The sequence below is a fragment of the Hominisplanchenecus faecis genome (genome assembly GCF_020687205.1).
GTDB classification, from domain to species: Bacteria; Bacillota; Clostridia; order Lachnospirales; family Lachnospiraceae; genus Hominisplanchenecus; species Hominisplanchenecus faecis.
In genome coordinates this window covers 1-57,401 of record NZ_JAJEQE010000007.1, presented here as the reverse complement: position 1 = coordinate 57,401, position 57,401 = coordinate 1, and the positions used below count along the sequence as shown (strand labels likewise).

The 57,401-nt window shown below is 43.7% G+C and carries 61 protein-coding genes and 7 pseudogenes (1 of these 68 running past the window's edge); 58 read left to right on the top strand and 10 right to left on the bottom strand.

Annotated features, from left to right (window positions below; genetic code table 11):
* The 12 genes from LKD42_RS03650 to LKD42_RS03595 form a co-directional block, all read left to right on the top strand.
* Positions 1–996, top strand: partial view of a relaxase/mobilization nuclease domain-containing protein gene (locus LKD42_RS03650; protein ID WP_117638844.1) — the 3' portion only. Its footprint begins 303 nt before the window's first position; 996 of the gene's 1,299 nt are visible here — the last part of the coding sequence; its start codon lies beyond the left edge, outside the window; the stop codon is at positions 994–996.
* A gap of 5 nt (positions 997–1,001) precedes the next feature.
* Positions 1,002–1,838 carry a PcfB family protein gene (locus tag LKD42_RS03645; RefSeq protein ID WP_117638845.1) on the top strand — a complete coding sequence of 279 codons (837 nt, stop codon included), beginning with the start codon at positions 1,002–1,004 and terminating at the stop codon, positions 1,836–1,838.
* A 3-nt stretch (positions 1,839–1,841) separates the two neighbouring features.
* Positions 1,842–2,780 carry an ArdC-like ssDNA-binding domain-containing protein gene (locus LKD42_RS03640; RefSeq protein WP_008400043.1) on the top strand — a complete coding sequence of 313 codons (939 nt, stop codon included), beginning with the start codon at positions 1,842–1,844 and terminating at the stop codon, positions 2,778–2,780.
* A 96-nt stretch (positions 2,781–2,876) separates the two neighbouring features.
* The gene (locus LKD42_RS03635; RefSeq protein ID WP_015513376.1) at positions 2,877–3,191 is read left to right on the top strand and encodes a hypothetical protein; all 315 of its coding nucleotides are present in this window, start codon (positions 2,877–2,879) and stop codon (positions 3,189–3,191) included.
* Between the two features lie 30 nt (positions 3,192–3,221).
* The gene (locus tag LKD42_RS03630) at positions 3,222–3,473 is read left to right on the top strand and encodes a DUF4314 domain-containing protein (RefSeq protein WP_015513377.1); all 252 of its coding nucleotides are present in this window, start codon (positions 3,222–3,224) and stop codon (positions 3,471–3,473) included.
* 26 nt (positions 3,474–3,499) lie between these two features.
* Positions 3,500–5,230 (top strand): VirD4-like conjugal transfer protein, CD1115 family, encoded by a 1,731-nt coding sequence (locus tag LKD42_RS03625; protein ID WP_431834994.1) that lies wholly within the window; start codon positions 3,500–3,502, stop codon positions 5,228–5,230.
* Positions 5,230–5,604, top strand: a complete 375-nt coding sequence (locus LKD42_RS03620) for a hypothetical protein (protein ID WP_015533374.1) — start codon at positions 5,230–5,232, stop codon at positions 5,602–5,604. Before LKD42_RS03625 ends, LKD42_RS03620 begins: the two co-directional genes overlap by 1 nt.
* 75 nt (positions 5,605–5,679) lie before the next feature.
* Complete coding sequence (locus LKD42_RS03615) at positions 5,680–6,519, top strand: VirB6/TrbL-like conjugal transfer protein, CD1112 family (RefSeq protein ID WP_008400038.1); 840 nt, start codon at positions 5,680–5,682, stop codon at positions 6,517–6,519.
* A 12-nt stretch (positions 6,520–6,531) separates the two neighbouring features.
* Positions 6,532–6,969 (top strand): DUF4313 domain-containing protein, encoded by a 438-nt coding sequence (locus tag LKD42_RS03610; RefSeq protein WP_015513380.1) that lies wholly within the window; start codon positions 6,532–6,534, stop codon positions 6,967–6,969.
* Positions 6,970–6,977: 8 nt separating this feature from the next.
* Positions 6,978–7,412 carry a PrgI family protein gene (locus tag LKD42_RS03605; RefSeq protein ID WP_117638847.1) on the top strand — a complete coding sequence of 145 codons (435 nt, stop codon included), beginning with the start codon at positions 6,978–6,980 and terminating at the stop codon, positions 7,410–7,412.
* Positions 7,405–9,735 (top strand): VirB4-like conjugal transfer ATPase, CD1110 family, encoded by a 2,331-nt coding sequence (locus tag LKD42_RS03600; protein ID WP_330410726.1) that lies wholly within the window; start codon positions 7,405–7,407, stop codon positions 9,733–9,735. Before LKD42_RS03605 ends, LKD42_RS03600 begins: the two co-directional genes overlap by 8 nt.
* Positions 9,736–9,766: 31 nt before the next feature.
* Positions 9,767–11,710 carry a lysozyme family protein gene (locus tag LKD42_RS03595; protein ID WP_248834833.1) on the top strand — a complete coding sequence of 648 codons (1,944 nt, stop codon included), beginning with the start codon at positions 9,767–9,769 and terminating at the stop codon, positions 11,708–11,710.
* Between the two features lie 163 nt (positions 11,711–11,873).
* Here the strand turns inward: LKD42_RS03595 and LKD42_RS03590 are convergent, their stop codons facing one another.
* A complete protein-coding gene (locus tag LKD42_RS03590) occupies positions 11,874–12,872 on the bottom strand; it encodes a helix-turn-helix transcriptional regulator (protein WP_117638850.1) in 999 nt (332 codons plus the stop codon).
* Positions 12,873–13,166: 294 nt separating this feature from the next.
* On the opposite strand from LKD42_RS03590, the gene LKD42_RS03585 reads away from it, so the two are divergent.
* The 11 genes and pseudogenes from LKD42_RS03585 to LKD42_RS03535 form a co-directional block, all read left to right on the top strand.
* On the top strand, positions 13,167–13,772 hold the full coding sequence (locus tag LKD42_RS03585) for an MptD family putative ECF transporter S component (RefSeq protein WP_015533385.1): 606 nt from the start codon (positions 13,167–13,169) through the stop codon (positions 13,770–13,772).
* Entirely contained in the window at positions 13,772–14,512 is a 741-nt protein-coding gene (locus tag LKD42_RS03580; RefSeq protein WP_117638851.1) for an energy-coupling factor transporter transmembrane component T, read from the top strand. The genes LKD42_RS03585 and LKD42_RS03580 overlap by 1 nt, the downstream gene beginning before the upstream one ends.
* Positions 14,512–16,005, top strand: coding sequence for an ABC transporter ATP-binding protein (locus LKD42_RS03575; RefSeq protein WP_117638852.1), 1,494 nt, complete (start codon positions 14,512–14,514; stop codon positions 16,003–16,005). The genes LKD42_RS03580 and LKD42_RS03575 overlap by 1 nt, the downstream gene beginning before the upstream one ends.
* Positions 15,995–16,648, top strand: a complete 654-nt coding sequence (locus LKD42_RS03570; RefSeq protein WP_117638853.1) for a hypothetical protein — start codon at positions 15,995–15,997, stop codon at positions 16,646–16,648. Before LKD42_RS03575 ends, LKD42_RS03570 begins: the two co-directional genes overlap by 11 nt.
* Positions 16,641–18,380 carry an ABC transporter ATP-binding protein gene (locus LKD42_RS03565; RefSeq protein ID WP_117638854.1) on the top strand — a complete coding sequence of 580 codons (1,740 nt, stop codon included), beginning with the start codon at positions 16,641–16,643 and terminating at the stop codon, positions 18,378–18,380. Before LKD42_RS03570 ends, LKD42_RS03565 begins: the two co-directional genes overlap by 8 nt.
* The gene (locus LKD42_RS03560; RefSeq protein ID WP_181975148.1) at positions 18,377–20,113 is read left to right on the top strand and encodes an ABC transporter ATP-binding protein; all 1,737 of its coding nucleotides are present in this window, start codon (positions 18,377–18,379) and stop codon (positions 20,111–20,113) included. The genes LKD42_RS03565 and LKD42_RS03560 overlap by 4 nt, the downstream gene beginning before the upstream one ends.
* 145 nt (positions 20,114–20,258) lie before the next feature.
* Positions 20,259–20,762, top strand: coding sequence for a response regulator (locus LKD42_RS03555; protein ID WP_243000663.1), 504 nt, complete (start codon positions 20,259–20,261; stop codon positions 20,760–20,762).
* 167 nt (positions 20,763–20,929) lie between these two features.
* Positions 20,930–21,292: a hypothetical protein gene (locus LKD42_RS03550; protein ID WP_002584990.1), complete on the top strand. Its 363-nt coding sequence runs from the start codon at positions 20,930–20,932 to the stop codon at positions 21,290–21,292.
* Positions 21,293–21,502: 210 nt separating this feature from the next.
* Positions 21,503–22,408: a DUF6017 domain-containing protein gene (locus LKD42_RS03545; RefSeq protein WP_055057439.1), complete on the top strand. Its 906-nt coding sequence runs from the start codon at positions 21,503–21,505 to the stop codon at positions 22,406–22,408.
* 14 nt (positions 22,409–22,422) lie between these two features.
* Positions 22,423–22,647 carry a DUF5348 domain-containing protein gene (locus LKD42_RS03540; RefSeq protein WP_002584988.1) on the top strand — a complete coding sequence of 75 codons (225 nt, stop codon included), beginning with the start codon at positions 22,423–22,425 and terminating at the stop codon, positions 22,645–22,647.
* Between the two features lie 71 nt (positions 22,648–22,718).
* A pseudogene (locus LKD42_RS03535) lies at positions 22,719–23,132 on the top strand (PcfB family protein); the annotation flags it as partial.
* Here LKD42_RS03535 and LKD42_RS15555 read toward each other — a convergent pair.
* From LKD42_RS15555 to LKD42_RS03520, 3 genes and pseudogenes are all read right to left on the bottom strand, one after another.
* A pseudogene (locus LKD42_RS15555) lies at positions 23,109–23,306 on the bottom strand (relaxase/mobilization nuclease); the annotation flags it as partial. The pseudogenes LKD42_RS03535 and LKD42_RS15555 sit on opposite strands and share 24 nt — an antisense overlap.
* Before the next feature lie 33 nt (positions 23,307–23,339).
* Positions 23,340–23,459, bottom strand: a pseudogene (locus LKD42_RS15550) (plasmid mobilization protein); the annotation flags it as partial.
* Between the two features lie 253 nt (positions 23,460–23,712).
* Complete coding sequence (locus LKD42_RS03520; protein ID WP_055057438.1) at positions 23,713–24,066, bottom strand: helix-turn-helix domain-containing protein; 354 nt, start codon at positions 24,064–24,066, stop codon at positions 23,713–23,715.
* Positions 24,067–24,226: 160 nt separating this feature from the next.
* Between LKD42_RS03520 and LKD42_RS03515 the strand changes: the two genes are divergently transcribed.
* From LKD42_RS03515 to LKD42_RS03420, 20 genes and pseudogenes are all read left to right on the top strand, one after another.
* A complete protein-coding gene (locus tag LKD42_RS03515; protein WP_015533991.1) occupies positions 24,227–24,406 on the top strand; it encodes a MerR family transcriptional regulator in 180 nt (59 codons plus the stop codon).
* Positions 24,399–25,064, top strand: a complete 666-nt coding sequence (locus LKD42_RS03510; protein WP_014081151.1) for a response regulator transcription factor — start codon at positions 24,399–24,401, stop codon at positions 25,062–25,064. Before LKD42_RS03515 ends, LKD42_RS03510 begins: the two co-directional genes overlap by 8 nt.
* 84 nt (positions 25,065–25,148) lie before the next feature.
* On the top strand, positions 25,149–26,069 hold the full coding sequence (locus LKD42_RS03505; protein WP_117638856.1) for an ATP-binding cassette domain-containing protein: 921 nt from the start codon (positions 25,149–25,151) through the stop codon (positions 26,067–26,069).
* Positions 26,062–26,868 (top strand): ABC transporter permease, encoded by an 807-nt coding sequence (locus LKD42_RS03500; RefSeq protein WP_055057437.1) that lies wholly within the window; start codon positions 26,062–26,064, stop codon positions 26,866–26,868. The genes LKD42_RS03505 and LKD42_RS03500 overlap by 8 nt, the downstream gene beginning before the upstream one ends.
* Before the next feature lie 14 nt (positions 26,869–26,882).
* Positions 26,883–27,797 (top strand): sensor histidine kinase, encoded by a 915-nt coding sequence (locus LKD42_RS03495; RefSeq protein ID WP_014081148.1) that lies wholly within the window; start codon positions 26,883–26,885, stop codon positions 27,795–27,797.
* Positions 27,798–28,482: 685 nt separating this feature from the next.
* Positions 28,483–28,719: a MerR family transcriptional regulator gene (locus LKD42_RS03490; RefSeq protein ID WP_015533395.1), complete on the top strand. Its 237-nt coding sequence runs from the start codon at positions 28,483–28,485 to the stop codon at positions 28,717–28,719.
* Positions 28,646–28,924 (top strand): winged helix-turn-helix domain-containing protein, encoded by a 279-nt coding sequence (locus LKD42_RS15325; protein WP_334301361.1) that lies wholly within the window; start codon positions 28,646–28,648, stop codon positions 28,922–28,924. Before LKD42_RS03490 ends, LKD42_RS15325 begins: the two co-directional genes overlap by 74 nt.
* 272 nt (positions 28,925–29,196) lie before the next feature.
* Positions 29,197–29,637 carry an ECF-type sigma factor gene (locus LKD42_RS03480; protein ID WP_055057436.1) on the top strand — a complete coding sequence of 147 codons (441 nt, stop codon included), beginning with the start codon at positions 29,197–29,199 and terminating at the stop codon, positions 29,635–29,637.
* Positions 29,638–29,693: 56 nt separating this feature from the next.
* Positions 29,694–30,194, top strand: coding sequence for a DUF3846 domain-containing protein (locus tag LKD42_RS03475; protein WP_025577040.1), 501 nt, complete (start codon positions 29,694–29,696; stop codon positions 30,192–30,194).
* A gap of 231 nt (positions 30,195–30,425) precedes the next feature.
* Positions 30,426–30,611, top strand: a complete 186-nt coding sequence (locus tag LKD42_RS03470) for a hypothetical protein (RefSeq protein WP_055057435.1) — start codon at positions 30,426–30,428, stop codon at positions 30,609–30,611.
* A 107-nt stretch (positions 30,612–30,718) separates the two neighbouring features.
* On the top strand, positions 30,719–31,444 hold the full coding sequence (locus LKD42_RS03465) for a DUF4240 domain-containing protein (RefSeq protein WP_055057434.1): 726 nt from the start codon (positions 30,719–30,721) through the stop codon (positions 31,442–31,444).
* A 21-nt stretch (positions 31,445–31,465) separates the two neighbouring features.
* Positions 31,466–33,442, top strand: coding sequence for an ATP-dependent DNA helicase (locus tag LKD42_RS03460; RefSeq protein ID WP_117638857.1), 1,977 nt, complete (start codon positions 31,466–31,468; stop codon positions 33,440–33,442).
* A gap of 169 nt (positions 33,443–33,611) precedes the next feature.
* Positions 33,612–34,730 (top strand): tyrosine-type recombinase/integrase, encoded by a 1,119-nt coding sequence (locus LKD42_RS03455; RefSeq protein ID WP_117638858.1) that lies wholly within the window; start codon positions 33,612–33,614, stop codon positions 34,728–34,730.
* A gap of 12 nt (positions 34,731–34,742) precedes the next feature.
* Entirely contained in the window at positions 34,743–36,494 is a 1,752-nt protein-coding gene (locus LKD42_RS03450) for a tyrosine-type recombinase/integrase (protein WP_055153009.1), read from the top strand.
* Positions 36,487–38,004, top strand: a complete 1,518-nt coding sequence (locus LKD42_RS03445; RefSeq protein WP_117638859.1) for a tyrosine-type recombinase/integrase — start codon at positions 36,487–36,489, stop codon at positions 38,002–38,004. The genes LKD42_RS03450 and LKD42_RS03445 overlap by 8 nt, the downstream gene beginning before the upstream one ends.
* Positions 37,970–38,353 (top strand): DUF6262 family protein, encoded by a 384-nt coding sequence (locus LKD42_RS03440; protein ID WP_015533403.1) that lies wholly within the window; start codon positions 37,970–37,972, stop codon positions 38,351–38,353. The genes LKD42_RS03445 and LKD42_RS03440 overlap by 35 nt, the downstream gene beginning before the upstream one ends.
* Before the next feature lie 286 nt (positions 38,354–38,639).
* Positions 38,640–39,062 (top strand): cupin domain-containing protein, encoded by a 423-nt coding sequence (locus LKD42_RS03435; RefSeq protein WP_008400007.1) that lies wholly within the window; start codon positions 38,640–38,642, stop codon positions 39,060–39,062.
* A 25-nt stretch (positions 39,063–39,087) separates the two neighbouring features.
* Positions 39,088–39,403, top strand: a pseudogene (locus LKD42_RS03430) (carboxymuconolactone decarboxylase family protein); the annotation flags it as partial.
* Positions 39,404–39,529: 126 nt separating this feature from the next.
* Positions 39,530–39,814: pseudogene (locus tag LKD42_RS03425) on the top strand (cupin domain-containing protein); the annotation flags it as partial.
* A gap of 2 nt (positions 39,815–39,816) precedes the next feature.
* On the top strand, positions 39,817–40,788 hold the full coding sequence (locus LKD42_RS03420; RefSeq protein ID WP_331464775.1) for an alpha/beta hydrolase: 972 nt from the start codon (positions 39,817–39,819) through the stop codon (positions 40,786–40,788).
* A gap of 277 nt (positions 40,789–41,065) precedes the next feature.
* Here the strand turns inward: LKD42_RS03420 and LKD42_RS03415 are convergent.
* A pseudogene (locus LKD42_RS03415) lies at positions 41,066–41,194 on the bottom strand (sulfite exporter TauE/SafE family protein); the annotation flags it as partial.
* A gap of 207 nt (positions 41,195–41,401) precedes the next feature.
* Between LKD42_RS03415 and LKD42_RS03410 the strand changes: the two are divergent.
* From LKD42_RS03410 to LKD42_RS03350, 12 genes are all read left to right on the top strand, one after another.
* Complete coding sequence (locus LKD42_RS03410; protein ID WP_331464782.1) at positions 41,402–41,752, top strand: TetR-like C-terminal domain-containing protein; 351 nt, start codon at positions 41,402–41,404, stop codon at positions 41,750–41,752.
* A gap of 124 nt (positions 41,753–41,876) precedes the next feature.
* Entirely contained in the window at positions 41,877–42,095 is a 219-nt protein-coding gene (locus LKD42_RS03405) for an aspartate dehydrogenase (protein ID WP_248834832.1), read from the top strand.
* Between the two features lie 83 nt (positions 42,096–42,178).
* Positions 42,179–42,865, top strand: a complete 687-nt coding sequence (locus tag LKD42_RS03400) for an MBL fold metallo-hydrolase (protein ID WP_248834843.1) — start codon at positions 42,179–42,181, stop codon at positions 42,863–42,865.
* The gene (locus LKD42_RS03395; RefSeq protein ID WP_005426079.1) at positions 42,862–43,218 is read left to right on the top strand and encodes a VOC family protein; all 357 of its coding nucleotides are present in this window, start codon (positions 42,862–42,864) and stop codon (positions 43,216–43,218) included. Before LKD42_RS03400 ends, LKD42_RS03395 begins: the two co-directional genes overlap by 4 nt.
* A 38-nt stretch (positions 43,219–43,256) precedes the next feature.
* Entirely contained in the window at positions 43,257–43,493 is a 237-nt protein-coding gene (locus LKD42_RS03390; RefSeq protein WP_248834831.1) for a hypothetical protein, read from the top strand.
* A 365-nt stretch (positions 43,494–43,858) separates the two neighbouring features.
* Entirely contained in the window at positions 43,859–44,293 is a 435-nt protein-coding gene (locus tag LKD42_RS03385; RefSeq protein ID WP_248834830.1) for a hypothetical protein, read from the top strand.
* A 212-nt stretch (positions 44,294–44,505) separates the two neighbouring features.
* The gene (locus tag LKD42_RS03380; protein ID WP_248834829.1) at positions 44,506–45,576 is read left to right on the top strand and encodes a hypothetical protein; all 1,071 of its coding nucleotides are present in this window, start codon (positions 44,506–44,508) and stop codon (positions 45,574–45,576) included.
* Positions 45,577–45,780: 204 nt separating this feature from the next.
* Positions 45,781–46,485, top strand: a complete 705-nt coding sequence (locus LKD42_RS15545; RefSeq protein ID WP_331464771.1) for a YunG family protein — start codon at positions 45,781–45,783, stop codon at positions 46,483–46,485.
* 126 nt (positions 46,486–46,611) lie between these two features.
* Positions 46,612–47,022, top strand: a complete 411-nt coding sequence (locus LKD42_RS03365) for a peptide deformylase (RefSeq protein ID WP_248834828.1) — start codon at positions 46,612–46,614, stop codon at positions 47,020–47,022.
* Positions 47,023–47,591: 569 nt separating this feature from the next.
* Positions 47,592–47,954 (top strand): HIRAN domain-containing protein, encoded by a 363-nt coding sequence (locus tag LKD42_RS03360; RefSeq protein WP_248834842.1) that lies wholly within the window; start codon positions 47,592–47,594, stop codon positions 47,952–47,954.
* A gap of 68 nt (positions 47,955–48,022) precedes the next feature.
* Positions 48,023–49,012, top strand: a complete 990-nt coding sequence (locus LKD42_RS03355) for a helix-turn-helix transcriptional regulator (protein WP_173866796.1) — start codon at positions 48,023–48,025, stop codon at positions 49,010–49,012.
* An 85-nt stretch (positions 49,013–49,097) separates the two neighbouring features.
* A complete protein-coding gene (locus LKD42_RS03350; protein WP_248834827.1) occupies positions 49,098–49,754 on the top strand; it encodes a 3'-5' exonuclease in 657 nt (218 codons plus the stop codon).
* Positions 49,755–49,960: 206 nt separating this feature from the next.
* On the opposite strand, the gene hcp is transcribed toward LKD42_RS03350, so the two are convergent.
* The gene (hcp, locus tag LKD42_RS03345) at positions 49,961–51,619 is read right to left on the bottom strand and encodes a hydroxylamine reductase (RefSeq protein WP_248834826.1); all 1,659 of its coding nucleotides are present in this window, start codon (positions 51,617–51,619) and stop codon (positions 49,961–49,963) included.
* A gap of 280 nt (positions 51,620–51,899) precedes the next feature.
* Between hcp and LKD42_RS03340 the strand changes: the two genes are divergently transcribed.
* Positions 51,900–52,457: a GNAT family N-acetyltransferase gene (locus LKD42_RS03340; protein WP_248834825.1), complete on the top strand. Its 558-nt coding sequence runs from the start codon at positions 51,900–51,902 to the stop codon at positions 52,455–52,457.
* Between the two features lie 310 nt (positions 52,458–52,767).
* On the opposite strand, the gene LKD42_RS03335 is transcribed toward LKD42_RS03340, so the two are convergent.
* From LKD42_RS03335 to LKD42_RS03325, 3 genes are all read right to left on the bottom strand, one after another.
* Positions 52,768–53,505: a NifB/NifX family molybdenum-iron cluster-binding protein gene (locus LKD42_RS03335; RefSeq protein WP_022118674.1), complete on the bottom strand. Its 738-nt coding sequence runs from the start codon at positions 53,503–53,505 to the stop codon at positions 52,768–52,770.
* A 137-nt stretch (positions 53,506–53,642) separates the two neighbouring features.
* A complete protein-coding gene (locus LKD42_RS03330; protein WP_248834824.1) occupies positions 53,643–54,497 on the bottom strand; it encodes a YitT family protein in 855 nt (284 codons plus the stop codon).
* Between the two features lie 110 nt (positions 54,498–54,607).
* Complete coding sequence (locus LKD42_RS03325) at positions 54,608–55,411, bottom strand: MBL fold metallo-hydrolase (protein WP_248834823.1); 804 nt, start codon at positions 55,409–55,411, stop codon at positions 54,608–54,610.
* Positions 55,412–56,091: 680 nt separating this feature from the next.
* Here LKD42_RS03325 and LKD42_RS15315 point away from each other — a divergent pair.
* A pseudogene (locus LKD42_RS15315) lies at positions 56,092–56,265 on the top strand (AAA family ATPase); the annotation flags it as partial.
* Between the two features lie 60 nt (positions 56,266–56,325).
* Positions 56,326–56,808, top strand: a complete 483-nt coding sequence (locus tag LKD42_RS03320; protein WP_248834822.1) for a GNAT family N-acetyltransferase — start codon at positions 56,326–56,328, stop codon at positions 56,806–56,808.
* On the opposite strand, the gene LKD42_RS03315 is transcribed toward LKD42_RS03320, so the two are convergent.
* A complete protein-coding gene (locus tag LKD42_RS03315; protein WP_248834821.1) occupies positions 56,805–57,185 on the bottom strand; it encodes an SdpI family protein in 381 nt (126 codons plus the stop codon). The two genes, LKD42_RS03320 and LKD42_RS03315, sit on opposite strands and share 4 nt — an antisense overlap.
* Positions 57,186–57,401: the final 216 nt, after the last annotated feature.

The following is a 57,401-nucleotide window of genomic DNA, read 5'->3' as shown; positions in this document are numbered from 1 at the left end:
CAGATCGGCATGGAGCTGGCAGAAAGGCTCCTTCAGAGAAAATACGAAGCAGTCATCACCACCCATCTGAACACGGAGCATTACCACAACCACATCGTGTTTAATTCCGTTAGCATGGAAGATGGGAAAAAGTACCACAGCAACAGCAGGAGTTACTATGAGGATGTGCGGAAAGCTTCGGATGCCTTATGCCTGAAATACGGCTTATCTGTCATCGAGCCGAAAAACGGCAAAGGGAAGTCCTATGCCCAGTGGATGGCAGAACAGGACGGAAAGCCGACCTGGAGAACCTCGATCCGTCTGGATATCCGGGATGCGGTGGCAGAAAGCTTCACATGGAAACAGTTTCTGGACCAGATGAAGCAGAGGGGATACCAGTGGAAGCTGAACCGGAAGTACATTGCATTAAAAGCACCGGGGATGGAACGGTATATCCGTCTGCGGAGCCTGGGGAAGCATTACTCAGAAGAGAGTATCCGGCAGTGGATCTTACAGCCAAAGAGCAGGACACCTGCTGGGAAAGAAGGAATTTCCCGAACCCCGAAAAAGAAGCTAAAGGGGATACAGGCCCTGTACTATTCCTATCTGTATCAGATGGGTGTTCTAAAGCAGAAGCCGAAAAGGATCTCCCCGGTGCTCCGGGCAGATATCCGGAAACTGGATGCCAGGATCGAGCAGATGGAATTTCTCCAGAAGCATCAAATCACCACCCGTGAAGAACTGCTCGCCTACCGTACCCCGTTGGAAGAACAGGTGCAGGCACTCACGAAAGAACGGAAGCGGCTCTACCGGAGCGAACCGGACGGTGTCAGGATCGGTCAGATCAACAAAGTACTGAAGCCGCTTCGGAAGGATATCCGCATTTGTATCCGGATCGAACAGCAGTCCAGAGAGATGGAAGAGCGGATGCGTCTGGCAGAGCAGATCCAGAGACAGGCAGAACAGGAAGAAGATAAGACGGAGAAAACCAGACAAAAGGAAACAGAAAGCAGGTGAACGATATGAATTATGGAGGCGATGCGGCGGACCAGATCGTCCGGTATTCCCTGGACGGCGTGGACCACGGGCTCAGGCTTTCGGGTACGCTGGCAAAGCATCTGGCGGTATTTGTTGCCGCCGTATTAAAAGACCAGAAGAAAACGAGGGGCAAGACCAGAATGGTGCGGATGTTAAAGGAGAACAAGCCATTGAAGTTCTTCACTGTGCCATCTGACCGCCTGCGTGAATTCTGCAGTGAGGGCAGGAAACGAGGACTGCTCTATGTGATCATCCGGGATAAAAAGAACCCGGAGATGAGCGAGGTCATGGTCTTTGCCGATGATGCAGCCAAAGTCAACCGTGTCATGGATAAGATGAACCTTGATTTTGTAAGGAGCGAAGTCGGGGAAGCTGTCCATGAGGTAACCGCCGGAATGGAAGCACCGGAAACCGAAGCAGTACAGGAAACTGTGCAGATGCCGGAGGGCGAGGTGCAGTTTGAAATCAGCGATCTGGACGAAGCATTCCAGGTCGGTGACATGGACTTTTCTGAAGAGGAAAAGAACCAGAATCATCCCGAAAAGGAGTTTTCCGAACCGGAAAATTTTATCCCGGTGCAGGAAGAGGGGGAAGAGAATCTGTCCGGCTCTTCCTTGCACAGCAGAAATATTTCTACCGGGCAGGAAAAAGGGACTGATGCAGGGCAGAGGGAACAGGAGCGTCCCAGTGTCCGCCGGGAGCTGGAGAACATCAAACGGGAAAAAGCAGAGGAATCCCAGAAGCGGAGCCGGGAAAAGAACCGTGGACCAAGGAAAACGCAGAAGAAAGCAAGAAATAAACGAAAGGTGAAAGCGAGGTAGGAGATGGACCTGACAAAATTTTTAGGGCAGGACTCGCAGGAGCAGTCCGCCCAGCGGTTATCGAAAGAAGAATATGCCGCACAGAAAAAGCAGGAGAGGGAAGAAATCTGGGGTATGATCGATGGAAAGGCACAGGAGGTCTTCCAGAATGGGGACTCCTTAAAAGGATTCCTTGATTTTATGGGACAGTGCAAGCCGCAGAGGACAGACAACCTGTTCCTGCTTTATGCACAGAATCCGGAGATCCGGCAGGTCAAGACCTTTGAAAAATGGAAGGAAGAAGGCAAGGTAGTCAAGACCGGAAGCAAGGGATACAACTTCATTGTCGGACAGGAATATGAAAAGGACGGTGTCATCCAGCAGGGGTACTCCATCCAGAAAGCCTATGACATCAGCCAGATCCGTACCAAGCAGCCGGAAGAGGCAGAGCCAAAGCCGATGGACCAGCTGATGGAAGCACTGCTGACCGACAGCGAGGTACGGATTCAGATCGCAGACAATCTGCCGGATAAGGTACAGGCACAGTACATCCCGAACAAGCGGACGATCTATGTCCGAAATGGCATGAGCGAAAATGCAACGTTCCATTCCATCAGCCGGGAGTTGGCCTGTGCATCCCTTGACCATCACGATGGAAGCTACAGCCGGGCAGGGGTATCGGCACAGGCCTATTGTGCGGCGTATGTGACAGCACAGAAATACGGCGTGGATGTCTCCGGTTTTTCCTTTGACAAGGTATGCCAGATGCAGGCATTCGGACAGAAAGATCCGAAAGAACTCCGCTCCTTTATCCAGGATGTAAAGAGTGCAGCCTATTCCATTGGCAAGCAGGTAGACCGCAACCTTGGCAAAAGCGAGCAGGAATTTATGACCGATGAATTTGCCATCCCGGAGGAAAAAACGGAGAAACCTGCCAAGAGTAAAAAGTCTCCGGAACGCTGATAAAAAGGGGCTTTTCCGGCTCTTTTGCAGTAGCTTTCCGGGAGGAAGTGTGGTATGTTGTGGTTGAGAAAAAAGAGGAAATAAGGAGGCTCGCCTATGACAAGAATGCGATATGTAAAGATGGACCGGATCATGAACCACATGCTGATCCATGCACTCCGGGAAGTGTTCCGGCAGGAAAAAGAACAGGGGCTTCCGGTGGATACCACACGGGATCTGGTTCTGAAGCTGGCAGAGCAGGAAGAGGGAAAGCTCTACCTGACAGAAGCCGAACACAGCAAATCCGTGGAAGCCTTAAACCAGCTCCGGGACACATACCTGAAAAACGGACGCTATTCCGATGGGATCGACAGCGTCCTGTTAAAGATCATGAAATCCAGATACCGCCCATACCGTGGAAGGGGAAGATGAAGAAAGGATGTGGTACAAATATACAGAAATATGACACAAGAAAGAATAGAAGCCATGCGGAGAAGATATCCGCCGGGAACCGAGGTCACGCTTAACAGCATGGAGGGGGAGAGCCACATGCCACCCGGCTTAAAAGGTAAGGTGGATATGGTAGACGATGCAGGGCAGATCCACGTAAACTGGGAGAATGGAAGCAGCCTTGCCCTCGTTCCGGGAGTGGACAGCTTCCACATTACGGACCTGCCAAGAGCAGAGAGGCCCAAACAGCAGCCATCCCGGTAACAAACAGCCGGAAGTCAGACTGGGTGATTTGGCTTGCCGGACTGCCTGTCATCTGGTGGGTAGCAATCCTGCTTGCGGATGCCATCCAGCCGGGCAGGAATCTTTTCGAGCTGATGGAGGTTCTCACAGAAAAGCTGAACCATCCCTTCCAGTTTCATTATACGGAATACACCATCAAGTCGATGCTGGTCTGCACGTTACTTTACGCAGCCGGGATCGGCATTTTTTATTCCAGTCAGAAGAACTACCGCAGAGGGGAAGAACATGGCTCTGCCAGATGGGGCGATGCCCGGCAGATCTGTAAGAAATATAGCAAGAAGCCGTACTCCCAGAACATCCTGCTGACACAGAACTTCCGCATTAGCCTTGACACCCACAAGCACCGCAGATGTCTCAACATTCTCGTAGTGGGAGGCTCCGGTGCAGGAAAATCCAGAGGCTTTGCCCTGCCAAACATCATGCAGTGCTGCTGTTCGATGGTCATTACAGACCCCAAAGCGGAGCTGCTCCGAAAGACAGGGGGCTTGCTGGAGAAAAAGGGATATGAGGTGCGTGTCTTTGACCTCATCAATCCCGACACATCTTTTTGCTACAATCCATTCGAGTACGTTCACGATGATAAAGACGTACTCCGTCTCATTTCCAATCTGATACAAAACACCACACCTAAAGGTTCCCAGTCCTCCGATCCCTTCTGGGAGAAGAGCGAAACCGCACTGCTTCAGGCACTGATGCTGTACCTGCTCCACGAAGCTCCGCCGGAAGAACAGAACTTTGCCATGATTATGGAGATGTTAGGTTCTGCCCAGGTAAAAGAAGAGGACGAGGACTACGAGTCCCCTCTGGACATTTTGTTTGACCGTTTGGAGATGCGGGACCCGGACAGCATTGCCGTGAAGCAGTACCACATCTACAAGCAGGCGGCAGGAAAGACCGCCAAGTCCATCCTGATCAGTGTCGGTGTCCGTCTGGCAGCCTTCAACCTGCCGCAGATCGCCAAACTGACCAATACCGATGAGCTGGATCTTTCTAGCATGGGCGAGAAGAAAGTAGCCCTTTTCTGCTGTATCCCGGATGCGGATACTTCTTTGAATTATCTGGTAGGCATGATCTACAGCCAGCTTTTCCAGACGCTTTATTACATGGCAGACCGTGTGCATGGCGGTGCCCTCCTGGTTCCGGTCAACTGCATCATGGATGAATTTCCAAACGTATCCCTGCCAAATGAGTTTGAGAAGATCCTGGCAACCTGCCGATCCCGTTCCATTTACTGCAGCATCATCATCCAGAACATGAGCCAGTTAAAAGCTCTGTTCAAAGACTCCTGGGAGAGTCTGGTGGGCAACTGCGATGAGTTTTTATACCTGGGCGGCAACGAAAAAGAGACACACAAATATGTATCAGAATTACTGGGGAAAGAAACCATAGACACCAACACCTACGGGCAGACCAAGGGCAAATCCGGCAGCTACTCCACCAACTTCCAGCAGAGCGGAAGGGAGCTGCTGCAGCCGGATGAAGTCCGTATGCTGGACAACCAGAATGCCCTTCTGTTTATCCGTGGGGAACGGCCCATACTGGATGCCAAGTATGACCTGATGAAGCATCCCAACATCCGGTATACCGAGGACGGCGGTGCCGGCCCGTTCAACTATGCGAAAGCACCGCTGGCACATGACGATTTTGTGTTTGATGAAACAAGATATGACGATTACGAACTGCTTCTGGATGAGGACATCATCGGGGAGCTTTTTTGATGGGAGGAATGCCAATGAATTTACTGAAAAATAAGAAACACACAGAAACCAGGAAAGAGACCGCACCGCTGAAGATGAAGAGAGGGCAGAAGAAACTGTTTGCTCTGTATGCAGTCATGGTACTGTCGATCTGCATTGGGGCGACCTGCGTTTATGCCGCAGGCGATCCGCTGACCGTAGTCAATAACCTGTCCACGTTTATCTTTTCCCTAATCCGTGCCATTGGCCTGATCCTGCTGGGATTTGGTATCGTGCAGGTCGGCCTGTCCTTAAAGAGCCACGATCCGAGCCAGAGGGCAAACGGATTTCTGACACTGGCAGGCGGTATCATCATTACTTTTGCAAAAGAGATCCTGGACCTGATCATGGGATAGGAGAAGAGACCAGAAGGGGAGCCATGCGAAATGCCGGCTCCCTGCTCACTTTTGCAGGATGGGAGGTGAAACTGTTTGAGTGATAACTGGATCGTACAGAATCTAAATTCTGCCTTGCAGACCTGGAGCGACAAGCTGGCTGAGATCTGGACACTGCTGACGCAAAGCCCGGAGAATTTCAAGGGCGGGGCGATCTGGAGCGTGATGACGAACATCAACGGTGGACTGAAAGCCATCGGGTACGGCCTGCTGGTTCTGTTCTTTGCGGCGGGGCTTGTGAAAACCTGTGGGAGCTTCACGGATATGAAAAAGCCGGAACATGTAGTGAAAGCCTTTATCCGTTTTGCACTGGCACAGGGAGCCGTCATGTCCGGCATGGAGCTTTTGACCGCGATCTTTTCCATTGTGCAGGGCATCGTAACAAATATCATGTCCCACTCCGGGATGGCGGGTGGAACTGTAACGGAGTTGCCTTCGGAGATCGTGGACAAGATCGAAGCGGTGGGGATGCTGGAATCTATCCCTTTGTGGATCGTAACTTTATTAGGAAGCCTGCTGATTACGGTATTGTCATTTGTCATGATTCTGACTGTATACGGGAGAATGTTTAAGCTGTATATGTACACAGCCATCGCACCGATTCCATTGGCAACCTTTGCCGGGGAGCCAACCCAGTCTGTAGGAAAGAACTTTATCCGTTCCTACGCCGGGGTATGTCTGGAAGGAGCCATCATCGCACTGGCCTGCATCATCTTTTCGGTGTTTGCATCAAGTCCGCCGGCCATCGGGGACACCAGCCTGTCCGCCGTGACCATTGTCTGGAATTACGTCGGGGAACTGGTATTTAACCTGCTGGTACTGGTCGGGGCAGTCAAGGCATCCGACCGTATCGTAAAAGAAATCATGGGATTATAGGAGGCGAAAAAAATGGAAGAACCAAAGACACTGAGCTACGACTGGCAGTATGGCCGGGAGGAATTATTTCTCAGGGTAGACAGTTACATGAGCGATGACAATCTCTATATCGGGCTTTACCATATGGAAGATGGATACCCGGAAAGCTTTGCAGACCTTACGGTAAACCTGCCTTTTGCTCCGCTGGGCGGTATCAATGAAGCCTATATCGACCACAATTTCAGCAAAGAAAAGCTTCGTTTTATAAAGCAGCATAAGCTGGGAACGATACAGCCGGATACCGCATCCTCCGGTTACTGCATCTTCCAGAGGGTTGCATTCGACCTGAAAAAACTGGCAGAGCTTGATCCGGAAGGAACAAAAAGATTTATGGAAAGAAATGGCATCCGGCAAAGGGATGTACCAAAACAGAAACAAAAGAAAAAACAGAGATTACAAAGAGAAAGGTAGAAAACAACATGGAAGTGAAAATGAATAAAGAAATCCGAGACTATCAGGAGTCAATGTTCTGGGGCTTAAGCTTCCGGCAGTGCTTATTTTCGGTACTGGCGATCCTGGCAGCCCTTGGAATCTATTTTGTCACCCGGAAATATGCCGGGGAACAGGTAACCGGATGGCTGTGCATCCTTGGGACGGCTCCCTTTGCAGCCTGCGGCTTTTTTCGTTACCACGGCATGACGGCAGAACAGTTTGCATGGGTAGTCATTAAATCCGAACTGCTGTACCCGAAGCGGCTGGTATTTAAGTCGGAGAACCTGTACTTTTCCTGCATGGAAGAGAGCCTGCGGCTGGGTGAGAAAATGATGGGAAACGGAGCGGAACTTCTGGAAAAGAAGCGGACGAAACAGAAGAAACCAAAGAAGCGAAGAGGAAGGGGTGATGCCTTTGATTAAAACCCTGAGTCAGACACTGAAACAGGACAAGGAAAAATTTAAAGTACCGAAGTCTGTCCAGCAGGCCATCCCGATTCGCAAGATCTGGCCAGATGGTATTTTTCAGGTGGAGAGCAAGTATTCTAGGACATTCCGGTTTACGGATATCAACTATTCCATTGCCAGTAAAGCGGACAAGACGGAAATGTTCCTGGACTACTCTGAACTTTTAAATGCACTGGATTCTGGCTGTACGGCGAAGATCACCCTGAACAATCGTAAGATCAACAAGGAAGAGTTTGAGCAGTCCCTGCTGATCCCGATGAAAGGGGACGGTCTGGACGAGTACCGGAAAGAGTACAATGACATGCTCCTTTCCAAGATCTCCGGTACCAACAACAGTATCTACCAAGAACGCTATCTGACCATCAGCGTCCACAAGAAAAACATCGATGAAGCCAGAACCTATTTCGCACGTGTGGGAACGGACATCATCACCCATCTGGCCAAGCTGTCCTCTATTGGGGAAGAGCTGGATGCAGAGCAGAGGCTACAGATCTTCCGGGACTTTTTCAAGGCAGACGTTCCACAGAGTTTTCCATTTGACATGAAAGCCTTTGCGAAAAAAGGACACAGCTTCAAAGACTGGATCTGCCCGGACACGATGGAATTCCATAACGACCATTTCAAGCTGGGCGAGCAGTACGGCAGAGTCCTTTTTATGGAAGATTACGCCAGCTATGTAAAGGATGAGATGATCTCCGAACTGTGCAGCCTTGGCAGGAACCTGATGCTGTCCATTGATATCATCCCCGTACCGACAGACGAAGCGGTGCGTGAGATCCAGAACCGACTGCTGGGCGTGGAGACAAACGTCACCAACTGGCAGAGACGCCAGAATGCCAACAATAACTTTTCAGCCGTAGTTCCCTATGACATGGAGCTGCAGAGAAAAGAGACCAAGGAAATGCTGGACGATCTGACCACCAGGGATCAGAGGATGATGTTCGGCATCCTGACAATGGTACATATGGCAGACAGCAAGAAACAACTGGACTCCGATACGGAAACCCTGTATTCCATTGCGAGAAAACACCTCTGCCAGATGGCAACTTTGAAGTGGCAACAGGTCGATGGACTGAATACCGTCCTGCCGTATGGCCTGCGGAAAATCGATGCAGTGCGTACCCTTACTACAGAATCCACCGCCGTCCTGATCCCGTTCCATACGCAGGAAATCATGCAGCCGGGAGGCATCTATTATGGGCAGAATGCCGTCAGCAAAAATATGCTGGTGGCAGACCGAAGGAAGCTGTTAAACGGCAACTCTTTCCGACTGGGTGTCAGCGGCTCCGGCAAGAGCTTCTCGGCAAAAGAGGAGATCGTAGACCTTGCCCTTTCCACGGAAGATGACATCCTCATCCTCGATCCGGAGTCGGAGTTTGCTTCTCTGGTGGAAGCCTTAAACGGAGAGGTCATCCGGATCTCGGCAACCTCGGATACCCATCTGAATGCACTGGATATGGATTCTGCCTATGGCAATGACCGAAATCCTCTGATTGAGAAGTCAGAATTTATCCTTTCCCTGTTTGAGCAGCTCGTAGGAGCCGGAAACCTTTCGGCAAAGGAGAAATCCATCCTTGACCGCTGCACCGCAGATGTGTACCGGGATTATATGAGGGGCGGTTACAAAGGGCAGGTGCCGACCTTAAAGGACCTGTACCGACAACTCATGCTCCAGCCGGAGGAAGAAGCCAGAGGGCTGGCTCTGTCTTCGGAACTGTTTATCAATGGCAGTCTGAACACCTTTGCCCAGGAAACCAATGTCAACACGAAGAGCCGTATCATCGACTATGACATCCGGGAGCTGGGCGAACAGCTGATGCCCCTTGGCATGCTGGTCACACTGGATTCGATTTTCAACCGTGTGATCCAGAACTGGAAGAAGGGAAAAACGACATGGATCTTTGCGGATGAGTTTTATCTGCTGTTCCGCTATGAATACAGTGCGGACTTTTTCTACCGCCTGTACAAGCGTATCCGTAAGTATTCCGGATTTGTAACCGGACTTACCCAGAACGTTGAGGAACTTCTGAAATCCGATACCGCCCGCCTGATGCTGGCGAACAGTGAGTTCCTGATCCTTTTGAATCAGGCTATCACCGACCGGGATGAGCTGGCGGCACTTCTGAATATTTCAGACAACCAGTTATCCTACATCACCAATGTGGGTGCCGGCCATGGTCTGATCCGCTGTTCCGGAAATCTGGTGCCGTTTGAAAATTCGTTTCCAAGAAATACAAAACTGTACCGCCTGATGACGACCAAGCCGGGCGAAGCGTAAGAGCGGGACAAGCCGGGACTGGAGGTGAGAGATGAAGGATATCAAAACCAAAGAAGTTACAACAAAACCAAAGACCAAAAATCCTGCCTCCAGAATCCCCAAGGAGCTGATGCGGACGGCCATACTGGAGAGCAAGGAAAAATCCCAGACCATCGCAAATGCCAGGGACAATGACATGGGAGAACAGTCCCCATCCGAATATGCCAGTGGGAAAGTCACATCCGCAGAGGAATGGGCTGCAAGAAAGACAGGCAGAACTGTAACCAGAGCCGGAAAGACAGCCGCACAGACTTCCTACGAGAAGATCAAACAGAGAGCCGCTGGCAAAAAAGAAGTAGAAAAAGAAGCGGAGAAAGAAACCGCCAGAGGAACAGGGGACACACAGACCGCCGATCCTGCTAGCCGGGAAGCACCCGAGCAGAAGAGCCGGGAAGTACAGATTCAGAATGCCCAGCGGCAAAAGGCGGTTTCAGATGCCGTCAAAACAAAAGAGCAGAAGATCCGGGCTGCCAGGGAGACACCAAGAATCCAGAATGGACAGGAAATGTCGGAAGGTGGATCGCTTTCCATCAAAAGACAAAACCAGAAAAGCAAGGCCGGAGATACCGCAAGGCAGAATGCCATCCGCCAGAAACAGCCGGAAACCATCCGGATCAAGGAAAAGCCACGGAAACAGTTGGAGCCGAAGACCATACAGCGGCGTACTATTAAGACCGCCCCTCCATCTGTGAAGATCAGCATCCAGCCAGAGCAGAAGCTCCGGGTGGCCAGTTCCAACGCCCTGACAGCCCGGATGCAGAAGCAGATGGAACGAAGGGCAGCGAAGCAGGCGGCGAAGAAAGCCGCCTTGCAGACTTCCGATGGAGTCCGCCGGATACAGAAAACGGCAAGGGCAGGAGAGAATACCTTCAAGGCAGCTAAGGCCGCTGTAGAAGCGGCAGCGAAAACGGTGCAGTCCATGATGGATGCACTGGGAGCCGCCGGAGCGGTCATGGTTCTGCTTCTGGTTATCATGGTCGGGATCATTGGCGGTGCGGCATTCTCTGGAAGCTCAGAGAGCAACGAAGCACTCAGCCAGGAAGTACTTTCCTATACGGCAACCATCCAGAAATACGCCAACCAGTATGGAATCCTCGAATACGTTTCCGTGATACAGGCAATCATGATGCAGGAATCTGGCGGCCGGGGGACCGATCCCATGCAGAGCAGTGAGTGCCCATACAACACCCGGTATTCCAACAGCCCGAATGCCATCCAGGATGCCGACTATTCCATACATGTAGGAATCCAGTATTATGCGGACTGCCTGAAGGAAGCCGGATGCACCAGCCCCCAGGACATGGATAAGCTGAAGCTGTCCCTGCAAGGGTATAACTACGGCAACGGATACATAACGTGGGCGCTCCGAAACTACGGGGGCTACAGTGCAGAAAATGCTCTGCAGTTTTCCAATGATCAGGCTGCTTCGCATGGCTGGAGTGCCTATGGCGATCCAGAATACGTCCCTCACGTCCTGAAGTATTATTCCAGCGGCGGATTGTTTGCCGGCCTGTTTGGAGGCAACGGCCAGATCGTATCCGTGGCACTTACCCAGCTTGGAAATGAAGGAGGCCAGAAGTTCTGGTCATGGTATGGATTTGACAGCCATGTGGCGTGGTGTGCCTGCTTTGCCAGCTGGTGTGGGGATCAGGCAGGACTGATCGAGAGCGGCAAGATGCCGAAGTTCTCCCTATGCGATGATGGGATCGCGTGGTTTCAGGGCAAGGGAAAATGGAAGAGCAGAGGATATTCGCCAGCACCCGGAACCCTGATCTTCTTTGACTGGAACGGGGACGGAACCTCAGACCATGTGGGAATCGTGGAGAAAATTGAGGGAAGTACCGTATATACGGTAGAGGGAAACTCCAGTGATGCCGTGAACAAGAGAAGCTATGATATCAATAACGGAACGATCATGGGATACGGCATACTTTGAAAATTAATATGTTGATTTTTAGAGCGTCTTCAATAGTTTAGATTACCTTAAAAAAACAAATTAGAGAATGAGTATGAATTTTACAATAAAAAGAGGTGCAAACTTAGCGCCTCTTTTTTGTGATAATATAATTAAAAAATTTCTAAAAAAATGGCAAGTGATTCTAATCTTTACGCATATTATAATTATTTTTTCGGTAAATTTCAGGCGATTGATTAAAATAGTTTTTAAAAGCGCTAGAAAATTTACTTGCGTTTTGATACCCTAAATGTTTGGCTATAGATGAAATTGATAATTCATTCTTTTTAAGTAACAGTGAAGCATATTTCATTTTGGATTGTCGAATGTATGTCCCAATAGGAACACCATACATTTTTTTGAATGATTCTCGAAGTTTAGTTTGTCCCATTGCTGCTATTTTGCAAAGCTGCGAGAGTTCTGGCGGGTTCAAAATATTCTGTTCAATAGCCAGACGTACAGATTCCAGCGCCTTTTTCTCTTGTTTGGAAAGAGACTGGTGTTTAGATGCTATCTCCTGTCGCTGTTTATGAAAGTTGCCTGCCACAATAGAAAGCAGTTCACCTACTTTGCTTTCGTAGTAAAGACGGGAGGTTTCGCCAGCAATCAGTTTATCCCGTATCTGCAAAAACAGGGTTCCAATTTCCGGGGTATTATAATCAAAAGCTTTCCAATCATAAACCTCTGCATAGTCAAAATCGTCCGGGGTAAAACGGTCTTGCAGATTTTTCTCTATGTAATCTTCAAACAGCAAAACTGACGCATAGCTGATTGGTATATTGGGTTGATATAATACTCGCCCCTGTGACGGCTTATTTAGATAAAGGTGGATTCCCTCTGTGATAGGTTGGGCTTTCCGCCCATTCTGGATCAGGGTAACACCGCCGGATTCCAAATAATAAATTTTCACCAGCTTTTGATTGATCTCATATTTGCGTTCCATTGAGGCGTATGGTATCCAGCTTCCGGTTGACAGGAATAATCCATCTGTCGGTTGAACCTGATAGATATTTCCATAGCCTTGTCTGTTTTGCGGCTGCAAGGTGCAGATTCCATTATGATTATCCTGTCGAAAATGATAATCATGCAGATAAAAAGAAGCATCCCCTAATTCGTGCGCGGCCTGTGTAGAATCGGTCTGCATCCTGCTCACCCCCGTTTCTTATGTAGTCGGAATAATCCGCAGTATCTTTTTTTATGCTCCAAAATGTCGCAAAGGCTGTCAGCAAAACCACAAAAAGCACTGATATATCCGGTTGTTTTTCCACTTTTAACTCCTGTTTTGACCTTTTTTGCCGGATTTGACACCAAAAAAATCACTGAGTAGAATGGCATTACTGGCTGGTTAGCTGACTCTAATCACAGCAATTCTATCACGATTTTGTGCGTAGGTCAATGAGGCTTCTGCCAGCAAATAATAAATAGGAGGACGTTGAAAATGTCTAATTCACAACAAATGAAAAAAGGGCTGTCTGTGCGTGATTTGATTACCACCGGCATCCTTGCTGCTTTGTACATGGTATGTGCCATGATTGGCGAGGCTATCTTTGGGTTCTTCCCTGTACTGACTTTCCTTTGCCCGCTGTCTATTGCGCTGCTGTGCGGCCCGGTTTATATGCTGATACTGGCGAAGGTGCCGAAGCATGGCCCAATCATTGTCACCGGTATTTTGGTAGGAGGTGTACTGTTCGTACTCGGTATGTACTGGTCTATGTGTTTGGCATATTGTATTCTCGGCGTTGTGGCCGATCTGCTGGCCGGTTCCGGGAACTTTAGAAACAAAGGGCGTAACCTGTTGTCCTACATGATTTTTGTTCTCAGCCCAGTTTTCTCCTACGGTATGCTTTGGTTTGACCGCGACGCCTATGTGCAATATTTGGTAGAAAAGGGAACAGAACAGACCTATATGGACACAATGGTTTCAACCGCGCAAAACTGGATGCTCCCGGCAATGATTATCGGCGTGTTGATCTGTGCTGCTATCAGCGGTCTTGTAGGCCAGAAACTATTGAAAAAGCATTTTGAAAAGGCCGGAGTAGTGTAATGGAGATGCAACTGCAAACAAAAGACACACTTGCCACATTATATTTAGATCCTCGCACAAAACTATATCTGTTGATCGTCGGAAATGTTGCGTTGTTCCTTGCGCCCTCTTTACTCTATGAGATTGCGCTGGTTGTATGCGTTGTGATTCTCGGCATCCTTGTAGGAGCAAAGCGGTTTACGGTAAGAATGGCTGCTGTCTATGCGGGAATGGTTGTTCTGCATATCATTGGAACAAATTATTTGACAGGGACTTTGCAGATTGCGATTGTAACATTTACCGTATTTATCCGTAAAATCTTTCCTTGTGCCATGCTCGGAGGTATTTTAGTCAGCACGACAAGGGTAAATGAATTTATGGCGGCCATGAACCGTATTCATATGCCAAAAGCAATGGTTATTCCTCTGACGGTCATGCTCCGCTATTTTCCTATGGTGCATGAGGATTGGGGCTATATCAGCGACGCCATGCGGATGCGCGATGTAGCTCCAACCGTCAAAAGTCTGCTGACCCATCCGGCCCGAACAGTGGAATGTATCTATGTTCCGATGATGATGTCAGCACTGAAAGTGGCGGATGAATTGTCGGCGGCGGCTGTTACAAGGGGGCTGGAAAATCCGAAGCCCCGAACCTGCTTGCAGGAAATCCACTTTAGTGTTGCGGATGCCGTATGTTTTATCCTGTTCACTTTGTTTATGTCGGTGTCAATCTGGCTGAAATTGAAAGGAGGTGCAGGCTAATGATCCGTTTTGACAAGGTTTCTTTTACCTATCAGGAATCATTACAAAATGGCGGACTGCGCGATGTTGATTTGACAATCAACAAAGGTGAGTGTGTGCTGTTGTGTGGGCGAAGCGGCTGTGGAAAAACTACATTGACCCGTCTTGTGAATGGCCTGATTCCATACTTTTATCCGGGAGAAGTCACCGGCACAACCTATGTTGACGGTAAAGATATACAGGATTATCCCATATACGAAGTGTCCGAGTATGTGGGGTCTGTATTCCAAAATCCACGCTCTCAATTTTTTAATGTAGATACAGACAGTGAAATCTCCTTTGGAATGGAAAATCTGACTTATCCAAGGGAAAAAATGAAAGAACGCATTTCAAAGACAGTTGCGGATTTAGATATAGCACATCTGACGGGGAGAAGCATATTTGAATTGTCTGGCGGTGAAAAACAAAAGGTGGCGTTTGCGTCCATCTATGCTATGTCTCCGAGTATTTACTTGTTAGATGAACCATCTTCCAATCTGGATATGGATGCTATTGAGGATTTGCGGCGTACACTTGAACTCCTAAAGAAACAAGGCAAGACCATTCTAATTGCAGAACATAGGATTTATTATCTGAGGGAATTAGTTGACCGCATTGTGTATATGGAAAACGGGGCTATATCTGCTGTGTTTTCTCCGAGCCAGTTTCTTTCTATTCCTGAGGAACAGCGGCACAGTATGGGACTTCGCGCTTTAGATTTGTCAAAGGTACAGCCAAGAGCCTTTGCTGAAAATTCTCAAAAGCCGATTTTGGAAGTCAGGAACTTATCCTTGTTCTATAAGAAAAAGCTGGTTCTGGACGATTTGAATTTGAATGCGGCACCGGGAGAAATCATAGGAATTATCGGCCATAACGGAGCCGGAAAATCTACATTTTCCAGAACACTATGCGGCCTACACACAAACTGTACGGGACAGATTCTTTGGGATGGTAAAGAACTGAACGCAAAGAGCCGATTAAAACACTCCTATATGGTGATGCAGGACGTAAGCTATCAGTTATTTGCCGATACGTTGGAAAAGGAATGTGTATTTGGAATTAAGCATCCTGATTTGGACGCAGCAAAACAGGCAATGGAACGGCTGGGTATTTATGAGTACCGTACTCACCATCCCAATACACTTTCCGGGGGCCAGAAGCAGCGTGCGGCCGTGGCAGTCAGTATGGTATGCCGTAAGGATGTTTTGATTTTTGATGAACCGACTAGCGGACTTGATTATGACAGCATGATTCAGGTTGCGGGGTTATTTCAAACGCTTTCTAAAATGGGAAAGGTGATTTTTGTTGTAACCCATGATTACGAATTTTTAGCGGCAGCCTGTACAAGAGTGATTCATTTAGATAACGGAAAACAGCAGGAAGATTACCCACTTTCCTACGACAATCTGCATCGACTACGCGATTTTTTCTTGCGGTCAGAAAGGAGGCAGAACCTTGAGGAGAATGGAAAATGACCTCCTGTTCTTCCATGAGCTGATCGGTAACTGTTCCGTTGAAAAGGATTCAAAGATATATACAATTTCTCCAAAATTTGGGAAAGGCACCATGCAGAGCTTTGAAGTGATGCCTGGTGCTGAAATTGTTTATAGCAATGTTCATATCACAACTCCAATTCAAAAGAACATCCAATGTAAGGATCGTTTTATTGAAGTCACCTATTGCTTTCATGGGCGAGTGAATATGCTGTTCAGCAACCAGCCGGAGATGGTTATGAGCGACCATTATATTTCTGTTTTCAATGGTGCAAGCCACCTGAAAAGCTGTGATTTTGGGAAAAACCCTTTTGTTGGTGTTTCAGTGGTGGCTTATCTGCCGCAGATTATAAACAGCCTGAATATCATGCTGGGGACAATCGCGTTTGACGAGGACATGGATTTTCAAGGGCTTTTTACAGCGGGCGGCTGTTTTATAGCACCAGCGACAAAAAACGTGGAGCATATTTTTACCGAACTGCTCTTGCTGCCGGAACAGTACCGCAATTACCTTATGCGTATTAAAGTCATGGAACTATTGCTATACCTGGTTGGCAAAATGGAGTATCGGACAGATTTTGGAATTTCACTATTCCGCAAGGAGGAGATGAATTGTAATGAGTGATGTAAAAGCTCTGTTTGGACTAATTGATAAGAAAAATAAGCGTCGCCTGATCGGCGCGGTAATCTGCTGCGTCCTGTCTGTTTTGTGCGGCATCCTGCCCTATTTGGGCGTTTGGGGCATTGTGACCTGTTTTCTGAATGAACGGACAGAGAATCTTTTTCAATATGTGTGCCTGATTGCCGCAGCAATCATTTTGAAACATCTGCTGTTTGGAACCGGCACAAAAATCTCTCACAAGGTAGCCTACCAGACATTGGGGGAAACCCGTAAAAAGCTGTTCCGTAAAATTGCCCGTTTACCAATGGGCTATGTGAAAACAACGGCATCCGGGCAGGTCAAAACAATCATTATGGACAATATGGAGCAGTTGGAAACATTTTACGCCCATAACATTCCAGAGATTATTTCTGGTCTTGCTGTACCGCTATGTATGGAAATCCTGCTGGTGATATTGGACATCAGAGTAGCCGGTATCATGCTGATTCCGGTCGTTCTGTTTATTCTTGTCGGTATTCTTATGATTATCGTTCAGATGAAAAAAATGGACGAATTTAATCAGGCGTTTTCTGACGTCAGCGTTAAGACAGTGGAATATGTCAACGGCATGAAAGAACTGAAGATATTTGCCGCCGACGAATCCACTTATAGCCGCCTGTCGGAAAGCATCCGTACTTACAGCACCGTTGTAACAGAGTGGTTCCAAAGCTGCCTGAAATATGTTGCGTTCAATCATGCCGACTTAAACAGCAACCTTGTGTTCCTGTTTCCGCTTGCCGGTTTGATGTATCTCTCCGGCAGCGTGACAGCGGCCAGCTACATTATGTATCTGTTCATGGGGCTTGCCATGCTGATCCCGCTGGAAACCGTTTCTAATAACTTTGATTATATCGGTATGAACGCTTCTGTTGCGAAAAAGATAGACGAAATTCTGAAGCTGGATGAAATGGCGGATACGGCCTCGAAGGCAGAACTTGCCGACCACACGATTGCGTTTGAACACGTTACATTTTCCTATGGGGAAGAACAGCTGGTATTAAAAGATGTCTCATTTACTGTTCCTGACGGAAAAGTAACGGCGCTCGCCGGTGTTTCCGGCAGCGGCAAAAGTACAGCGGCCAGCCTGATCTGTCGGTTTTGGGATATAACCGAGGGACAGATTTGCCTGGGAGGCGTACCGCTGAACCAGATCCCGCTATCCGATCTGATGTCCCAGATTTCCTTTGTGACCCAGAATACGTTCCTGTTCAAAAAGAGCATCAGGGAAAACATTATGATGGGAAACCCAGAGGCCACGGAGAAAGAAATGATGCAGGCAGCCAAGGATGCCATATGTCACGACTTTATTATGCGACTTCCAAAGGGCTATGACACAGTGATAGACAAGGAAACCAAGTTGAGCGGCGGCGAAAAACAGAGAATCACATTGGCAAGGGCGATTCTGAAAAATGCGCCGGTTGTAATTCTTGACGAGGCAACGGCTTACATTGACGCCGATAATGAAGATTTACTGCAAAAGGCGCTGGCTAAATTATCTGAGGAAAAAACCGTACTCGTAATAGCGCACCGTCTTTCCAGTATCAAGGAAGCTGATTCGATTGTGGTTCTGGAACAGGGCGAAGTGATTGACTGCGGCACACATGATGAATTGATAAACCGTTGCTCCCCGTATCGGGATATGTGGGCGGCCTTTGAGCAATCCGATCAATGGAAAATGGGAGGTGTAAACGCATGATTGCTATGATACGGAAATTCTTAGACCTTGCAGGCGAGCGCAAAAAGCAGCTTTATCTTGCGTGGCTGTTTCAGGCGTTGACCTCAATTTGTGAGGGCGCGATATATTTCATGCTGTTCCTTGCGATAAAAGATATTTTGGACGGCTCGTTTACAAGGGAAAAACTGATACAGTATAGCCTTATGTTTCTGGTTTATACTGTCCTGCATTTTGTTTTTTATTACTTTACGATTGCAAAACAGCGTCCGGTATCTTATGCCATGATGCGGGATGAACGTCTTTCGATTGCGGCGAAAATCAAACAGTTTCCGCTCTACTACTTTACAAAAGACAAGATCAGCCAGCTTACATCTTTGTTTACAACTGATTTGAGTTTCGTGGAAATGAATATCATGGAGATTATTGCCGGTTTCGTTTCCAGCATGATAATGACGGTTGTATTTGCTCTGATGCTGCTTAGTGTGGACTGGCGTATGGCGCTTCTTCTGTTTGTGGGAATCATCCCCGGCTATATCCTCTACCAGCAGTTTCAAAAGGGCATGGTTCAACTGGGAGAGCATAAGAAAAATGCACAGGTGGCAATGATTGATTCCACGCTGGAATATGTACAGGGCATGGAAACGATCAAGGCATACCGGCTGGAGCAATCTGGTAAGCTCATGGAGAATCAGGTGGACGGATATTGCACGGCTTCTGACCGATATGAATCGACGCTGACGAATTGGAGTATGGGTTATAAGATTTGTCTGAATCTGGGACTGTTTTTGAGCTTGGGTGTTGGCATTACAATGATTCGTTCTGGTTCATTAGCCCCGGCAACCTATTTGTTTTTTGCAATCATGGGTATTATTTTTTACCGTCCGCTGGAAGCTCTGATGGGTTCCTTTGCCATGATGAATCTTGCAAACGCATCGTTGGATAACATAGCAGAAATCAACAACCTGCCGACTGAAAATGAAAAACAGGGAATTACACAGTTTACCGATACACAAGCCGATGTACGGTTTGAAAATGTATCGTTTAGCTATGATGGAAAGCGTGAAGCAGTTAGCCATGTAAGTTTTTCAGCTAAACCCGGAACGATCACCGCATTGGTTGGCCCTTCTGGAAGCGGCAAATCCACTCTGCTTAATTTAATTCCGGGATTTATAACGCCGAAAAACGGGCGGATTCTGTTGAATGGGAAAGATGCGGCAGCATTAAAGCATAGTGATCTGGTGCGTCATGTGAGTGTCGTTTTTCAGGAAGTATATCTTTTTCAGGATACCATGATGAATAATATCCGGATGGGAAACCAGAGCACAACGGATGAGCAGGTAATAGAGGCGGCAAAAAAGGCTCACTGTCACGAATTTATAGAAAAGCTCCCACAGGGCTATCAAACGGTTATCAGCGAGGGCGGCGCAAGTCTTTCTGGCGGTGAGCGTCAGCGCGTCGCTATTGCGAGGGCAATTTTGAAAGATTCTCCGATCATTCTTTTGGATGAGGCACTTTCCAGTCTGGATGCCGAAAATGCCGTAGCAATACAGAAGGGCATAGAAGAAATGATTAAGGGCAAGACGGTGTTCCTTGTATCACACACTTTGTCCTATATCCAAAATGCAGATCAGATACTTGTTTTATCTGACGGTTTTTTGCAGGGCTGCGGAAAACATGATGAATTATTACAATCAGTGCCTCTTTATAAAACTATGTGGGAAAAAGAAAAATCCATTAAAAGTTGGAAATTATAGGGCAATATGAATGCCCCACATTTGTACCTGATCACATGCGAATATCAGAGCATGCGGCAAGAAAGTGTGCTTTGCAAAAGATGACAATGCATTTGATGATTTTCCTGTGAAGAAATAGAAAGTGTTGCTTTTTTAAAATAGAAATATGAAAGACACAAAATACAAAATATTAGCATATTTTGACAATCAATCATATCAAAAACTATTCAATGAGGTAAACTCAGATTATGCAGAAAATCTACAAATTTTACTGCATAATTTGAGTTTATTTTCTTATGATGTGCTTATAATAGGAGTGATCCTTTATAAAGAGAACATAAGTAATATTATATCTGCTATTAGAAAAATAACGCAGATACCAATTATTATTTTGACGGATGCTTCCTCTTTATTGTGTATGTCATGGAAAAAAGAATTAATATACGCTGGTGCAGATTGTGTAATGGATATAAATAGCACTATAGAAGAAGTAGATCTGCAGATTTTTTCATTGGCACGACGAAATAATAAACAAAAAATAACTCAAAAGCAATCCGAAACGATGATTAATAAGGGAAAACTTGTAATGGATCATAAGAAACATAAAGTATTTTGGAATAATGTAGCGTTACATTTAACACGACAAGAATATAATTTTTTATTGATTTGATAGACGGAAATCTTCTTATAAGCCCGCGCAAGTGTTTATAAAACCTTGCAAAAATGGCTTAAAATCAAGGTTTTCCGCGTATTGTCATTTATCTTGCCGTATCTCCGCATAAGATGATTTTGTAAGACCGGGCACCATTTTGGCACCACAGATTATAGGAGGACGACATGAAAAACGTACTTTTAGACAAGGGTATTATACTCCCGTCCGGCGAAATCAGCAAGGATAAGGTAAACCTTGTAACCGGAGCAATCACGCAGCCATTCGCAGAAATGGTATGGGTAACGACAGGCGGCGACATGGAAACCGTAAACCGCTTGACCGACGTACTTGTTACCATGAACACCCCCGCCGACCGGGGAAAGCTGTTCAAAATCATAAAAATGCTCTATGGGCTTATGGGCTTGCCCTTTTCCGAGGAAGCCGAGCCTATGGACGCAGACCCCGCCGTTTTGGAATACTTCATTTTTTCCTTTACGGCAGACTTTGGCGAAGTCATACAAGACCTCATAGCCGAAGAAGCAGAATAACGCACCGCACAGGCGGCGTTTCTCACTTCCCACAAGGAAGAACAGGAACGCCGCTTTTTTCATGCCCTTTGTTACGCAGTAGGCAGGAAAAAGCCCTTGATTTATGCGGCTTTGCGGGCGCGGTTTTCAGCGGATAAGGGATTGATACCTAAACCCTCAAAATCGCGTTTCTATTGCGTAACAGGTATGCAGCAAAGGAGTGATGAAGCTATGGCAGTTTTCAGAGTGGAGCGCAACAAAGGCTATACGGTTATGAGCAACCACCACTTACGCAATAAGGAGCTATCCCTAAAGGCAAAAGGGCTGTTATCGCAAATGCTGTCCTTGCCGGAGGATTGGGACTACACCCTTGCGGGGCTGTCCTTTATCAACCGGGAGAAAATCGACGCTATCCGGGAAGCCATTAAGGAACTGGAACGCGCCGGGTATATCGTGCGTTCAAGGGAGCGCGACGAGAAAGGACGCTTGCGCGGCACAGACTATGTAATCTTTGAGCAGCCGCAGACCTCGCCTGTATCGGATTTACCTACATTGGATAATCCAACGTTGGAAAAACCTACGCAGGAAAAACCTACGTTGGAAAATCCAACGCAATTAAATAAAGATATACAAAAGACTGACTTACCAAAAAAAGAAAAATCAAATACGGATTTATCAAGTACCGATTCCATTCCTATCCATTCCCTAAATCCCTTGCCTTACGACGGGGAAGCGGCTACGCCGCCGGAACGGAAACGAAAGGAAGCGACAGACGCATACAGCGTTTATGAGGAAATCATCAAGGACAATATCGAGTACGACCATTTTGTACGCTACGGGCAGGTAGACAAAGACCGCTTAGACGAAATTGTTTCGATTATCCTTGAAACGGTATGCAGCAAGAGAAAGACAATCCGTATCGCCGGGGACGATTACCCGGCAGAGCTTGTCAAGGCAAAGTTTATGAAGCTCAACAGCAGCCACATTGAATTTGTCTTTGACTGCATGAAAGAGAATACCACCAAAATCCGCAACATTAAACAGTACCTTAAAGCGGTGCTGTTCAATGCGCCGAATACCATTGACAGCTACTATACCGCCCTTGTCGCACACGATATGGCGACAGGCAAAATCTAAAGGAGGATTACCACATGGCACAGAAAACAGGAGCTTTGATTTTTGACGAACAGACCGACCGCTACGACATTCGCTTTGACATTGCCGACTATTACGGCGGCTTGCATTGCGGGGAGTGTTTCGACGTATTCACAGGCGGCAAATGGAAGCCGACCCGTATTGAAATGAGCGCGGCGCAGGAATGGTACCTTGTGGGTATCCGCGCCGAGGATTTGAACGGCTTGCGCGTCCGTATCTAAAGCCTATGGGCGGCTACCGCAGCGGCGTACCACCCTAACATTATCAGACTACCGCGAAAGGAGGACGGTAAATGCAAGATGAAATCAACGAAAAGACCATAGCCCTTTACATCAAGACCGGGAAACTGACCGTGCAGACGCTTCAAAAGGCTATGAAAACGCTGCTTGCACAGATGAAGAAGCAGAAAGACAAAACGCCGCAGGGCAAACAGACTTTGAAGCAGCTTATGAAGCAGAACGCGGGCGTTTCCAACATTGAGATTACCGAGGGCAATATCAAAGCCTTTGAGAGTACGGCGAAAAAGTACGGTATCGACTTTGCACTGAAAAAGGACACGACGGAAAGCCCGCCCCGCTACCTTGTGTTTTTCAAAGGGCGCGACGCTGACGTGCTGACCGCAGCTTTTAAGGAATTTTCCGCAAAGAAGCTGACGCAGGAGAAAAAGCCCTCTATCCGCAAGCTGCTTTCCTGTCTGCAAAATGCTGTCTATGTTCTGCTTGATAACGTCATATTCCCGGACTTTCTTTTTCAGCTTGCCATAATCGGCGTAAAGGGCTTCTTTCTGCGCTTGGAGTGCTTCATATTCCTTTTGCAGCGTGGCGGGATTGGGGAGCTTTGTAATGCCCGCCGTTTTGAGTGCCTTTGCCGCAGCTTCATGGTCTACTTGGATAATGTATCCGTCAATGGCAATCTTCCTAAGATATGCCGCCATGTTCCGGGTGGGGACGAGCTTCATTTTTTCAAGAATTAAATCCCGTTCCGCTTCTGTTACTCTAAATTTGATTTGTACCGTTCTTTTGCGTCCGTCCATGCTTTCGCTCCTTTCCATTCCGAGGGTTTGGGATACTTCCCAATAAGCCATTTTCAACCGACGCGTCGCAGCGCAGGAGGGCGAAAATACGGAAGTGGGTACCCGCTTCCTATGCTTGCTATGAAAGTTTTTTCTTACTCCCTATTACAACAGAAAGCCCCGTTTTGCCAAACTTACGCAAAAGAAAAACGCTGCAATCTCAAAAAAGATTACAACGCTTCCTAAATCCTATTCAGTTTTAGGCCGGACATTCCTATTCGCCCTCTTTTTCGACTTCGGAAATCTCTTTTGCCGTTGCGGTGACAATCCGTATGCCTGTATCGCTCATATCATCAAGAAGCGCGTCAAGCTGCCGCCGCTTTGTGTCTTTCTCCGGCTGCGTATCTAAAAGAAACTGGTCTACGGATATATGATAGCGCAGCATAAGCTCAAAGAAAATCTGTAAACTTGGGTGCTGCCCGTTGTTCTCAATGTTTGCAAGGTAACGCGGGGAAATATACATTTCGTCGCTTACTTTCTTGCGGCTCTCTTTGCGCTCTTTCCGCGCGTTCTTTATTGCTTGCCCAAAAGCCTTGAAGTCGTACTTTTCTACTGGTCTTTTTGCCATATTCATTCACCCAGTTACATTTTACTGTTCCCCTTTCTTCTTGGATATGTCTATATACTTCCTATAACGAACCTAAATAATGCCTATTTCCGCACTTGCTATTATTCGCCATACCGTATATAATTATACTGATAAACTTTGAAGAAAGGACGGGTGGCTTATGGAATATATGTCTTGTGCAGAAGCAGCGGGCAAATGGGGCATTTCAGAAAGACGGGTGCAGAAACTTTGTGAGGGGGAGCGCATACCGGGCGTTTCAAAATTTGGTAGTATGTGGCTGATACCAAAAGACGTGGAAAAGCCAACTGATAGACGCAGAAAGGAGTTTCAACATGAATAATGTTTTAATTATCGAAGATGATAAAGAAATTTGCGTTATGATAAAAGACCATCTGGAAAAGTACAATTATCAAGTCTTCTTCACACTTACTGGTGCAAATGCGATTGAACGTATAAAAGAATTATCCCCAGATTTAATTATTTTAGATTTAATGCTTCCTTTTATCAGTGGAGATGAGTTAATTAGAAATATCAGAAAATTTTCAGACGTACCTGTAATTGTTGTTTCTGCAAAAAGTTTAACATTCAACAAAGTCGAACTGCTACGCTTGGGTGCTGATGACTATTTAACAAAGCCGTTTGATTTGGACGAATTACTAGCGCGAATTGAACGCAATTTGCTAAGAAGTCAAAAAGATACTCCCAATCTTTGTTTGACCTTTGGAGAACTTTCCATTAATACATCTTCAAAAATAGTTACTGTTGCAGACGAAATTATTGTGCTTACAGCAAAAGAGTATCAACTTGTAGAACTACTGGCGAAATATCCTGATAAAGTTTTTTCTAAGCAAAATCTTTATGAAAGTATTTGGCAAGAACCATTTGCAAGGGATAATGATGTCATTAACACACATATAAGTAACTTACGAAAAAAATTAAAGGGCGAAGGCTGCCGAATTAAGACCATATGGGGCTTGGGTTACCGATTTGCAAAGTGAGCTTTAGATAATCTTTAGCTTTACCTTTAGATTATTCAAGGAATTGTCTGCGATACTAAATAACAAGAAAGGAGCTGTGAAAAAATGAACGTAACAGTTTTTGAAGCTATCAACATCACAAAAAAGTATCGCAATACACTAGCCCTAAATCAAGTATCTATGTCTGTAATGCAAGGAGATATTTATGGGTTTATCGGAGAAAACGGTGCCGGTAAAACAACAATGATTCGTTTACTAACCGGACTGGCAGAACCTACTACTGGCAAAATTGCTTTATTCGGTGAAAGCAATAAGAAACTTGCAAAGCAGCGTGAGCGCATTGGCTGTATTATTGAAAGCCCTTCTCTTTATCTTGATATGACAGCCTATGAAAATTTGGAGGTACAACGTTTGCAACGCGGTATTCCAGGAAAAGGTTGCATTGATAATGCTTTAGCATTAGTTGGTTTGAAAGATACCGGAAAGAAAAAAGCAAAAGATTTCTCTTTGGGTATGCGGCAGAGACTAGCTCTCGCAATCGCTTTGCTTGGGAATCCTGAATTTCTCGTACTAGATGAACCAATTAACGGACTAGACCCTACTGGAATTATCGAATTAAGAAACTTACTCAAAAGACTAAATAAAGAACGTGGAATCACTATTTTGATTTCAAGTCACATTCTCACGGAACTTCATCAATTAGCAAATAAATATGGTATCTTACATGAGGGGAAACTTTTACAGGAAATTACCGCTACAGAGTTAGACAAACGCTGCAAAAAGCATTTGTTGTTGCAAGTGAATGATGTAGCTGCTGCTAGTGTTTTATTGGAAAGCAAACTGAATACTTCAAATTTTTCTGTTATGCCAGACAAAAGTATTCATCTATATGATTATGTTGAAAATGCCGGAAAAGTATCAGCGTTGCTAAGTGCAAATAATATTACGATTTATCAGTTAGCACAATCTGGAGATAGTCTTGAAACTTATTACACTAATTTGATAGGAGGGTGCCAAAATGATTAACCATTTTAAAGCTGAATTTTATAAATTGCGTCACTCAAAGATATTGATAACTATATTAGGCGTATGTGCGGCGGTTATAATGGTCTCTTTTGCACTTGGTGACATGACTTTTTTTGGAGCCGGAGATGGAACAGAAAGTGTAATCGGATTTCAAGCTAAGTGTTATCTATCTAGTGAAATACCAACGTTTCAAACTGTTGCCCGCTCATCTCTTGCATATACAGCCTTTTTCTGGATTATTGGCATTTTATTTGCAACCATATTTTTTACAAAAGAATATAATACGGGTACAATCAAATTATCTGTTGCATACGGCACTAAACGAACTATTCTCTACTACACCAAAGCGATTACAATATTGGTGGTGTCTCTGATAACGTATCTGATTTTTGTAGCTACATTTTTCGTTATTGAAATCATACAATCCGGTTACATTCCAACTGCGAGTGAAGTAATAAACCTTTTGGGATGGGCTCTTGCTTGCGGAACGGTTTTATTAGCATTAGAAAGCATTTCTATTTTTTTATGTGTCGTTATTCAAAATACAGGGATTGTAACAGGGATTTGCTGCTTATATGTATTCAGTGGAGCGTCTGTTTACTTAATGCTATGGAGTGATATGGAGACGGTTTCAATACCCTTAAAATTTTTTGTATATGGAAATCCTATGTACTATTGGATGAATTTCAGCTCTTGTCGCACAATGGGTATTATTGAGCATTTACCATTCTATTTCATAGGGTGCATTTCTCTTTTGATTGTTGGCGGTCTTATTATGATTAGAAAAGAAATCAAGTAAAAGGGAGGTAGAATATGGGTTGGGCGATTATGTTTCTTGTTCTGATAGCATTGGTCATTATCCTTTCAATTTCTTTAATTAACTGGAAAATACAGATATATAAAGTAATCGTCCAACTAAATGCTATTCTGAATAGAAAAACGAAAAAGTTAGTTACAGTGTCTTTATCTGATAGGCGGTTAGAGCATTTGGTTGAAATCATAAATCAGATTGTATCAAAAGATAATATTTATCTGGGCGAAATTCAAAAAAAGGAGAATGAATTAAAAGAGAATATTTCTTGCCTTTCTCATGATTTACGGACACCACTAACTTCCATTCGCGGATATTTGCAACTTCTATCAAGTGCGCCTGATGAAAAAAGAGCGGAATATATTTCAGCATTATCCGGAAAAGCATTGAGATTAGAACGTCTCATAGATGACTTTTATCAAATCTCTCTTTTAGAAGCAGGACAATATCCATTTTACTATGAAAAGGTTGAGCTATGCTCATTGCTTACTGAAATCCTGCTAGACAATTATTCGATTTTCAGCGTTAATGGAATTGAACCCCAAATAGAAATACCTAATATGGACATCTATCTTAATGCTGACAGAAAGGCGTGTATTCGCATTATACAAAATCTTATATTCAATGCGGTAACATCCACTACAAATAATGTTGTAATTCAACTAATTAATATTGCAGATTCTGTACAACTCTGTATTAAAAATCCTGTTGCATCTATTCCTACAGAAGAATATTCAAAACTGTTGGAACGCTTTTATGTAGCAGATGTTTCAAGAAGTAATGGTACGTCTGGACAAGGACTTTACATTGTGAAAAAGCTATTACTTATGATGAATTGTACAAATCCAATAATTGAAATACATGACCATAATTTTATGATTACGATTGATTTTTCGCCCTTACTCATAAAAAAATAATCTGCCGGACGACGGCAAAAGAAAAAAAGCCGTCGCAAAGCAGAGGTATTTTCACGCGCCATTTCTAAATTACGGCGGCTTTGATTTTCAGAGCCGCCGCTTCTTTTTGCCTATCGGCAAGTCTACGACGACCCTAACACCGTAAAAACGGCGGCTAATGGAGGTAGCCGCCATGATATATAGAGCGTATCGACAAAGTACGGCACATTTCAGCTTATCAAAAAAAGCTCGTCCACCGCCGGGGACACTTCTACCCTCATATATGAACTGTCAAATCATCTAACCCCTTTTCCGTTTCGTATCAATCCGCAGCAGCCCCGTATGTTCCTTGACAAAGAAAGCGACGCAAGATAACGGCGACGCAGTATAGGGCAAACCGGGTACGTCCTTTTTGCGCCGAGCCATACAGAGGGTGCGCCATGACGCTATTTCCTTATCGGGAAAAGCCGAGCGAAAAACACCGCGACGGGAAGCAAGTTAGCAGCTTGCGGGCGACGACACGCATTGAGGGAAGATAAGCCTTTACATCCACAGTCCGAGCGTTCAGAGCGTCGCAGGCAATGGGTAAAGCTGCCTTAAATGAGCAGGGGTGCAATTCCCGCGAGGGTGTGCTAACAGCCGCCCGGTTAAAGCCCACTTTTTGTAACTTGACTTTTTAGCCATTTATGAAAGGGGGTATTTTCCTATGGCAAAAAAGGAAACAACAAGCCCCGCTATCCCTGTATTCCCTATGTTAAAGACCGTTGAGCAAATGAGCAAGATTAGCGGTATCGGGGAAAATAAGCTGCGCGAGCTTATGGATAGCGGCGAGCTTGAATATATACAGAATGGAAACCGCCGTTTGATAGCTGACGCTGCAATCTGGGACTGGTATCACAGGGCAAAGACGACAGCGAAGCCCCCAGCACGACAGGGAGGTTAAGCTATGGCTATACACATTTGAACAGATTTACCAGCTTGTATGGAAAGATTATTCTGTTGGTGATATTAAAAATATCATCTGGTGTCTGGTAAAGCGATTGAGAAAAAAGTTGAATGTCGTTGAAGACGGTGCCGGGAATTGCATTGTCAGTGTCAGGGATATAGGTTACAAAATTGAATTGAATAATGAAAACGAACAGCAGTAAGGCGAATAATCCGTAAAAAGATTGTTCGTCTTATTTTATTTGTGCTGGAAAGAAGGTGATAAAAATTGACCGTCAATTGACAGGTTTCTGACCGTTAACTGACAGGTGCATCCGATACACTGTGCTTTTGTAAAGATATGATTACAAAGGAGATCCGTGTTTGCAGGGAAACAGCAGAGATGCCGGCCATTCCTGTGGACAGGAAGAACGAGCCAGATCACCGCCACACTCCGATTTGATTTCACAAAAATTCAGATCGGAGGAAAAGATAAGTGGCTTATAACAAAGCAAAAGAAGAATATAGATGGAACCAGTGGAAAGCAGAGGAAGAGAAGATCCTGCGTGAGCAGGGTGTGGATGAAGAGACGATCCAGAAGCTCCGGGAGTATGACTGGAACGATTTTAACGCAGAGCGGAGATTCCGGGAACATCAGACCTCACTTCTGGACTGTATGGAACTGCTTCTGGAAGAAAAAGAATCAGGAGAGTCTCAGCCAGAGAGTGTGGAAGCCCTGCTCGATACCGTGGAGAATGAGGAATTGCTCCAGATCCTGTTATCGACTGACAAGAAAACTCTTCAGATGGTTGTTCTGAAGATGATGGGATATGCACCAAAGGAGATCAGCCATCACATGGAACTGCCGGAGCAGACTGTTTATACAAGACTGCGGAGGTTACGGGAGAAAATCAAAAAGTCCATGAAATTTGAATAAAACAAAAGGCTCTCATCGGCTGATTATCAGAACGAATAGACAGGAGGATTGATACGATGGATGAGAAAGAAGTGTCCGAAATGCAGGAAGAAATGATGACGGTACTGGTAGTCGAGCCGATGAAAGCACCCTATGTCAAAAGCATCCCCAATGAGCTGGAAGATCTGCAGCAGGCAGTAGGCGGTGACATTGAGATGACTTATCCGTTTGAGGATGAGGTTGGAATTCTTTTAAACGGCAATGGAAAATTTGAGGGGTTGCCGTTAAATCGGGCATTGTACGATGACCGAGGACAGGTCTATGATGCCATTGCCGGAACATTCCTTGTGGTAGGACTGACAGAAGATGATTTTACTTCGCTGACACCGGAGCAGATTGAAAAGTTTAAAGAAAAATATCAGTCACCGGAAGTTTTCACCCTGTTTAACGGGGAACTTCATGTGATGAAGATGCCACCGCAGGAACAAAAAGAGCAGAAGGAAAGTCGGAAGAAGGATGCACAGCAGAAGAATCCGGCAAAAGGAAAAAAGAAAAACAGATCCGGGGAAGCACGATAAAAAATTTTTCTGTGAAGTGAATAAAAAAATACACTGCCATCGGCTAGTAAGCAGAGGGACATCCCTCGGCTGTTCTTTGGCAAGTGAATATCGGCACTACAGGTACGTTCCCAACCGTAGAAGCGTGACAGTATGAGCGCCATGATTAAGTATAGGGTAAAGATTCTTAGACTTGGAGCGAGAAAGCATAGCTGTGAATAAGGCGGTGGCAGCCTTTCGCCAGGATCACGGATGGGGGATAATGATACACGTTACCAGCCAGAGAGCGGAAGATGGACTCCGGGTTGTAATCAGAAAGACCCCCAGGACATCTGTGAGCGGCGGCAGGCCAGCCGCCCGCCTGTAGTGTCCCCTTTCCCAGAAGAAAAACAGGGATGGTTCCGGGGGTGCGAGGTCAAATGCGGAACAGCAAGATAAAAAGAAATCAATGAAGAAGTGTGTCGTTGATATCAGATACCATGCGGCTGTGGGAGACTACAGCCGTATTCTTGTGGTATTAACGTCACATCAAGGGGAGAGAACAGATGGAAGAAACAAAAAGAAGTGGAATGAGCAAGGATCAATTCTGGAATCTGATTGAAAAAGCAAAGGAAGTGTGCGGCACCGATCTGGATGCTTCGGCAGTGTGGATCAAGCAGCAGCTCTTCTATATGACACCGGAGGATGTCCTCCAATTCCACAATCTTGTTTACAGTTACCGGGATGCGGCTTATAAGTACGGCTTATGGACAGCGGCAGGTATTATGATGGAAGCAGGGTGCAGTGATGACAGTTTTTCCGATTTTCGGATGTGGCTGATCGCCCAGGGAAAAGAAGTTTATCTGAATGCCTTAAAAGATCCGGATTCCCTTTCCGGCGTGACTCCGTATGGGTACTGTAGTTTTGAAGCGTTGGGATACATCTCATCGCAGGTCTACAGTGCCATGAAAGGGAAAAATATCTATCAGGACAGTACGGCAAGAATGCAGATGGAATGTTATGAGCAGGTGATCCGGGATATTGTGTACCATCCCATGATCGAGTATCCGCTGGAATTACCGGAAGCAATGGTGGTATATCCGAAACTCTGTGAATGCCATTTGTCCGAGCAGGTAAGGAAAGCTCCTCAGAAAGTAAGGACATGGAATGTTTCCCGGACGGATATCCGAAGGATGATGGCAAGAGGGAATGCTGCCATAAAGAAAATGCAGGAACAGGGACAGAATACACCGGAAGCGACCAGACTCGTCCGTAAGGGTACGGTAAGATAAGCTTTCTGGCAAGGAGAAGTAATGTGTTATAAAAATGAATATCAGAAAAGGGCACATGGCGAAGTGGAACAGATCTTTCGGGAGCTTCTCCCGGAAGCCGGGCTTCATGTAAGGGAAGAACAGATCCGTCTCTGCCATGAAATGCTGGATGCCCTTATGAAAAACGAAATCACGCTCTGTGATGCAGGAGTCGGCATCGGAAAGACCTATGCCTATCTGACAGCCTGCATCCTGATGCGGAAATATAGTGTACTGCATTCCGGTTATTCGGGATGTGACAGGCGGTCTGTAGTGGTATCCACTTCCAGTATCGCCTTACAGAAAGCCATCATAGAGGAATATGTTCCTTTTTTATCGGATGTACTGTTAAAAGCAGATCTGCTTCAGGGAGAATTAAAGGCAGTTGTCCGCAAGGGAAAGGAACATTTTGTGTGCGATTACAGGCTGGCCCAAAGACTGGAGGCAGTCCGGGATAAGAATAAAAATCAGGCACAGATGGAGGCATTGAAGTCCCTCCGGCATAACTTTGATTTAGATTCCGTACATAACCTGAGCGGTTTTGACCGCAGGCTGGTGTGCGTACCGAAATTCTGCCCCAGGGAGTGTCCGGGGAAAGCAGGATGCCGTTATCAGAAATATTTGGATGTTTCCAAAAAAGAGGAAGTTTTTATACAGATATGCAATCACAATTATCTTCTGGCAGACGCCATGCACCGGATGAATGAATACCGGCCTCTGCTGGCAGATTACAGAGCATTGGTAGTAGATGAAGCACATAAGCTCCCAGAAGCTGCCAGCCAGATGGATGGGAGAAGTATTGGAAGAGAGGATGTGCAGGAAATCTCGTATTTCTTAAACAGGGAGCATAAAAGTTCGGAAGGTAAGAGACTACAGGATTGGTTTAATACACTTTCAATGGAAATCCGTAAGGATCAGGCCGGGATGGGAGATGACATAGCTGGAAAAGAAAATTTCTATTTTCCGGCAAAGTGCCGATCTTCTCTGGAGCAGGTAAGGGGGAATCTCAGTCTTATGCTTAAAAGACTTGCTGGAAATGTCCCTTACTGGATCTTCCGGCGGCTGGAAGAGATGGAAGAGCTGTTCGGCTGGTTTCTGAAGAAGGATACCAGATACGTTTTATTTCTTCAGCCAGACGGCAGGGGAGATCCTGTGTTTATGGCTGTTAGCAGAGAGATTCCAAGGTTTCTCCATGATTCCTTATGGGACAGGGGATTTCCCTCGATTCTCACCAGTGGAACTTTAAAAGCCGGAAATGGGTTTGTAAGGACCAGACAGATGACCGGGCTGGAAAAGAAAAGCAGAGTCCGGGAGTGTGTAGCAGAATCCCCATTTTGTTACAGAGAGAACTGTCTGCTTTATATTCCTGAGAATTTAAAAGCGACGCTCAAGGGAAGCCGGGAAGAGGCCGAGCAACTTGCAGGCCAGATCCGTGATCTGGTGTGTTCCACTTACGGGCATACACTGGTACTGTTTACATCTTATACCCTGATGGGAAATGTGCAGCAGCTCCTGCGGGATCAGATCCCGTTCCCGATGGTGCAGGTATGGAGAAACTCACAGGAAGAAATCGCACGGTTTAAGAAGATGGAAAATGCCGTTCTGTTTGCAGCCGGCTCCTGTTGGGAAGGTGTGGATTTTCCGGGGGATATGGTATCGTCCCTGATCATTGTAAAATTGCCGTTTGCTGTACCGGACCCCATCCATGAAGCACAAAGGGAACAATACCGATCACTGGAATCCTACATTCAAAATGTTGTTGTTCCAGATATGCAGAAGAAACTGCGCCAGGGATTCGGACGGGCGATCCGGACGGAGCAGGACACCTGTGTAGTGTCCATTTTAGACCACCGAGCGGCAAAGAAAGGAAAGTACCGGGGAGATGTTCTGGACGCCCTGCCAAAGTGCCAGATGGCAGAAAAAATCGATGAAGTAGAGGACTTTATCCGAAGCCGGAAAGTGGAGCGTTACTACAGCTGATAACATCCGTGGTGTTGTTGGTTCTGCCCAGATCTGGACAGAAAATAAGACAAAAAGTTTAGTGGTATTTCAGGAGCGGTTTTGACCGAATTGGTGGTATTTGTGATAGCTTTATCGGCATGAGTTGGGTATACTGTGTATAGCGTTAGAGGAAAGGAAGTGAGCAGGAATGAGACGATATGAACTGGAAAAAGAAAGAGAGGGTTCCACCGTTTATTTCTTTATCAGAGATGTGGAAACACTGGATATCGTCCTGCTTCCAACCAAATATCTGATGCACAAGATACGGAGTAAATGTTCACCGAATACGGTGCGGCGCTCCGCACTTGCAATCCTGTACTATCTGGAATACATCCATGAAAAGAAAAAGGAATTGACAGACGTATATCAAATGCCTTATGTTGAACAGACAAATCACTTTGTGGAATTTTTATACTGGCTGAAAGCCGGGAAGCATACCAGAGATAAAAATCACAGATCTCCAAACAATGGAACCTGCAACGCATACTTAAGAGATGTGTTCAGGTTCTATCTTTTTATAGAAGAAGAGTACCAGCAGTTCGGGGAGCTGAAAGTCCTGTCCTATAATTATTTTGTAGCCGTGGATGCAGTAGGCGTAAAGAAAAGCATACGATCAAAGAGTTTCAAAGGCTATTTAAAAGAGGAAGAGCATAAGGCGAGAGCAGCAAAGAAAGATGAAATTGTGGAAATCTTGAAAGCGTGTACCAATATAAGAGATCGGCTTCTCATGCTGCTTCTGGCAGAGACAGGCTACCGAATCGGTGAGATCTTAGGAATTGATTACAGTAAGGACATTGATTATCAGAACCACATAATCCGGGTATATTTCCGTGAGGACAATGAAAATGGAGCGAGAGCAAAGAATGCAGAATACCGAAGTGCGAAGATCAGCAAAGATACCTTCGGCTTTTTAAATCTGTATATCACAGAGTACCGAAAACTACTTCAGCACCAGACAAGCCTGTTTGTGAATATTTCCGGGGATAATATCGGAAAACCAATGAACGTGGAAGCAGTATACTCCATGCTAAAAAGAATGGATAAGAAAACAGGGATTAAGATCACGCCTCATATGCTCCGGCATTACTTTGGAAATGAGCGGAGAAAAGCAGGATGGTCGCTGGAACTGATACAGCTGGCCTATGGACACCGCCACATCCAGACAACCATCAATTATCTGGACATTGTGGATGATGAACTGCTGGATGCCAGCCAGGAATTCTACGAGAAACACTCCTCCCTGTATGGGATTGAGGAATTGCTATAGGAGGTGGTTTTTATGCCTGCGTTTTTACAGTCTTTTATAGAGGCAGAACAAGAACGGAGCAGGCGGATTGAGCAGCTACGAAAAGAAATCCGGGAGTTTGCAAAAGAGGAAGCAGGAAGTTCCATTACAGAACAGATTCTGCTGTTTCTGGCAGATGAGATGGTAGAACATCTTTCGGAAATAGATTATGAACTGCGAATGAAATTTGAATTATACATAACACCGCTGATAAAGCGAAATTACATTTACCGATATACCGGAACGTTCGACCGGATACGGCAGGCGTACATCCGGGAACGGATGAAAACTCCGGCTGGACAGAGGGAATGTGAATGGAAATATAAAAATGAAATACTTTTTGTTCCATACCACTCAGATCCTGTAATCGTAAAGAGTGTGGAAACGGTACGGTGTCGGAGCAACATGGTCTGGAATTTTAAAGCGGCAGCCAGTGAGAAACTGAAACGTCAGATTTTTACCGTGCTGGAATATATTCTGAAGAATTATGAAATTTCCAGACTGAGGGAATATAAACTGACCGGGCTACAGCTTTTTTACGAATTTTGCATCCGGGAGCAGATTACAGATATCCAGCTTCTGGAGCTGGAACAGGAAACAGCATTTCAGGACTACCTGAAGCAGAAAGTCGAGAAAGAGCAACGGCGAAAACGACTGAAGAGCATTGTGGAAACTGCCCGTAAAGTGATTTTTATAGAAACTGATGAAACAAGATGGGATGCTACCATCTGGTATTTAGAGCGGTTTCGTATTGCCAAAGAAAGAATAAACCAGAGTGACAGTATAGAAAAAATATCATTTCAGGAAGTTCTACAGCCCAAGAATCGATTGCTGCTTCAGGAATATATGAAGTACGAAATTGGAATCGGAGAACTGGCGCTCAGCACGGTGTACGAAAGATTCCGAACCATTCGAAATTTTTTGCAGGAGATCAGCGAACTGGAAGTTACCAAGTGTGATGCCAGCCTGATTGATGTATATTTAAAGAATTTGCAGAATGGTGCTATGGGAGCAAAGACATTTAATACCAATGTTTCGGGAATACAGTTTTTTATGAAATTTCTGGAAGTAAAGGGGTATATAAAAAAGGTTCCGTTTTATGCATCGTATTACTTGGAAAAACAGATCCCAGTCCACCATGACAGAAGTGTGGAAGAGGATGTGTATATGGAAATTATCCAAAACCTCTCACAGTTTCCTGAACACCTGAGAATGATGTTTTTACATCTCTGGTGTGTGGGACTCCGGATCAGTGAGGTCTGCACCTTAAAAGGGGATGCGTATTATATCCAGAATGGTGACTGCTGGATGAAGGTCTACCAGGTGAAAATGAAAAATTATAAAAGGGTTCCCATTCCGGTAACATTGTATCGTCTGATGCAGGTTTATCTGAAAAAGCACCCTACCAAAAAAGAAGCATACATTTTTCGGAATCGGAAAGGTGGAGCATTTTCCAAAAGCACCTTCATGGGGCAGATGAAAAAATACTGCTCCCAGATAGGCATACAGAATGGAGAATATATTTTTAAGTCTCATGATTACCGACATACCGTAGCAACCAATTTTTATGAGCATGGCGTATCAATCCAAAGCATCCGGGACTATCTGGGACATACGTTTGAGGAAATGACCATGCAGTATATAGATTATATGCCAAGAAAAATTGCTAAAGAAAATGACGCATACTTTGAGGAAGAGGAAAACAGCCTGCTTGCCTGTATGCAGAAAGGAGAGAAGCATGGATAATAAACTGAAATTCCAACAACTGGAATGTTATAAGCTGGCTACCGATGAGCAAAAGGAAAAGCTGAATAAGGAACAATATTTTGATCTGGATAAACTGCCGGAAAACCAGCTTCAGACAGAATTTGTCGAATACATTTACTACCGTGGAACGCAGGTATCCATCCTGACCATAAAAAGGGAAAGGCATTATTTTAACAGCTTATGTGAATTTTTTCAGAAGTCATCCCATCAGGAAAACAGCCTGCTTGACAGAGAAAAAGACTTCTGGATAAAGCAGTTGAAAATGTGGATGATACAAAACGGTAGGGCTTTGACGAAGCATAAAGTGACGAACATTCAGACTGAATCGGTGGAAAAAGCTGCCCTGATCCGGTATTTTGAAAGCCTTCTGGAATTTACACTGGACCGATCAGAAACCAATGAGCTGGCAAAGGATATCTGGCATCTGGAAAGGCTTCCGCTTATCCTGCGGACAAATCCGATTGTCAACCATAAGACACTAAATTTCAGAGGAATCCGGCAACCAGATATTCGGGAAGAAGTAAAAAAAGCAATTTACCATCATCTGAAAACCGAAGCCCTTGGCAGTATAAAACGTGAACTGTCCGCAATGAATAAATTTTCAAAGTATTTGGATGAAAAGCATTCCAAGATCAGCACCTGCGAAGAGATTGACCGGGAGATCATAGAACAATTTTTAATCAACATCAAGGTAGAATCAAACGGAGGGAATGGCATCCGGGATGACCTGCTAAAGCTTCGAAATGTGCTGGAAACAATCGGAAAAATTTATGATTTTCCACATCTTACAAAACTGTTTTTAAAATCTGATTTTCCGCCAGAACGGAAAGCAGAATTCAAATCTTATTCGGACAGTGAGCTGAAAAGACTGAATGCCCAGATTGTAAAAATGGAAGAGCAGATAGCAAGGGCAATGATCATCCACCAGATGCTTGGAACCAGAATTTCCGACACGCTGACCTTGCGGAAAGACTGCCTTTATAAACATGACCGTCAGGATATGATTATCATATACCAGCCGAAAACAAGAAGATATGAAAAACCGATCAGCCGGGAGCTGGCACAGCTGATTGGAAAGGCAGTCAGTTATGCAAATGAGCATTATCCTGAAAGCATTTATATCTTTGCGGACGAGAACAAACCGGAGAGACCAATCAGTTACCAAACCTTGCAGGATAAAGTGCTTCGAATGATTTATGAAAAAGATATCCGGGATGACAGCGGAAACTTATTCGGATTTGGAACGCATATGTTCCGGCACTGCTATGGGGTAAAATTAACGGAACTCCATGTGGATGACTGGACGATAGCGAAGCTCCTGGGACATAAGGGAGTACGAAGTGTCCAATATTACCGAAAAATGAGCAATCAGCGGATGGCAGATGAAACAAGAGAAGTTAGAAATTCTATGTCACAGATTATACTGGCAAGTCTGGACGGATGGGGAGAAGAATATGAGCAAATACGACAAGATGCTGGAATTGAATAAAAGAAAGAGCGAAGAAAAAGTGGAACGGGCAGTCCTGACAATACGGACAATGGTGTTGGAGAGAGAAAAGGTGTCCGTACCAGCACTGATGCAAAAGACTGGTTTATCTAGAGGATTCTTTTACAAGAATCCGATTGTAAGAGGTGAGATTGATGCAGCAATGGAACAGCAGGCTGGTATGGTGGATCCAAGGAGAAACATTATCAGTCAGGCGATGGAAGCGGAAATGAATCTGCTCCGGCAACAGCTACAGAAACTGAAAAGCGAAAATGAGAATCTAATAAAGGAAAACCAGAAGTTAAAAAAAGCATTATCCAAGAAAGAGTTGAATCTTATCAAACAGATTTAAGCTATATCATAATGCAAAGTAGGTCTGCCAGAATACAGCAGATCTGTTTTGCATTGTGATATAGAAACAGATTATGCTTAAAAGGCATTAAGCAACCCATAATAATAGGTATTGGACATAGAAAGCAATATGGGAGTATGATGATACCGATAAGAAATAGAGTGTACCTGAAATGCAAACTGTCACAGAAAAATTATGAACTTTATGTAAAAAGTTGCAAAATCTATTGACCTAGAGCTTACTTCAGGTTGTATCATAAAATAAAAAGAGCAAGGAGGAATTTTTTATGGATATCGAACAGATGAAAAAAGACTTAGGTGGAGGTAACGTATTTCCAATCGGTGAAGAAAACGTAGCATTCGCAAAGTATTTTACAGGTGAATGCTATTTGAATATGCTTACAACAGAGAGAGTACCAGTTGGTCTGGTTACTTTCGCTCCGGGAACAATCAATGCATACCACATCCATCATAAAGGTGGACAGATCCTTCTGGTTACTGGTGGAAGAGGATGGTACCAGGAAGAAGGAAAACCAGCTCGTGAATTGAAAGCTGGAGATGTAGTAAATATTTCACCAGAAGTAAAACACTGGCACGGGGCAGCGAAAGACAGCTGGTTCCAGCATCTGGCTGTTGAAGTTCCAGCAGAGGGAGCTTCCAACGAATGGCTGGAGTTTTTACCGGAAGAAGAGTATAACAAATTACCATAAATAAGAAAGATGGAGGTTTGATATCATGGCAAAGATCACACAGATAGCAGGAAGAAATGCTCTGGGAACATTTGCACCAGATTTTGCACATTTTAACGATGACATTCTTTTCGGAGAGAACTGGAATAACGAAGATATTGATTTAAAAACAAGAAGTATCATCACAGTTGTAGCACTGATGGCACAGGGAATCACAGATTCCTCTTTGAAATTCCATTTACAGAATGCAAAGGATCATGGGGTAACACAGAAAGAGATCGCAGCAATCATCACTCACGTAGCATTCTATGCAGGCTGGCCAAAAGGCTGGGCAGTCTTTAATCTTGCAAAAGAGGTTTGGAATGAGGACGAAGCAGAGAAATAACCTGGCAGAAACTGCTCGTCATGAAAGGGTCGCACAAAACACAGACGTGTATGCCGTTAAAGCCCGTAACTATAAGGGATTGCGGAGGGGTAGTCCAGTTTTATGCCGCAACAACTGGCACATTCATCACGCCAAAAACGGCGGCGGACAGATCCTCGTTTGTGTGGCCGGTCGAGGTTACTATCAGGAATGGGGCAAACCGGCACAGGAGCTGCACACCGGCGATGTGGTAAACATTCCGACCGGGGTCAAGCACTGGCACGGTGCTGCACCGGACAGCTGGTTCTCTCATCTGGCGGTAGAGGTTCCGGGGGACGAAACCTCCAATGAATGGTTGGAAGCCGTGGACAACACAGTATATTTTAAGGCAACAGGCAAGGAGGTCTGAATATGGAAAAACTAAATTTAACACAGGAATGGGATAAGGTGTTCCCGAAAAGTGGCAAGGTGGATCACAAGAAAGTAACCTTTCACAACCGTTATGGCATCACATTGGCGGCGGATATGTATATGCCAAAGAGTGTAGAGGGCAAGCTGCCCGCCATTACTGTCAGCGGTCCGTTCGGTGCGGTAAAGGAGCAGTCCTCCGGTCTGTATGCACAGAAAATGGCGGAGCTTGGCTTCTTGACGATTGCCTTCGACCCGTCCTACACCGGTGAGAGCGGCGGTACACCCCGCTATGTCGCTTCGCCGGACATCAACACCGAGGATTTCTGCGCAGCGGTGGACTTCCTCTCCGTGCAGGAGAATGTGGACTCCGAGCATATCGGTATCATCGGTATCTGCGGCTGGGGCGGTATGGCGATCAATGCCGCAGCCATTGACACCCGCATCAAAGCTACCGCCGCTATGACCATGTACGACATGACTCGTGTGACTGCCAACGGCTACTTTGACAGCGAGGATTCTGAACAGGCACGCTTTGAGAAGCGAAAAGCAATGAATGCACAGCGCACCGAGGACTATAAAAACGGCAGCTATGCACTGGCGGGCGGCGTGGTTGATCCGCTGCCGGAGGACGCACCGCAGTTTGTAAAGGACTATTACGCCTACTATAAGACGCCCCGAGGCTATCACCTCCGTAGCTTGAACTCCAATAACGGCTGGAATGTGACCTCCTCGCTGTCGTTCCTGAATATGTCGATCTTGCAGTACAGCAGCGAGATTCGCTCTGCCGTGCTGCTGGTACACGGAGAGAAAGCACACTCCCGTTATTTCAGTGAGACGGCGTACAACAAGCTGACCGGCGATAACAAGGAATTGCTCATTATCCCCGGTGCAAACCACACCGACCTTTATGATAGGATGGACGTGATCCCGTTTGAAAAGCTGAAAGCGTTCTTTGAGGAATATCTGAAATAAGTGCCTTGTGCTTCTGCCTGTTGGCGGACATGATATTCTTGCAGAGGAAATCCAAATTTTCTTTTTGGAGGAACTACACAGAATAGATACGATAAAACTCCGGAAAGATATTGTGCCACAGGTTGCAGCTGCTTACTATTCAGGTGGTATTATCCAGATTTTACGTTACTGGGTTACTTCAAGAGACTCACTCTCAGAGGAACTTCTTGTGAAGCAGGAAAAATACAAAATTTTCAAAAAATAATTTCTTTTTACTGTAAAACATGCACCATTATGCTGAGACACCTAAGAAAGAAGCCAGCATAGGCCCAATAACTGCAGCTGCACTCATACCAGCAAATCCGGTTCCGATGCCTGCTCCGGCTCCAGCAAGAAAACATATGAATATTTTTAATAATAGTTCCATCGAGAGTGTCCTCCATTCGACAATTCATGTGTGGTAAATACTTGACAATATATACTACAGTTAGTATTGTAATATACAAATGTCGCACATACAAACACCAGTTTCGACCGTTTTGGAAGATATAGAACAGTTACATTTGTTTTGTCGCATGAAAAATCAAAAAAGGATTAAGAGGGATGTAGTAATGAAGGATGATCAGAGAATTGCATTGACAAAGAGGCTTTTGCGGAAAAAGCTGCATCTAAGGGTGACACGAGGAAATGGCTGGAACTTGCATGCTGCTACTTTTACGAGCATTCTGATATATTAAAAATTCTTTTTCGGTACAGGACAGATGATGATTTTGTATTGTTTTTAAATGAGAGATTTAATGAGCAGTATCCGAATCTGATAAATAAAGGATATTTTACTGATGTTGATGATAATACGATGAGACTTGGTACTTTTTATTATGCAGGTGGTATTTATTATATCCTAAGACAGTGGATTACAGAGCCAATCAACAAAACACCACAGGAAGTAGCCGTACTGATGTACCATTTTCTCAATGTGGATTAACTTGATAACTAGGGATTTATAAAAACGGCAGTTATATCGGATGCCTGAGCAAAGAATTTTCATTCCTGACGCCACATTATAATATTGATTACAATGGATGGCATATTGATGGAACAATTATGGAATGGGATTATTCAAAAAGAAAATCATGAAAAAAACATATGACCGAGAATATATGAAACCAGTTATTTGTGCAAGTATTTGTACCGGAGAAAAAGTAGCAGGGTTCAAAGACATACGGACCGGAAAAATCGAAGAAATCATGCTGATCAGATTGCCGGAGGACCTAGAAAGATTCAAAGAGATATATGAGATAACAGAGGAAGTTGCAAAAGAATATTAGACATCTTCTGGGTCGTGGATGAACGCCAGGTATTCGTCTGTAAGCTTATAGGGAAAAAGGAGTTATTTTATAAACGTGATATGATGAAAATTACTTACATTAACCACAGTGGATTTTTAATTGAAACTAAAGACTGCTACTATATTTTTGACTATTATAAGGGTGAATTACCACTTCTTGACAAGAAAAAAGAAGTAATTGTTTTTTGCAGTCATTTTCATAAGGATCATTTTAATCCTGTGATTTTTGAGATCCTTGATGATATGAGCATGACATATCAGGCAATTTTGGCGAAAGATATACGCAAAAGAGAACATTTGCCAGATATGAAGATCACATATGTTTATCATGATCAGACTTATAATCTGGATAATGGCACTCAAGTCGATACATTGCTATCTAACGATAGTGGTGTAGCATTTATTGTCAAAACAAAGGAAGGCATCATTTATCATGCCGGTGACTTAAATGACTGGTATTGGGATGGTGAGCCAAAAGCTGATAACCAGAGACTTACTTCAGCATATCGTGCGGAGATCAGGAAAATCAAGGGTATGCATTTTGATGCTGCATTTGTCCCCTTAGATCCGAGACAGGGAAATCACTATGCCGACGGGATACTGTATTTCCTTAAAAATGTAGATTGCAATGTCATTTTTCCAATGCATTACTGGAATGATGCCAATGTAATTAAGCGGTTTATTACGGAATATCCGCAATATAAATCACGTATTAAAAACACAGAATGTGCAAAAGGAGAAGAATTATGAAGTTTAAGATGATTCACGAAAACTACAATGTATCAGACCTGGACCGATCTATTAAATTTTACAACGAGGCCCTTGATCTGCACGAAGTGAGAAGAAAGACTACCGATGATTTTATCATTGTGTATTTGAGCAATGATGTAAGTGATTTTGAGTTGGAACTTACTTGGCTTAAAGATCATCCACAGCCATATAATCTGGGTGAATGCGAATTCCACCTGGCATTCCAGGCAGAGGATTACGAGGCAGCGCATAAGAAGCATGAAGAGATGGGATGCATTTGTTTCGAAAATGAAGCAATGGGAATCTATTTCATTGTAGATCCAGATGGATACTGGCTTGAGATACTGCCGTAAAGCTGGTGTATATTGGGAATTTTAAATGTTGTTTCTCTTTGGAAGTGATTGTTTGTTGTTTACATGAGAATGTGTTTTACGCTTACTATATTATATCGGCTGGTCTGGGTGAGGACATTATTGAAAGATCCCTTGGTGATCTGAATGGTTTTGTAGAGCATCTGGAAGAATACAAAATTGCAGGAAAGATATATGCAGTAAACGTGCTGGATGCTGGATTGGTCAAGAATCAAAGTGTTTTCCAAAAAGCCTACGATATGGGATATTCTATCTAAAGTATTGAAAAATCGGGATTTGCGAGGATACACAGCGATTCTGTTGGGTAAATGTCAGCAAAACTGACCAGAATCGCGTGCCAAGTCTCACATGCGTTCGACTTGAACTGAATTTGAAATATGATATAGGGGAGCCTGAAGCTACTTGCTTCAGGCTCCTTTTGAGCCAAAGTTTATGCGTTGCCGCTGACCGTTACATTTGCAACGCCTCCCCAGGCAGTTGATTTTTTGCGGATCTTTTGTTTCACGGGAACAGGCATACACTTGAAGTTATCAAGCATATATGATATATTGATTAAATCAACTGGATGTATATGTAAAGTAAAATGAATCGGATGAAAAAATCAAATGAAAGAAGGCTGCATATGGAAATGAAAGATGAATTTTTATTCAAAACACACATGCTCGATAAAAACGGAGAAAAGAAAGGAATCCAGCAGATCGCAGATTATATGTTCCGGGCGGATATGATCTACAGAATGAAACTTGCATCGGACATGGGACTGCCGGTGCTTACCTTAATTGCACGGGAGCTGGAAGAGAAATTTGATGAAAATTCTAGTTTCCCGGTGACAGCAACGAAAAATAATCCAAATGCACTATATCGTCAGAATGTCGGAAGGATCGCCAAGTTTATCATGGATAAGCTGGGGTATGTCCCGGCGACAGGGAGTGTCAGGCTTCCGGCGGTGTCAAAGTCGAGATATTTTTCGACAAGTGCGGTATACAAGAAACAGGAAAAAGGAAGCTATAATTTTAAAATAACAGATTTTGTGATACACTTGCAGAAAACAAAATAACAGAAAAGTCGCAGAAAACTCTCCACTTTTTTCAAAATATGAAAGAATGGCAAGACAAAAGATGCAGAAAGGTAAGAGTCGTGATAAATAGTATAAAGAAAATTTTTCTGATCATTAAATGGTTTTTTGTATGGGTTTACAGAAAAATAAAACAGTTTTGCAAAAGAGTATGGAGAAGACAGGATTTACTGTTATGTATTGCAACACTGATCATGGTTGGCTATGCTACATTCTGGAGATATGACAACAAAAGCTTTGATGGAAAAGAAGTGTGGTGGGGAATATCAGTAATCATTGGTCTGGTTGTGGCACTGGTCATTGGAATCGTTGGTTACCGGATTCTTTTCAGGTATGCATTGCCGTTATATCTTGTTTTTTCTGTGGTACATCTTTTCCAGAGAAAACCGATGATCGAAAAAGAATTCGAGGCAACACTGAGAAACCTGTTTCTGAATGGCCACAGTGCAGAAAGCACGGTTGAACTTGTGCTGATGCTTCTGACAGCATTTTTACTGGCGGCATTTGAAAGAAGAAACCGGGCACTGTTTCGAAAAGAAAGGGAAGAGAAAGAGAGGGAAAAAAGTTTAACCGGAAGAAGAGCGAGAAGAATGAAGAAAAAGAATGCAATAAAACAGGATGAAGAGTTTCACGTGAAACATTTTCCGTGCATCATTTCCGGAACTACAGTCCTGGTAATGATGTTTTCCTATCTTTTTTCCGGATTTATGGTAAGAGTTGTGTGTATAACAGTGACCGTTTTTGCATTAACCGTTTATACGGCTCCTCTGGTACGGAAAGTCCGGGCGGTGCTCTTTGCCACGGCAGGTTTTGTGTTCAGCTTCCATCATGAACTGGCAATCCTGAAATACAACAAAGCAAACGGAAGCTATTTCCTGAAGTGGATGGCAGAGCGTGGTTCACTGCCGAATATTCTGATCTGGGAAAAATTCGGACTGATCGGATACTGTCTGGTTGTGGCAGCAGTTTTGAGCATCCTCTGGTTTATCTGGAGAGCATGGAGATATGCAAATAAAAAAGGGAATGTCTGTGATGAAGTGATTTCTATTACTGCTTTTGTACATTTTGCTCTCGCAGGAACCTATTTTGTGGCGGAAATGGCCTTTCCGGAAGGAAATTATTTCTGGGGAAATAACCTTCCGTTTTTTACAGGAACTATTGAAAATAATCTTTTATATCTGGCAGAGTTGGGGATCGTGTATCGAATCTTGAGAAAAGCATTGGGAAATAGAAGACAGATACCTTCCCCTTTGCGGGCATCATAGTTGGGGGCTTTTGACCACGACATCGTTTAACTCCTATATATAGAACTAAAAAATCAGTAGCATTTGTGCAGTCGTACTTTTACGATATGACAAATGAAGAATACGCAGCTTTTGGAGTGAAAAACTGTGCAGTAGTGAGACATGATTTTTAAAAGATGTTGCACAAATATTCAAAAATCGGAGAAGAAAGAAGAGATATAGATTATGAAAGAATATAAATTTTACGGATGGGAACAGGCGAATGTTCCGGCAGCTTCAAAAACATATGAAAAAATAAAAAATCCAAAAGAATTATATGATATATTATCAGAAATTTGGTGTGCGGATACCTGTGCACCGAGAATGAGGGAAAGATGGAGCAAAGAGAATCAAACATTAGGACAATGTTCTATTACAGCATTCCTGGCACAGGATATTTTCGGCGGAAAAGTGTATGGGATTCTCAGACCGGACGGAAATTATCATTGTTATAATGTGGTGGGGGATTGTTGCTTTGATCTGACAAGCGAACAGTTTGGCGATGAAATTCTTGATTACAGAGAGAATCCGGAGCAGTTCCGCGAGGTACATTTCCAGAAAGAAGAGAAAAGGCAGAGATACGAGTATCTGAAAAAAGAACTGGAAACATATCTCGGCAGGGCATCGGAGCAGACGAAACAGCTTTACAAAGTATTATTAAGCAAAGGTTACCCCAAAGAACTTTGTGCGGAGATAGCCTACAAAAATATGAACACAGACTATACGGCGACCAGGATGTTAGGTTATCTGTACCGCGTGACAAATCCAAGGATTGAAGATTTAGTAGATGAAATGCTGGCAATTCTGAGTGACAGGGAAGCAATCATACAAAAGAAGGAACTGGAGCACGCACAGGCAGTGATCAATGATATGTATAAAAATGGACTGTAAAAACATGGTTCACGTGAAAAAATCCGGTTGAGAAAAGAGTTTAACGAAAGAACTTAGCCGGATTTTTTTGTATATAACAGTAAAAGAATATTATAAGCGGTTATTACGAAAAAGGATGGATAAAAAATGGTCAGAACAATCGTAAAAGATATTTTCTTTCTGGGACAGAAATCCGAGCCGGCAACAAAGTCGGATATTTCTGTAGGGAAAGATCTTCAGGATACACTGGAAGTCAACCGTGCCGGCTGCGTGGGAATGGCAGCAAATATGATCGGAATCAAAAAGAGAGTGATCATTGTAAATATAGGGCTGGTTGATGTTGTGATGTTTAATCCGGTAATGCTGCGAAAAGATACTCCATATGAAACAGAAGAGGGATGTCTTTCGCTTACAGGTGTGAGAAAAACAACACGATACGAAAACATAGAAGTAGAGTACTATGATATGGACTGGAAAAAGCAGAAGATGAAACTCAGCGGATGGTCGGCACAGATCTGTCAGCATGAGATGGATCATCTCGAAGGGATTTTGATTTAAAAAATTGCGGCGGAGGTTTTCTTAATGTGTAAATGAACGAATTCCCCGAAGGGCACGTAAAAGTGCCTTCTTGGGAATTGTTCATTTTGCACATTTCCAAAAACTCCTGGCTTGCCGGGGATTGCTGAAGCGGAAAGCTCTTTCTTGCCGAGGTATAAAAGCTGAGATGAAAGGGACAGAAGCACAGTGATGGAAATTTATCTTAGTCGAAGAAGACTCCCACTTCTATAAAGTGGCGAGCAACAAATTTGTCTTAGTGAGAGTTCAATCTCCGACTAAGATAAACGCTCCGCGAGGATGCACAGCGATTCTGTTAGGTAAATGTCAGCAAAGCTGACCAGAATCGCGTGCCAAGTCTCACGTGCGTTCGACTTGAATATCGTCACTGTGCTTTTTATATATTTAGTTTCACGTGAAACATAGCGATGTGAAACGCAAAATGTGGTTGTTTTATAGAAAAGAGAAGACAAAGAGAAAACAACTGTACTTTTTATTGGACATGTTGTACTGTATAATGAAGTATAGAAGACGTGGAAAGGAAGGTATGGGGAATGGAGAATGAGAAAAAAATCAAAAAAGTCTATTTTACGTTGACGGGTACGAAGTATCATTATGGAATGGATTTTCTGGAAAAGGGTATGAAATTATATCTGGAAAAGGAACCGGATAATAAATATGATAAAGAAGCAATTATGGTAAAAAAAGAAGGACTTGGATTGATTGGTTATGTGGCAAACAGTACATATACAGTAATCGGAGAAAGTATGAGTGCAGGTCGTTTATATGATAAGATTGGAAAGAAAGCAACAGCGAAAGTTGTTATGCTGACAAATGCAGGTGTTATCTGCAAAATCTGTAAAAAAAGTCTGCTGGAGTATCAGCAGCAAAATAAAGAAATCGAGAAAAGAGAAGAGCCGGTTAAACAGAATTAAAAGAGTTTCACAACGTTTTCACTCTATATGTTATACGGATTTCAACAATGAAAAAGGGAGAAAGGTATATGCCTAAAGGTACAAATCAAAAGTTTAAATTGTACAGACTTGCACAGATTATGCAGGAGAATACAGATGACAGCCATTATATGACAATGCCGGAAATTATGGTTGAGCTGAAAAAATATGGAATAACAGCAGAAAGAAAAAGTATTTACAGTGATCTGAAAGATCTGGAACAGATGGGCATAGAAGTTCAGGGGGAAAAGACAGGAAAATATTATCAGTACCATGTTGTAAATCGCCCTTTTGAACTTGCAGAACTGAAACTTCTGGTAGATGCAATTCAGTCATCGAAATTTATTACAGAGAGAAAAAGCAATGCACTGATTAAGAAAATAGAGAAAATGGTCAGCAAATATGAGGCAATGACACTGCAAAGACAGGTTTATGTTTCCGGGAGAATTAAAACGATGAATGAAAGTATCTACTATACGGTAGATGCTATTCACAATGCAATATCTGAAAATCGAAAAATTAAGTTTCAATATTTTCAATGGACGGAAAAGAAAGAAATGAAATTGCGACATGGCGGAAAGTATTATCATATCAGTCCGTGGGGGCTTTCGTGGGAAGGACAAAACTATTATCTCGTAGGTTATGATTCTGAAGCAGAAAAAATAAAGCATTATCGGGTGGATAAGATGCTACATATCCAGGTGTCAGAAGAAAAGAGGGAAGGTGAACAGCATTTTCAGCAGCTTGACATGGCTGATTATGCAAAAAAGAGTTTTGGAATGTATGGGGGAAAAGAACAGCTAGTAAAATTAAAAATTAGAGATACGTTGGTGGGAGTGATGATTGATCGTTTTGGAAAAGATGTGATGATTATTCCTGAGGATAAAGGTCATTTTATCGTTCCGGTCTGCGTATATGTCAGCAGACAGTTTTTAGGCTGGGTGTTTTCTCTCGGGGACAGCATAGAAATTCTTTCGCCGCCACAAGTGGTTGAGCAGATGAAAGAGGAGAGTGAAAGGTTGTTTCGACAATACCATTAGAAATACAGAAAGAGCGGCTGAATCATGTAAAATCATGATAGCAAAAGATAAAAAGCAAAAAACTATTTCGATGGAGGGCATTCATATGAACTATGTAGTGATTGATCTGGAAATGTGCAAAGTACCAAAAATGTATCGAAACAAAATGTATAAATATGCAACAGAGATCATTGAAATGGGGACAGTTTTATTGAATGAAGATTTCAGGCAGATTGCGACATTAAGACAGTATGTGCATCCGGAATATGGAGTATTGGATCACTATATCAGCAATTTGACAGGTATTCAGAATGTTCAGATAAAAAATGCACCATTACTTGAGGAAGCCCTGAAACATCTGACGAATTGGCTTGGAGACAGGGAGTATAAAGTTTTTGCGTGGAGTGAGTGTGACTTTGCTCAACTGAGAAGGGAAATAAAAAGTAAACAGATAGAAGATGAGCAAATCCAAAATTTCATGCAGCCAAAGCGTTGGATTGATTATCAGGATGCATTTGTAAAACGAAGCGGATTTTCCAGGGCAATCTCTTTAAGTGAAGCTCTGATGCTTTGCGATATGCAGCATTGCGGCAGGTTACACGATGGTTTGGATGATGCAATCAATACCGCAAAATTAATTGAGATGCTGGAATCTGATCCAGATTACCAGATTCGTAACTACGAGAAAGAACTTGCAATTTCAGCGGAGCCACTGCAGTTTTGCATGGGAGATTTGTTTGCGGGGTTAAGCTTGAGTGCGTAGTATGCCAGGTCGCATATGAATTCGACTTGAATTGATAAAAATGCCAGAATAATCATTTTCAAATTATTCTGGCATTTTTATCCTTTGGAATTCTTTCGGATATTTTGTGTGAGATTGAAAGCGGTATTCCCGTGTAGGTGGTTTCACGTGAAACATTAAAATATTTGATTTCTAAAGTACTCTGTGTTTCACGTGAAACGAAAAAATTATTTTTCAAAGAAAAGTTTCATGTCATTTTCTACAGTATCTATTCCGGCGATTCCGAAGTTTTCCATAAGTACTTTTGCTACATTTGGACTGAGAAATGCAGGGAGTGTCGGTCCGAGGTGAATATTTTTCACTCCAAGATACAGGAGGGAGAGCAGTACAATAACTGCTTTCTGTTCGTACCATGCGATATTGTAGATGATTGGCAGTTCATTGATATCGTCAAGCCCAAATACTTCTTTTAATTTCAATGCGATCACAGCCAGAGAGTAAGAATCATTGCACTGGCCGGCATCTAAAACGCGAGGAATTCCGTTGATATCTCCAAGATCCAGTTTATTATATTTATATTTTGCACAGCCGGCAGTGAGGATGACAGCGTCTTTTGGAAGAGCTTTCGCAAAATCGCTGTAATAGTTACGGCTCTTTGCACGTCCGTCGCAGCCTGCCATTACTACGAATTTTTTGATGGAACCGGATTTTACGGCAGCTACAATCTGATCAGCAAGAGCCAGTACCTGTGCATGTGCAAATCCGCCGATAATTTCCCCTTCTTCAATCTGAGCAGGTGGGGCACATTTTTTTGCGTGTTCGATAATCACAGTGAAATCTTTGTTCACAGCAGAAGCACTGCCGTTTTCTGCTGAAATATCTCCAATATGCTGACAGCCAGGATATCCGGCTGCACCGGTTGTGTATAAACGGTCTTTATAGCTGTCTTTTGGCGGAACGATACAGTTGGTTGTCATCAGGATCGGACCGTGGAAAGCTTCAAATTCATCTTTCTGTTTCCACCATGCATTCCCATAATTTCCCACAAAGTTTTGATATTTTTTAAAAGCCGGGTAGTAGTGTGCCGGAAGCATTTCGGAGTGTGTATAGACATCTACGCCAGTTCCCTGAGTCTGTTCCAGCAGCATTTCCAGGTCTTTCAAATCATGACCGGATACGAGAATGGCAGGGTTGTTTCTGACGCCGATATTGACTTTAGTAATTTCCGGATTACCATAAGTTTCTGTGTTGGCTTTGTCGAGGAGAGCCATGCCATCCACACCATATTTGCCGACTTCCAGAGCCAGGGCAACCAGTTCCTCTGCACCTAAAGAATCATCAAGCGTTGCAGCCAGAGCCTTCTGAAGAAAAGCATCCACGTTTTCATCATCGTGCAGAAGGGCATTAGCGTGTTTGGAGTAAGCAGATAATCCTTTTAATCCATAAGTAATCAGCTCACGCAGGGAACGGATATCTTCGTCTTTTGTAGACAATACACCTACTTCTGCAGCTTTTCCTTCAAAACTGTCTTCAGTGCCATCCCAGAGGGCTGCGGATGGAAGAGAAGAAGATGCGGAGAGCTGTTTGATAAGGTTTCTTTTCACTTCGAGCGAAGTGTGGATACGTGAAACAATCGCATCTTTATCAAAATTTGCATTTGTTATTGTGACAAAAAGGTTTAAGGTGATCAGATGATTGATGTCGGTACTGATCTCAACGCCTTCTGCCCGAAGCTGTGTGGTTACTGCGGACAGACCTTTTGTTACAAATACCAGAAGATCCTGCATGGCGGCCAGATCTGGTTTCTTTCCACAGACTCCGACTCTGGTACATCCGGTGCATCCTGCGGTTTCCTGACACTGATAGCAAAACATAGTTTGATTCATAAATGAAATCCTCCTTTAAGATGACAGTGCAAACTGTCTTTTATTTATTGTTTGTAATATGATCTGAGATATGCTCTGTACGGGCGATGCCTGCTTCGTATTCTTATCTCAATATCATTTGAAAAAAGTTATTCTCTTTTGTATAATACTTGTATTGTGTTTGTCATGTGAGTAAAAGTATCTACTGAGGCAGGTCTTCCTGGTACTGCACGTGACGTTTGTAAATATAATGGAAAAATGAAAAGAAATCGGTTGTTTTAACAACGAAGGAGAAAAATATATGTTGAAAAAAATGGAAATAAAAGATTTTGACCAGGTATATACCTTGATGGAAGAAAGTTTTCCGAAAGACGAATACAGAGATTATCAGAAACAGAAGGAACTGTTTCAAAATCCAGAGTATCAGATTTTGATAGAAAAAGATCCAGAGTTCCGGAAAATCAAAGCATTTTTTGCAGCATGGGAGTTTGAAACTTTTATTTACGTGGAACATTTCGCAGTCAATCCGGTATTGAGAAATGGAGGCGTAGGAAGCAGGATGCTAAAAGCATTGAAAGAAGACGCAGAAAAAATGATCATTCTGGAAGTGGAACCTCCGACAGAAGAAATAGCAGTAAGGAGAGTTAGGTTTTACGAGAGAAATGGATTCTTCTTTAATGATTATCCATACATTCAGCCATCCATGGGTGAAGGGCGTAAAGAGACACCGCTTTTTCTGATGAGCACAGAGAGAAAAATTGACGAAGAAGAGTATAGAATGATTCGCAATACACTGTATACGAAAGTTTATGGAAAGAAAGACGTGCTGGAAAGAGAAAGATTTATTGATATGTGTTAGTTTCACGTGAAACATAATTTCGGATAAGCTAATTTGGACGGATATGCGTGAGATTTAGAACACGATTCGGGTCAGGTTAGCCAGCCGACTGAAACAAATGCTCCGCTGGTAACAAATTTGTGTCAGGGTGGTGAAATGCAATCCCCCGTCTGATATAGATTTGACAGATTGTGGAAGTGCACAGAAGAAAAATAAAAAGAGCATATAAGCTAAAAAAGAAAATGCTTTACTTATATGCTCTCTTTGTATATCGGATGTGAAATGACTTCTGCCTCTGCAATCAGTCAGAGGTATTCTTGAATGTTAATGATCAGTGGTGACCACAGCCGTGATTTCCACAGGCGTGTCCCTCTTCGTGACTGTGGTGGCTGCATGTAGCACCGGCAGAGGTCAGCTCGCCACGCAGGTAAGCTTCGACTGCTTTGTCCGTGTCTCCGGATGCACCGGAACATAAGGTAATGCCGGCATTTGCGAGAGCTACCTGAGCACCGCCGCCGATGCCTCCGCAGATCAGTACATCGATCTGGTTACCGGAAAGAAGTCCGGCAAGAGCACCGTGTCCAATACCATTTGAGCCCATTACCTGGCTGTTTACGATTTTATTGTTTTCCACTTCATAAATTTTAAAATTTTCTGTTCTTCCAAAATGCTGGAATACTTCTCCGTTTTCATATGTTACAGCAATTCTCATGACGTTTTCTCCCTTTTTCTGCATATAATTTACTGGCTGCGTGGATTTACAGCAGTTTTCACAGCATGGACTTCCATCACATAAAATGTAATTTCCACCCTCGATGCGGATGGATTTTCCAAGGACAATGCTTTCGGCAATTTTTTTTCGCGCGGAATTATAAATTAACTGTGCAGTTGTACGTGCAACACACATCTTTTTTGCACATTCTTCCTGGCTCAGACCTTCCATATCAATTTGCCGTATGGCTTCGTATTCGTCTACTGTCAGTGTAGTTACATCGTCCAGTCCGTTTTCAGACTGAAAAATCACATAATCAGGTTCTCTGCAAATCCTTCTTTTTCTACATTTTGGCATAAGTTTTTCTCCTTTTATTGGCATATGCCAATAAAAATAATAGCATAGGTAAGTTAAAAAGTAAAGAGGACATTTGAAATCAGAGGTCAGGTATTCAAAGAATCGAACATTTCTGACCTGAAACAGGGAATTTCGAATTACAGTTTTGGCTGGTATCGCATGCTGGATACGTTGTAAACGGTAACGAATGCCAGCGGATCTTCTTTTGTAATATAGTTCATAAGTTTCTGATATTCAGATTTGTCCACGATGGTAATGATCTCGTTTCTCTTTTGCATGTTGTAGGCTCCGATGGATTCATAAATGGTAGCTCCGCTGTGCAGATCGTGAATGATAAAATTACGAAGTTCTTCTTCTTTTTTTGTAATAATGCAGACACGACGCTTGATGTTATGGTCGAAAATAAAGTGGTCAAGAACCATACCGTTGAAATAAGTTCCGAGGATACTGAGCACTACGGTCTTCTTATCGTAGACGAGTGCGGCAGAAAGTGCAACACACATTCCAGAAAGAGACATGGCTTTTCCTAAATCTATATGTGCATATTTATTCAATATTTTTGCAACAATATCCAATCCGCCGGAAGAAGCATTGCGGTTAAAAAGGATGCTTAATCCGACACTGACAACGAGAATATAGCAGAGCACATCCAGTTCCTGACTGTTTGTCATGGAGCCAAAATCTGGCAGGATCATTTCAAAGAGCCAGAGAAAGAATGGAAGCATAATGCTGGTATAAACGGTTTTAACGCCAAATTCCCTGCCACAGGTGAAAAAACCGATGATCAGGAGAGCAATGTTCAGGATCATGCTGATCGCAGACAGAGGGAGCGGAATAAAGTTTGTCAGTACAATACCAAGCCCGGAAATACTGCTGACGGAGGTATGGCTTGGAACAAGAAAAAAGTAAACTGCAGCGGCAATGATCGCGACAGCAACCGTCAGAATAAAAGTTTCTTTCAGGACGTTTAAATAGTTTGTTTTTGTTTTCATTATTTGCCTCGTTTATCAATAAAATTTAGTGTCCGCAACAAGAATGCCAGGGCATCCTCATATATTTAAATTAAAAAAATCAGATAAAAACCAATAGTTATTGCTAAAAATCATACAATTTCGATGGATTCAAGATCATTCGGAATGTAAAGATTGCCGGAAAAATAAGATTCTCCTTCAGCTGAATACAGTTCTTTACGGTTCTGGATGTTTTTGTCCTCTGTGTGATAGAGAACAAGGTTCGGAACATGAAGCTTCTGGGCAAGTTCACAGGCGTCTTTTACGGTTGAATGGTGCTTCTCGTAAGGGCTGAAAAGGTCTCTTTCAGAGTAGAGGCAGAAAGCTTCGTGCAGGAGCCATTCGCAGCCTTCTACGTAAGGCTTTTCACAGTCGTTATAAGGCTCATCGCCGCAACAGACGAGCTTTTTGCCACTGTTCAGTTCCATAGAAAAGCCAAATTGCTTTGCTTTGGTGGATTCGATATCGAAAAAGGTCATATTTCGGTCGTTGATAGTGCGAGTTTCAGCATCGGAAACACAGACCAGATGTAGCCTGTCACCGATAAAACGAGTCTGTTTCTTTGGGAGGAACTGTTCGACTAGGTTATGGAGCAGGGAAATGACCTCCGCGTGACCATAAATAGTGGCTTCTCCTTCATATTTGCCGCTGTTCATATTCTGACAGATCATGCGGATCATCCAGATGATACCGATTAGATGGTCGATGTGTTTGTGGGTGATAAAGATTTCACGCATATCCATCCAGTTAAAACCGGCGTGTTTTAACTGATGAAGAATGGCGCTGCCGCCACCGCCGTCCACCATAAAATATTTTTCATTTTCTTCCAGGACAAAACAGGTATTGTAACATTCGGTTACAAGTGCGTTTCCGGTTCCTAACATTGTTAATTTCATATGTAACACCTTCCTTTGAAAAAAACAGTAAAGAGGAAATCTGCTACGGTAAAAAGAAACAGATTTCTGGTTACAAGTTTCCGTTAAAATGTCCGTTTTAGAGGCTTAAATATGGATTTCCAATATATTGCACATAAGAAAATGAAATAATGTGGGAACGATTTCATATTGCAAAAAATGCCGGAAAATCAAGGCTTTTCGGGAATATGAGTATTGAGAAAAGCTTCATATCTGACCCAAAACAGACATATAATTATTACAGGAATGCTGTTTACAGCCTGTAAACCGTCGGATATACGCTGCATATAAGGAGATGCAGGCTATCCAAAGTATATTTTGCAGTAAAAAAGGAAATATTGCAAGAGAAATAAATTGGTGTTTTCTAAATAAAACGTCACATATAATGGTATTTATGCATAAAAATAAACGCTTTATGCATAAATGTATACATATGCATAAAAAGAAAACAAGGGAATTATACTGCATAATAAGTGATGTTACGAGACGAGAAAGGGAACAAAAAACACCAGATTGACTGAAAAAATGAGGAATTAATACTTGTTTTTTCTGAGTATATATTTGATCGTCCTGGCTTTCCTTGCACTTTGAGTGTGGCAATGTTAAAATCAAAAAAAGAGTGAAAAGGAATCGTAAAACAAAGATAGAAATTTTGAAGAGATGAAACGATTGTGCCATTGATCAATATGGATTTTGATGGTTTGAGGACTGCAATTATTGAGATGTTATCCGGCGTATCGGTAGAAGTGGACGTATCTTCTTTCCAAAATGATATGACCAGTTTTGTGAATAAAGATGATGTGTTCACGTATTTGATACACTTAGGTTATCTTGCAAACAAAGAAACATCAGTGCATGATAGAAAAAGTGTGCATTTGATGAGGAAGGACAAAAAATTGAAGATAAGAACAGCAACAATAGATGATCTGGAAATGATAGCCGCTGTGGAGGCAGAATGTTTCCCGGCGGCAGAGGCAGCAACCAAAGAAGAGTTTGCAAAAAGGCTGCAACATTATAGTGATCATTTCTGGCTTATGTTTGAGGGGGAGAAACTGATTGCTTTTGTGGATGGATTTGTTACGGATGAAGCAGATCTGACGGATGAAATGTATGAAAAAGCGGAGCTGCATAATGAGCATGGAGCATGGCAGATGATTTTCGGCGTAAATACAATCCCTGCCTGTCGCAGGCATGGATATGCGGGAGAACTGATCTGCAGAGCAATCCAGGATGCGAAGAAGCAGGGACGAAAAGGTCTTGTACTTACGTGTAAGGACAGGCTGGTTCCATATTATGCAAAATTTGGTTTTGTAAATGAAGGAGTCTCTGATTCCGCACATGGAAATGTAGTGTGGAATCAGATGAGACTGATTCTCTAAAAAATGCGATTTCCATTTCGATCAAAATGTGCCCGAAGAGCCTTTTCGGTAAAGAAAATCGGAAGGATCAGCGGAATCAACTGCAGGAAGGTGATGATCAGGCCCATATTGCCGACCGGATCATTGCCTTTTCCAATTACAAAAAGCATTGGAATGACAGAAGGTATGATCAGAATCCAGCCAAGGGTACGCCAGATTTTCCCAAAATAGTGATGGGCAAACTGCCAGGTATCTGCATTTTTCATAGACATGGAAGTGCGGTAGCCAAAAGCTGAATTGATTTCCTTTGGAGCACTTCTGGAAAAAAGTCCGCCAAAGATGATCATCAGGAATGGAATCAGCAGAACCGTTACACACATAAAAATCCAAAATCCCATAAAAATCCTCCTTTCGAAAGTCGAAAAATCCCAAGCGTATCTTAGAGGGGAGAAAGGTGTAGTTAAGGATAATATAAGACTAAAATGGGAGAAAAGCAAGATGAAGTTGGGCATTAAGAAAACTTATATGTAAAATATGACGCCATGATGATTCGAAAACAATCTCCTGACACGCTGCGTTTCCTGTTCGGTTCGCTCGCCTGTTAGCCGCCCTTC

Bases quoted from the DNA above. Each gene is read 5' to 3' on its own strand.
- LKD42_RS03645 (WP_117638845.1), top strand. From the start codon at position 1,002: ATGAATTATGGAGGCGATGCGGCGGACCAGATCGTCCGGTATTCCCTG.
- LKD42_RS03640 (WP_008400043.1), top strand. From the start codon at position 1,842: ATGGACCTGACAAAATTTTTAGGGCAGGACTCGCAGGAGCAGTCCGCC.
- LKD42_RS03635 (WP_015513376.1), top strand. From the start codon at position 2,877: ATGACAAGAATGCGATATGTAAAGATGGACCGGATCATGAACCACATG.
- LKD42_RS03630 (WP_015513377.1), top strand. From the start codon at position 3,222: ATGACACAAGAAAGAATAGAAGCCATGCGGAGAAGATATCCGCCGGGA.
- LKD42_RS03620 (WP_015533374.1), top strand. From the start codon at position 5,230: ATGGGAGGAATGCCAATGAATTTACTGAAAAATAAGAAACACACAGAA.
- LKD42_RS03610 (WP_015513380.1), top strand. From the start codon at position 6,532: ATGGAAGAACCAAAGACACTGAGCTACGACTGGCAGTATGGCCGGGAG.
- LKD42_RS03605 (WP_117638847.1), top strand. From the start codon at position 6,978: ATGGAAGTGAAAATGAATAAAGAAATCCGAGACTATCAGGAGTCAATG.
- LKD42_RS03595 (WP_248834833.1), top strand. From the start codon at position 9,767: ATGAAGGATATCAAAACCAAAGAAGTTACAACAAAACCAAAGACCAAA.
- LKD42_RS03590 (WP_117638850.1), bottom strand. From the start codon at position 12,872: ATGCAGACCGATTCTACACAGGCCGCGCACGAATTAGGGGATGCTTCT.
- LKD42_RS03585 (WP_015533385.1), top strand. From the start codon at position 13,167: ATGTCTAATTCACAACAAATGAAAAAAGGGCTGTCTGTGCGTGATTTG.
- LKD42_RS03580 (WP_117638851.1), top strand. From the start codon at position 13,772: ATGGAGATGCAACTGCAAACAAAAGACACACTTGCCACATTATATTTA.
- LKD42_RS03575 (WP_117638852.1), top strand. From the start codon at position 14,512: ATGATCCGTTTTGACAAGGTTTCTTTTACCTATCAGGAATCATTACAA.
- LKD42_RS03570 (WP_117638853.1), top strand. From the start codon at position 15,995: ATGGAAAATGACCTCCTGTTCTTCCATGAGCTGATCGGTAACTGTTCC.
- LKD42_RS03565 (WP_117638854.1), top strand. From the start codon at position 16,641: ATGAGTGATGTAAAAGCTCTGTTTGGACTAATTGATAAGAAAAATAAG.
- LKD42_RS03560 (WP_181975148.1), top strand. From the start codon at position 18,377: ATGATTGCTATGATACGGAAATTCTTAGACCTTGCAGGCGAGCGCAAA.
- LKD42_RS03555 (WP_243000663.1), top strand. From the start codon at position 20,259: ATGAAAGACACAAAATACAAAATATTAGCATATTTTGACAATCAATCA.
- LKD42_RS03550 (WP_002584990.1), top strand. From the start codon at position 20,930: ATGAAAAACGTACTTTTAGACAAGGGTATTATACTCCCGTCCGGCGAA.
- LKD42_RS03545 (WP_055057439.1), top strand. From the start codon at position 21,503: ATGGCAGTTTTCAGAGTGGAGCGCAACAAAGGCTATACGGTTATGAGC.
- LKD42_RS03540 (WP_002584988.1), top strand. From the start codon at position 22,423: ATGGCACAGAAAACAGGAGCTTTGATTTTTGACGAACAGACCGACCGC.
- LKD42_RS03520 (WP_055057438.1), bottom strand. From the start codon at position 24,066: ATGGCAAAAAGACCAGTAGAAAAGTACGACTTCAAGGCTTTTGGGCAA.
- LKD42_RS03515 (WP_015533991.1), top strand. From the start codon at position 24,227: ATGGAATATATGTCTTGTGCAGAAGCAGCGGGCAAATGGGGCATTTCA.
- LKD42_RS03510 (WP_014081151.1), top strand. From the start codon at position 24,399: ATGAATAATGTTTTAATTATCGAAGATGATAAAGAAATTTGCGTTATG.
- LKD42_RS03505 (WP_117638856.1), top strand. From the start codon at position 25,149: ATGAACGTAACAGTTTTTGAAGCTATCAACATCACAAAAAAGTATCGC.
- LKD42_RS03500 (WP_055057437.1), top strand. From the start codon at position 26,062: ATGATTAACCATTTTAAAGCTGAATTTTATAAATTGCGTCACTCAAAG.
- LKD42_RS03495 (WP_014081148.1), top strand. From the start codon at position 26,883: ATGGGTTGGGCGATTATGTTTCTTGTTCTGATAGCATTGGTCATTATC.
- LKD42_RS03490 (WP_015533395.1), top strand. From the start codon at position 28,483: ATGGCAAAAAAGGAAACAACAAGCCCCGCTATCCCTGTATTCCCTATG.
- LKD42_RS03475 (WP_025577040.1), top strand. From the start codon at position 29,694: ATGGATGAGAAAGAAGTGTCCGAAATGCAGGAAGAAATGATGACGGTA.
- LKD42_RS03470 (WP_055057435.1), top strand. From the start codon at position 30,426: ATGGGGGATAATGATACACGTTACCAGCCAGAGAGCGGAAGATGGACT.
- LKD42_RS03465 (WP_055057434.1), top strand. From the start codon at position 30,719: ATGGAAGAAACAAAAAGAAGTGGAATGAGCAAGGATCAATTCTGGAAT.
- LKD42_RS03460 (WP_117638857.1), top strand. From the start codon at position 31,466: ATGTGTTATAAAAATGAATATCAGAAAAGGGCACATGGCGAAGTGGAA.
- LKD42_RS03455 (WP_117638858.1), top strand. From the start codon at position 33,612: ATGAGACGATATGAACTGGAAAAAGAAAGAGAGGGTTCCACCGTTTAT.
- LKD42_RS03450 (WP_055153009.1), top strand. From the start codon at position 34,743: ATGCCTGCGTTTTTACAGTCTTTTATAGAGGCAGAACAAGAACGGAGC.
- LKD42_RS03445 (WP_117638859.1), top strand. From the start codon at position 36,487: ATGGATAATAAACTGAAATTCCAACAACTGGAATGTTATAAGCTGGCT.
- LKD42_RS03440 (WP_015533403.1), top strand. From the start codon at position 37,970: ATGAGCAAATACGACAAGATGCTGGAATTGAATAAAAGAAAGAGCGAA.
- LKD42_RS03435 (WP_008400007.1), top strand. From the start codon at position 38,640: ATGGATATCGAACAGATGAAAAAAGACTTAGGTGGAGGTAACGTATTT.
- LKD42_RS03420 (WP_331464775.1), top strand. From the start codon at position 39,817: ATGGAAAAACTAAATTTAACACAGGAATGGGATAAGGTGTTCCCGAAA.
- LKD42_RS03405 (WP_248834832.1), top strand. From the start codon at position 41,877: ATGGGATTATTCAAAAAGAAAATCATGAAAAAAACATATGACCGAGAA.
- LKD42_RS03400 (WP_248834843.1), top strand. From the start codon at position 42,179: ATGAAAATTACTTACATTAACCACAGTGGATTTTTAATTGAAACTAAA.
- LKD42_RS03395 (WP_005426079.1), top strand. From the start codon at position 42,862: ATGAAGTTTAAGATGATTCACGAAAACTACAATGTATCAGACCTGGAC.
- LKD42_RS03385 (WP_248834830.1), top strand. From the start codon at position 43,859: ATGGAAATGAAAGATGAATTTTTATTCAAAACACACATGCTCGATAAA.
- LKD42_RS03380 (WP_248834829.1), top strand. From the start codon at position 44,506: ATGGTTGGCTATGCTACATTCTGGAGATATGACAACAAAAGCTTTGAT.
- LKD42_RS15545 (WP_331464771.1), top strand. From the start codon at position 45,781: ATGAAAGAATATAAATTTTACGGATGGGAACAGGCGAATGTTCCGGCA.
- LKD42_RS03365 (WP_248834828.1), top strand. From the start codon at position 46,612: ATGGTCAGAACAATCGTAAAAGATATTTTCTTTCTGGGACAGAAATCC.
- LKD42_RS03355 (WP_173866796.1), top strand. From the start codon at position 48,023: ATGCCTAAAGGTACAAATCAAAAGTTTAAATTGTACAGACTTGCACAG.
- LKD42_RS03350 (WP_248834827.1), top strand. From the start codon at position 49,098: ATGAACTATGTAGTGATTGATCTGGAAATGTGCAAAGTACCAAAAATG.
- hcp (WP_248834826.1), bottom strand. From the start codon at position 51,619: ATGAATCAAACTATGTTTTGCTATCAGTGTCAGGAAACCGCAGGATGC.
- LKD42_RS03340 (WP_248834825.1), top strand. From the start codon at position 51,900: ATGTTGAAAAAAATGGAAATAAAAGATTTTGACCAGGTATATACCTTG.
- LKD42_RS03335 (WP_022118674.1), bottom strand. From the start codon at position 53,505: ATGCCAAAATGTAGAAAAAGAAGGATTTGCAGAGAACCTGATTATGTG.
- LKD42_RS03330 (WP_248834824.1), bottom strand. From the start codon at position 54,497: ATGAAAACAAAAACAAACTATTTAAACGTCCTGAAAGAAACTTTTATT.
- LKD42_RS03325 (WP_248834823.1), bottom strand. From the start codon at position 55,411: ATGAAATTAACAATGTTAGGAACCGGAAACGCACTTGTAACCGAATGT.
- LKD42_RS03315 (WP_248834821.1), bottom strand. From the start codon at position 57,185: ATGGGATTTTGGATTTTTATGTGTGTAACGGTTCTGCTGATTCCATTC.